This is a genomic window from Flavobacterium sp. 20NA77.7 (assembly GCF_031326205.1).
GTDB classification, from domain to species: Bacteria; Bacteroidota; Bacteroidia; order Flavobacteriales; family Flavobacteriaceae; genus Flavobacterium; species Flavobacterium nakdongensis.
Window position 1 is genome coordinate 1,845,491 of the sequence record NZ_CP133721.1, and the last position, 57,671, is coordinate 1,903,161.

General features: G+C 32.7%; 54 protein-coding genes, 1 pseudogene and 1 riboswitch (2 of these 56 running past the window's edge). Of the genes and pseudogenes, 14 read left to right on the top strand and 41 right to left on the bottom strand.

All coding sequences use genetic code 11. From position 1 onward, the window contains the following. Nucleotides 1-231: the 5' end (the start) of an adenylate kinase gene (locus RF683_RS08310; RefSeq protein ID WP_309531836.1), read on the bottom strand. The gene continues 342 nt to the left of window position 1, outside the view; the window shows 231 of its 573 coding nt (coding positions 1-231); it begins with the start codon at nucleotides 229-231; its stop codon lies off the left edge, out of view. A gap of 115 nt (nucleotides 232-346) precedes the next feature. On the opposite strand from RF683_RS08310, the gene RF683_RS08315 reads away from it, so the two are divergent. From RF683_RS08315 to RF683_RS08330, 4 genes are all read left to right on the top strand, one after another. Next, nucleotides 347-883, top strand: coding sequence for a hypothetical protein (locus tag RF683_RS08315; protein WP_309531837.1), 537 nt, complete (start codon nucleotides 347-349; stop codon nucleotides 881-883). A gap of 52 nt (nucleotides 884-935) precedes the next feature. Then, a complete protein-coding gene (locus RF683_RS08320; protein WP_309531838.1) occupies nucleotides 936-2,096 on the top strand; it encodes a 5-(carboxyamino)imidazole ribonucleotide synthase in 1,161 nt (386 codons plus the stop codon). 130 nt (nucleotides 2,097-2,226) lie between these two features. Then, on the top strand, nucleotides 2,227-2,709 hold the full coding sequence (gene purE, locus RF683_RS08325) for a 5-(carboxyamino)imidazole ribonucleotide mutase (RefSeq protein WP_309531839.1): 483 nt from the start codon (nucleotides 2,227-2,229) through the stop codon (nucleotides 2,707-2,709). Between the two features lie 107 nt (nucleotides 2,710-2,816). Beyond that, on the top strand, nucleotides 2,817-4,844 hold the full coding sequence (locus RF683_RS08330) for a M3 family metallopeptidase (protein ID WP_309531840.1): 2,028 nt from the start codon (nucleotides 2,817-2,819) through the stop codon (nucleotides 4,842-4,844). 119 nt (nucleotides 4,845-4,963) lie between these two features. Here RF683_RS08330 and RF683_RS08335 read toward each other — a convergent pair whose 3' ends face one another. From RF683_RS08335 to RF683_RS08350, 4 genes are read right to left on the bottom strand one after another with little or no spacing between them, the layout of a single operon-like run. Next, nucleotides 4,964-6,007: a phosphotransferase enzyme family protein gene (locus tag RF683_RS08335; protein WP_309531841.1), complete on the bottom strand. Its 1,044-nt coding sequence runs from the start codon at nucleotides 6,005-6,007 to the stop codon at nucleotides 4,964-4,966. Continuing rightward, nucleotides 5,998-6,921, bottom strand: a complete 924-nt coding sequence (locus RF683_RS08340; RefSeq protein ID WP_309531842.1) for a nucleotidyltransferase family protein — start codon at nucleotides 6,919-6,921, stop codon at nucleotides 5,998-6,000. Before RF683_RS08340 ends, RF683_RS08335 begins: the two co-directional genes overlap by 10 nt. Next, entirely contained in the window at nucleotides 6,908-8,305 is a 1,398-nt protein-coding gene (locus RF683_RS08345) for a Gfo/Idh/MocA family protein (RefSeq protein WP_309531843.1), read from the bottom strand. Before RF683_RS08345 ends, RF683_RS08340 begins: the two co-directional genes overlap by 14 nt. A gap of 45 nt (nucleotides 8,306-8,350) precedes the next feature. Then, nucleotides 8,351-8,923, bottom strand: coding sequence for a UbiA prenyltransferase family protein (locus tag RF683_RS08350; RefSeq protein ID WP_309531844.1), 573 nt, complete (start codon nucleotides 8,921-8,923; stop codon nucleotides 8,351-8,353). Between the two features lie 380 nt (nucleotides 8,924-9,303). Here RF683_RS08350 and gcvP point away from each other — a divergent pair, with 380 nt between their 5' ends. The 7 genes from gcvP (at nucleotide 9,304) to RF683_RS08385 (ending at nucleotide 16,943) form a co-directional block, all read left to right on the top strand. Then, a complete protein-coding gene (gcvP, locus tag RF683_RS08355; RefSeq protein WP_309531845.1) occupies nucleotides 9,304-12,147 on the top strand; it encodes an aminomethyl-transferring glycine dehydrogenase in 2,844 nt (947 codons plus the stop codon). Between the two features lie 142 nt (nucleotides 12,148-12,289). Beyond that, nucleotides 12,290-12,661, top strand: a complete 372-nt coding sequence (locus RF683_RS08360) for a group III truncated hemoglobin (RefSeq protein WP_309531846.1) — start codon at nucleotides 12,290-12,292, stop codon at nucleotides 12,659-12,661. Between the two features lie 134 nt (nucleotides 12,662-12,795). After that, nucleotides 12,796-13,854, top strand: a complete 1,059-nt coding sequence (locus RF683_RS08365) for a 3-oxoacyl-ACP synthase III family protein (protein ID WP_309531847.1) — start codon at nucleotides 12,796-12,798, stop codon at nucleotides 13,852-13,854. A 75-nt stretch (nucleotides 13,855-13,929) separates the two neighbouring features. Next, nucleotides 13,930-14,451, top strand: coding sequence for a class I SAM-dependent methyltransferase (locus RF683_RS08370; RefSeq protein ID WP_309531848.1), 522 nt, complete (start codon nucleotides 13,930-13,932; stop codon nucleotides 14,449-14,451). Between the two features lie 29 nt (nucleotides 14,452-14,480). Then, nucleotides 14,481-15,329 (top strand): glycosyltransferase family 2 protein, encoded by an 849-nt coding sequence (locus tag RF683_RS08375; RefSeq protein WP_309531849.1) that lies wholly within the window; start codon nucleotides 14,481-14,483, stop codon nucleotides 15,327-15,329. A gap of 100 nt (nucleotides 15,330-15,429) precedes the next feature. Next, on the top strand, nucleotides 15,430-16,176 hold the full coding sequence (locus tag RF683_RS08380; RefSeq protein WP_309531850.1) for an MlaE family ABC transporter permease: 747 nt from the start codon (nucleotides 15,430-15,432) through the stop codon (nucleotides 16,174-16,176). Further along, nucleotides 16,176-16,943, top strand: coding sequence for an ABC transporter ATP-binding protein (locus tag RF683_RS08385; RefSeq protein WP_309531851.1), 768 nt, complete (start codon nucleotides 16,176-16,178; stop codon nucleotides 16,941-16,943). The genes RF683_RS08380 and RF683_RS08385 overlap by 1 nt, the downstream gene beginning before the upstream one ends. A 2-nt stretch (nucleotides 16,944-16,945) precedes the next feature. On the opposite strand, the gene aroA is transcribed toward RF683_RS08385, so the two are convergent. The 14 genes from aroA to RF683_RS08455 form a co-directional block, all read right to left on the bottom strand. Then, a complete protein-coding gene (gene aroA, locus RF683_RS08390) occupies nucleotides 16,946-18,190 on the bottom strand; it encodes a 3-phosphoshikimate 1-carboxyvinyltransferase (protein ID WP_309531852.1) in 1,245 nt (414 codons plus the stop codon). Between the two features lie 18 nt (nucleotides 18,191-18,208). After that, nucleotides 18,209-18,535 (bottom strand): nucleotide pyrophosphohydrolase, encoded by a 327-nt coding sequence (locus RF683_RS08395; RefSeq protein WP_309531853.1) that lies wholly within the window; start codon nucleotides 18,533-18,535, stop codon nucleotides 18,209-18,211. 323 nt (nucleotides 18,536-18,858) lie between these two features. Continuing rightward, entirely contained in the window at nucleotides 18,859-20,862 is a 2,004-nt protein-coding gene (locus tag RF683_RS08400) for a DUF3857 domain-containing protein (protein WP_309531854.1), read from the bottom strand. Between the two features lie 44 nt (nucleotides 20,863-20,906). Beyond that, nucleotides 20,907-22,793, bottom strand: a complete 1,887-nt coding sequence (locus tag RF683_RS08405; protein WP_309531855.1) for a DUF3857 domain-containing protein — start codon at nucleotides 22,791-22,793, stop codon at nucleotides 20,907-20,909. Further along, a complete protein-coding gene (gene dtd, locus RF683_RS08410; RefSeq protein ID WP_309531856.1) occupies nucleotides 22,793-23,245 on the bottom strand; it encodes a D-aminoacyl-tRNA deacylase in 453 nt (150 codons plus the stop codon). The genes RF683_RS08405 and dtd overlap by 1 nt, the downstream gene beginning before the upstream one ends. A 38-nt stretch (nucleotides 23,246-23,283) precedes the next feature. Continuing rightward, nucleotides 23,284-24,264 (bottom strand): ribosome small subunit-dependent GTPase A, encoded by a 981-nt coding sequence (gene rsgA / locus RF683_RS08415; protein WP_309531857.1) that lies wholly within the window; start codon nucleotides 24,262-24,264, stop codon nucleotides 23,284-23,286. 105 nt (nucleotides 24,265-24,369) lie between these two features. Next, complete coding sequence (locus RF683_RS08420) at nucleotides 24,370-24,888, bottom strand: hypothetical protein (protein WP_309531858.1); 519 nt, start codon at nucleotides 24,886-24,888, stop codon at nucleotides 24,370-24,372. A 45-nt stretch (nucleotides 24,889-24,933) separates the two neighbouring features. Beyond that, nucleotides 24,934-26,004 (bottom strand): bifunctional 3-deoxy-7-phosphoheptulonate synthase/chorismate mutase type II, encoded by a 1,071-nt coding sequence (locus RF683_RS08425; RefSeq protein ID WP_309531859.1) that lies wholly within the window; start codon nucleotides 26,002-26,004, stop codon nucleotides 24,934-24,936. Nucleotides 26,005-26,082: 78 nt separating this feature from the next. After that, nucleotides 26,083-26,769 carry a GTP cyclohydrolase I FolE gene (gene folE / locus RF683_RS08430; RefSeq protein WP_309531860.1) on the bottom strand — a complete coding sequence of 229 codons (687 nt, stop codon included), beginning with the start codon at nucleotides 26,767-26,769 and terminating at the stop codon, nucleotides 26,083-26,085. Nucleotides 26,770-26,778: 9 nt separating this feature from the next. Continuing rightward, nucleotides 26,779-27,462, bottom strand: coding sequence for an SDR family NAD(P)-dependent oxidoreductase (locus tag RF683_RS08435; RefSeq protein ID WP_309531861.1), 684 nt, complete (start codon nucleotides 27,460-27,462; stop codon nucleotides 26,779-26,781). A gap of 13 nt (nucleotides 27,463-27,475) precedes the next feature. Continuing rightward, nucleotides 27,476-27,769 (bottom strand): TIGR03643 family protein, encoded by a 294-nt coding sequence (locus tag RF683_RS08440; RefSeq protein ID WP_309531862.1) that lies wholly within the window; start codon nucleotides 27,767-27,769, stop codon nucleotides 27,476-27,478. Next, nucleotides 27,747-27,896, bottom strand: a complete 150-nt coding sequence (locus RF683_RS08445; RefSeq protein WP_408733683.1) for a DUF2256 domain-containing protein — start codon at nucleotides 27,894-27,896, stop codon at nucleotides 27,747-27,749. The genes RF683_RS08440 and RF683_RS08445 overlap by 23 nt, the downstream gene beginning before the upstream one ends. Next, on the bottom strand, nucleotides 27,877-29,184 hold the full coding sequence (locus RF683_RS08450) for an ABC1 kinase family protein (protein WP_309531863.1): 1,308 nt from the start codon (nucleotides 29,182-29,184) through the stop codon (nucleotides 27,877-27,879). The genes RF683_RS08445 and RF683_RS08450 overlap by 20 nt, the downstream gene beginning before the upstream one ends. Before the next feature lie 6 nt (nucleotides 29,185-29,190). Continuing rightward, nucleotides 29,191-29,865: a TetR family transcriptional regulator C-terminal domain-containing protein gene (locus RF683_RS08455; protein WP_309531864.1), complete on the bottom strand. Its 675-nt coding sequence runs from the start codon at nucleotides 29,863-29,865 to the stop codon at nucleotides 29,191-29,193. 119 nt (nucleotides 29,866-29,984) lie between these two features. Here RF683_RS08455 and RF683_RS08460 point away from each other — a divergent pair. Continuing rightward, nucleotides 29,985-30,638, top strand: a pseudogene (locus RF683_RS08460) (ATP-binding cassette domain-containing protein); the annotation flags it as partial. Nucleotides 30,639-30,684: 46 nt separating this feature from the next. Here RF683_RS08460 and RF683_RS08465 read toward each other — a convergent pair. The 9 genes from RF683_RS08465 to RF683_RS08505 all read right to left on the bottom strand — a co-directional run bounded on the left by RF683_RS08465 (nucleotide 30,685) and on the right by RF683_RS08505 (nucleotide 41,448). Beyond that, the gene (locus RF683_RS08465; RefSeq protein ID WP_309531865.1) at nucleotides 30,685-31,419 is read right to left on the bottom strand and encodes a head GIN domain-containing protein; all 735 of its coding nucleotides are present in this window, start codon (nucleotides 31,417-31,419) and stop codon (nucleotides 30,685-30,687) included. Beyond that, nucleotides 31,416-32,513, bottom strand: coding sequence for an acyloxyacyl hydrolase (locus RF683_RS08470; protein ID WP_309531866.1), 1,098 nt, complete (start codon nucleotides 32,511-32,513; stop codon nucleotides 31,416-31,418). The genes RF683_RS08465 and RF683_RS08470 overlap by 4 nt, the downstream gene beginning before the upstream one ends. Nucleotides 32,514-32,570: 57 nt before the next feature. Further along, a complete protein-coding gene (gene metF / locus RF683_RS08475) occupies nucleotides 32,571-33,527 on the bottom strand; it encodes a methylenetetrahydrofolate reductase [NAD(P)H] (protein WP_309531867.1) in 957 nt (318 codons plus the stop codon). 80 nt (nucleotides 33,528-33,607) lie between these two features. Beyond that, a complete protein-coding gene (gene metH, locus RF683_RS08480; RefSeq protein WP_309531868.1) occupies nucleotides 33,608-36,316 on the bottom strand; it encodes a methionine synthase in 2,709 nt (902 codons plus the stop codon). 2 nt (nucleotides 36,317-36,318) lie between these two features. After that, complete coding sequence (locus tag RF683_RS08485) at nucleotides 36,319-36,672, bottom strand: four helix bundle protein (protein WP_309531869.1); 354 nt, start codon at nucleotides 36,670-36,672, stop codon at nucleotides 36,319-36,321. A gap of 82 nt (nucleotides 36,673-36,754) precedes the next feature. After that, on the bottom strand, nucleotides 36,755-37,732 hold the full coding sequence (locus tag RF683_RS08490; RefSeq protein ID WP_309531870.1) for a homocysteine S-methyltransferase family protein: 978 nt from the start codon (nucleotides 37,730-37,732) through the stop codon (nucleotides 36,755-36,757). A gap of 95 nt (nucleotides 37,733-37,827) precedes the next feature. Next, nucleotides 37,828-37,930: riboswitch (SAM riboswitch) on the bottom strand. Between the two features lie 79 nt (nucleotides 37,931-38,009). Continuing rightward, nucleotides 38,010-39,113, bottom strand: a complete 1,104-nt coding sequence (locus tag RF683_RS08495; RefSeq protein ID WP_309531871.1) for a homoserine dehydrogenase family protein — start codon at nucleotides 39,111-39,113, stop codon at nucleotides 38,010-38,012. Between the two features lie 4 nt (nucleotides 39,114-39,117). Beyond that, complete coding sequence (locus tag RF683_RS08500) at nucleotides 39,118-40,089, bottom strand: alpha/beta fold hydrolase (protein WP_309531872.1); 972 nt, start codon at nucleotides 40,087-40,089, stop codon at nucleotides 39,118-39,120. A gap of 66 nt (nucleotides 40,090-40,155) precedes the next feature. Further along, on the bottom strand, nucleotides 40,156-41,448 hold the full coding sequence (locus tag RF683_RS08505) for an O-acetylhomoserine aminocarboxypropyltransferase/cysteine synthase family protein (RefSeq protein ID WP_309531873.1): 1,293 nt from the start codon (nucleotides 41,446-41,448) through the stop codon (nucleotides 40,156-40,158). A gap of 544 nt (nucleotides 41,449-41,992) precedes the next feature. Here RF683_RS08505 and metK point away from each other — a divergent pair. Further along, nucleotides 41,993-43,264: a methionine adenosyltransferase gene (metK, locus tag RF683_RS08510; RefSeq protein ID WP_309531874.1), complete on the top strand. Its 1,272-nt coding sequence runs from the start codon at nucleotides 41,993-41,995 to the stop codon at nucleotides 43,262-43,264. A 60-nt stretch (nucleotides 43,265-43,324) separates the two neighbouring features. Here the strand turns inward: metK and accD are convergent, their stop codons facing one another. The 3 genes from accD to tamL all read right to left on the bottom strand — a co-directional run bounded on the left by accD (nucleotide 43,325) and on the right by tamL (nucleotide 47,920). Further along, on the bottom strand, nucleotides 43,325-44,179 hold the full coding sequence (accD, locus tag RF683_RS08515; protein WP_309531875.1) for an acetyl-CoA carboxylase, carboxyltransferase subunit beta: 855 nt from the start codon (nucleotides 44,177-44,179) through the stop codon (nucleotides 43,325-43,327). Nucleotides 44,180-44,251: 72 nt separating this feature from the next. After that, nucleotides 44,252-45,319, bottom strand: coding sequence for a class II fructose-bisphosphate aldolase (fbaA, locus tag RF683_RS08520; RefSeq protein WP_309531876.1), 1,068 nt, complete (start codon nucleotides 45,317-45,319; stop codon nucleotides 44,252-44,254). 42 nt (nucleotides 45,320-45,361) lie between these two features. Then, a complete protein-coding gene (gene tamL / locus RF683_RS08525; RefSeq protein ID WP_309531877.1) occupies nucleotides 45,362-47,920 on the bottom strand; it encodes a translocation and assembly module lipoprotein TamL in 2,559 nt (852 codons plus the stop codon). A gap of 33 nt (nucleotides 47,921-47,953) precedes the next feature. Here tamL and RF683_RS08530 point away from each other — a divergent pair, with 33 nt between their 5' ends. Beyond that, nucleotides 47,954-48,676, top strand: a complete 723-nt coding sequence (locus RF683_RS08530; protein ID WP_309531878.1) for a TrmH family RNA methyltransferase — start codon at nucleotides 47,954-47,956, stop codon at nucleotides 48,674-48,676. Here the strand turns inward: RF683_RS08530 and porT are convergent, their stop codons facing one another. The 10 genes from porT to RF683_RS08580 form a co-directional block, all read right to left on the bottom strand. After that, entirely contained in the window at nucleotides 48,677-49,375 is a 699-nt protein-coding gene (porT, locus tag RF683_RS08535; protein ID WP_309531879.1) for a type IX secretion/gliding motility protein PorT/SprT, read from the bottom strand. Between the two features lie 5 nt (nucleotides 49,376-49,380). Then, nucleotides 49,381-50,112: a bifunctional demethylmenaquinone methyltransferase/2-methoxy-6-polyprenyl-1,4-benzoquinol methylase UbiE gene (ubiE, locus tag RF683_RS08540; protein WP_309531880.1), complete on the bottom strand. Its 732-nt coding sequence runs from the start codon at nucleotides 50,110-50,112 to the stop codon at nucleotides 49,381-49,383. 155 nt (nucleotides 50,113-50,267) lie between these two features. Beyond that, nucleotides 50,268-50,753: a dihydrofolate reductase gene (locus tag RF683_RS08545; RefSeq protein WP_309531881.1), complete on the bottom strand. Its 486-nt coding sequence runs from the start codon at nucleotides 50,751-50,753 to the stop codon at nucleotides 50,268-50,270. 236 nt (nucleotides 50,754-50,989) lie between these two features. Next, the gene (locus RF683_RS08550) at nucleotides 50,990-51,820 is read right to left on the bottom strand and encodes a hypothetical protein (protein ID WP_309531882.1); all 831 of its coding nucleotides are present in this window, start codon (nucleotides 51,818-51,820) and stop codon (nucleotides 50,990-50,992) included. Nucleotides 51,821-51,883: 63 nt separating this feature from the next. After that, nucleotides 51,884-53,563, bottom strand: a complete 1,680-nt coding sequence (locus RF683_RS08555) for an AlwI family type II restriction endonuclease (RefSeq protein WP_309531883.1) — start codon at nucleotides 53,561-53,563, stop codon at nucleotides 51,884-51,886. A 6-nt stretch (nucleotides 53,564-53,569) separates the two neighbouring features. Further along, nucleotides 53,570-54,478, bottom strand: coding sequence for a DNA adenine methylase (locus RF683_RS08560; protein WP_309531884.1), 909 nt, complete (start codon nucleotides 54,476-54,478; stop codon nucleotides 53,570-53,572). Next, a complete protein-coding gene (locus RF683_RS08565) occupies nucleotides 54,475-54,786 on the bottom strand; it encodes a helix-turn-helix domain-containing protein (RefSeq protein ID WP_229325202.1) in 312 nt (103 codons plus the stop codon). The genes RF683_RS08560 and RF683_RS08565 overlap by 4 nt, the downstream gene beginning before the upstream one ends. A 190-nt stretch (nucleotides 54,787-54,976) precedes the next feature. Beyond that, nucleotides 54,977-55,801 (bottom strand): thymidylate synthase, encoded by an 825-nt coding sequence (locus RF683_RS08570; RefSeq protein ID WP_309531885.1) that lies wholly within the window; start codon nucleotides 55,799-55,801, stop codon nucleotides 54,977-54,979. 70 nt (nucleotides 55,802-55,871) lie between these two features. Then, nucleotides 55,872-57,125, bottom strand: a complete 1,254-nt coding sequence (locus RF683_RS08575; RefSeq protein WP_309531886.1) for a nucleoside permease — start codon at nucleotides 57,123-57,125, stop codon at nucleotides 55,872-55,874. 17 nt (nucleotides 57,126-57,142) lie between these two features. Beyond that, on the bottom strand, nucleotides 57,143-57,671 hold the 3' portion of the coding sequence (locus RF683_RS08580; protein ID WP_309531887.1) for a bifunctional nuclease family protein. Its footprint extends 113 nt past the window's final position; the window shows 529 of its 642 coding nt (coding positions 114-642); the start codon falls outside the window, past its right edge; the stop codon is at nucleotides 57,143-57,145.

Here is a 57,671-nt window from a genome sequence, read left to right on the forward strand (position 1 = left end):
TGGATTTTTATCTACTTCACTTTGCAACATTTGAATGGTTACCGTATCTGGAACTAGGTCACCTTTATCCATATAGGTTTTCGCTAATCTGCCTAAATCAGTGTCATTTTTTATGTTAAATCTAAAAATATCACCCGTTGACAAATGCACTAAATTATATTTGTCTTTCAAAAATTCGGCTTGTGTTCCTTTTCCGGCACCTGGTTTTCCAAATAATACGATATTAATCATTTCAGTAAGTTTATAGTTTGTTGTTTAGTATTAAAAATAAAAAGCAAATTTACAAAGTATTCAGAATTAAGAATGAAGAATTGTGTTTTTTTTGCAAAATAGATATATTTACAAAATGAATTCGATTTATTACAAACAGGTAGCCGAAAGTACCGCACATCGAAAGAGTAGAGAGAAGAATAAAAATTTTGCACTCAAAAATCCTGATTTTTTGTTTGTTTTAATTCAAATAGCATTTGACACAACAGATAAAAATCATCATAAAGCTTGTTGGATACTCGAATTAGTATTTGAAGAACAACTCTTACTTTTGGAACCGTATTTGGCACAATTCTGCACAAAATTAAGTAGTTATACTAATGAATCAGCCATTCGTTCAATAGCTAAAATATGTATGTTCTTGACAAAAAGTAAAACAATTCATTTATCAAATAAGCAAGAGAAACAAATAATAGAAACTTGTTTAGATTGGCTTATTAACGATGCAAAAGTAGCTCCTGCAGCATATGCCATGCGCGCTTTATTTATTTTGAGTAAAAAACATATTTGGGTACGCGATGCTTTACAAGAAGTATTAGCAAGAGATTTTAGTAAACATTCGCCTGGTTATCAATTTGCAGTTAAAGATATTTTAAAAAAATTAAATTCTTAAATTACCAAAATTAGTATCTTTGCAGGAACAACGACAACCATAACCACTCCAAATGAACTATTTTTCTTCCAATTTTAAATTAGGTATTCTAGGTGGAGGCCAATTAGGCAAAATGCTTTTGCATGACACTCGAAAATTTGATATTCAAACCTATGTTTTGGATCCAAGTGAAGAAGCACCTTGTAAAATTGCTTGCAACCAATTCTTTCAGGGAGATTTGATGGATTTTGAGACCGTATATAAATTCGGAAAAAAAGTAGATATTTTAACTTTCGAAATCGAATTGGTGAACCTAGACGCATTAACACAATTAGAAGAAGAAGGAGTACCGGTATATCCTTCGCCAAAAACCTTGAAATTGATTCAAAACAAAGGTATTCAAAAAGATTTTTACACCCAACACAATATTCCAACAGCACCGTACCAGCGATTTGAAAATCTTGAAAATCTAAAATCAGCAATCAACAGTCAGCAATCAACGCTTCAATTGCCTTTTGTTTGGAAGTGTACTGAATTTGGTTACGATGGTAATGGGGTCAAAGTAGTTCGAAAAGTAGCTGATTTAGACGAATTACCCAACGTAGAATGTATTGCCGAGGCAATGATCCCATTCAAAAACGAATTGGCCGTTATTGTATGTCGCAATCCTTCGGGCGAAATCAAAACCTATCCTGTGGTAGAAATGGAATTTCACCCCGAAGCCAATCAGGTAGAATATGTTATTTGTCCTGCGCGAATTGATGAGGAAGTAGCCCAAAAAGCCAGAGCCATTGCTTTGAATGTTTCCCAACAATTTCATCATGTGGGGTTATTAGCAGTGGAAATGTTTCAAACCGAAAATGACGAAATTCTAGTCAATGAGGTAGCGCCAAGACCACATAATTCAGGTCATTATTCTATTGAAGCAAGTTACACCTCACAATTTGAAAATCATTTGCGCGCGATTTTAGATTTACCTTTAGGCAATACTGATAGTAAAGTGGCCGGAATTATGGTCAATTTGGTAGGCGAAGAAAATTTTTCGGGCAATGTAATTTATAAAAATATTGAAAAAATACTAGACTGGGATGGTGTAACACCACACATCTACGGTAAAAAACAAACCCGCCCTTTTAGAAAAATGGGACACGTCACCATTGCAAACGAAGACGTAAACAAAGCAAGAAAAATAGCAGAGCAAGTAAAAAATACAATTAGAGTGATTAGCAAATAAAACAATGTATCAATTTGAAAATTTGAAAATGTATTTGCTTTTTTAATTTTTTTAAAATTTAAACAAAAAAACAACCAAAACCCTACTCACCCCTAGTAGGAATTCCCCCTTTGGGGGTTAGGGGGCTAATATGAAAGTAGCCATCATCATGGGAAGCATTTCGGATATGCCGGTAATGCAAGACGCCATAGACATTTTAAAAGAATTTGGAATCGAAACCGAAGTAGATATTGTTTCGGCACATAGAACTCCTGAAAAATTAGTGGATTTCAGTACAAAGGCACACGAAAGAGGGATTTCGGTTATTATTGCGGGTGCAGGTGGTGCGGCACATTTGCCTGGAATGGTGGCTTCTATGAGCCCACTTCCTGTAATTGGAGTCCCTGTAAAATCAAGTAATTCGATTGACGGTTGGGATTCGGTTTTATCAATTTTGCAAATGCCGGGCGGAGTTCCTGTAGCTACAGTAGCATTGAACGGAGCTAAAAACGCAGGAATCTTGGCAGCTCAAATCATCGGAAGTGCTGACAACACTGTTTTAAACCGAATAATTGCCTACAAACTAAGCCTAAAAGACGCCGTTATAAAAGCATCAGAAGGATTGAAAAAATAATAATAAAACCATTAAGGGATTAAGGTTCTTTAAGATTTTGATGTAGCAATCCTTCTTAATTTTTCTTAATCTCTTAATGGTTAAAAATAAAGAAACTAAATTGCACAATGAACATCTTAACCTCAACATACACTACCAAATACAATGCAGCGCCTTTCTCTCAAATTCAAATGAGCGATTACCAACCTGCTTTTGAAACCACTATTGCAGCAGCGCGCGCAGAAATTGATGCGATTACTCATAATCCAGCGAAGCCTACTTTTGAAAACACCATCGAAGCTTTGGATTTTTCAGGACAAACTTTAGATCGTTTATCCTCTATTTTCTTCAATTTGAATTCGGCAGAAACCTGTGACGAAATGCAGAAAATCGCACAAGAAGTTTCGCCTTTACTAACAGCGTTTAGCAATGATGTTTCGTTAAACGAAGCCTTATTTCTACGAGTGAAAGCAGTGTACGACCAAAGAAATGAATTGAGTTTATCTCCAGAACAAGCCACTTTATTGGATAAGAAATACAAAAGTTTTGCTCGCAATGGAGCACTACTTAGCGAAGATAAAAAATCACGCTTACGCGAAATCGATACTGAATTAGCCAAATTAAAACTGACTTTTGGTGAAAATGTATTGGCAGAAACCAATAACTACCAACTGCACATTACCAACGAAGCCGACTTAAAAGGATTGCCCGAAGGGGCTATTGAAATGGCTCGTTCTTTGGCCGAATCCAAAGAGAAAGAAGGTTGGATTTTTACCTTAGACTTTCCGAGTTACCTGCCTTTTGTAACCTATGCGGATAACCGCGAATTGCGAAAGGAAATTACCATTGCCGCAGGAAAAAAAGCCTTTCAAAACAACGAGTTCGACAACCAAGAAATTACGTTACAAATTGCTAAACTACGTTACGAACGCGCTAATTTATTAGGCTATGAAACCCACGCACACTTTGTTTTAGAAGAGCGCATGGCACAAAACCCTAATCAAGTAAAAACATTTTTAAATGATTTGTTAGCCAAAGCCAAACCGGCAGCCGAAAAAGAGTTTGCGCAATTAACGGCTTTCGCCAAAGAATTAGACGGCATTGACCAATTAGAAAAATGGGACGGACCCTATTATTCAGAAAAATTGAAACAAAAATTATTCAATTTAGATGACGAGCTTTTAAAACCGTATTTCAAATTAGAAAATGTATTGAATGGTGCCTTTACCATTGCAAATAAACTATTCGGATTAACATTCAAAGAAATCGACACTATTGACAAATACCACCCCGATGTACAGACTTTTGAAGTCATAGATGAGAAAAACGAATTAGTAGCGTTATTCTATGCCGATTTTTTTCCAAGAAAAGGCAAACGAAATGGAGCTTGGATGACCTCTTTTAAACCACAATACATTCAAAATGGCGTAAACGAAAGACCACATATTTCCAATGTGTGCAATTTTACACCGCCTACCCCAACTAAACCTTCACTCTTAACATTCAACGAAGTAACTACCTTGTTTCATGAATTTGGACACGGTTTGCACGGCATGTTGGCTAACACCAACTATCCAAGTTTATCGGGAACTTCGGTATATTGGGATTTTGTGGAATTGCCTTCGCAAATGATGGAAAACTGGTGTTACGAACCTGAGGCTTTGGCTTTATTTGCTAAACATTATAAAACAGGCGAAATCATTCCGCAAGAATATGTGGAAAAAATCAAAGAAAGTGCCAGTTTCTTAGAAGGAATGGCCACCTTACGCCAATTGAGTTTTGGATTATTAGACATGGCATTTCACAGCAATAATCCAACAGGAATTACAGATATCAAAGCGTTTGAAAAAACGGCTTTTGAAGGCACAAGTCTGTATCCTGATGTAGCCGAAAATTGCATGAGTGTTTCTTTCTCTCATATTTTTCAAGGAGGGTATTCTTCGGGATATTACAGTTACAAATGGGCTGAAGTTTTGGATGCCGATGCTTTTGCGTATTTCCAAGAAAAAGGCATTTTCAACACAGAAGTGGCTACAAAATTCAAAGAAAACATCCTCTCAAAAGGTGGAACTGAACACCCGATGACATTGTACAAACGTTTTAGAGGGCAAGAACCAAAACCAGAAGCCTTATTGAAACGAGCTGGGTTGATTTAAATCGTTTTTTTTTGCGTTAGGGATAGAGGCGGCATCCTTTTCATGGCGGACTGAAGTACTCGAAGTCCACTATGAAAAGATAAAGCCAAAAGCCCGACCCGAAGGGAAACGCCCAAAAGCTAGAGCTTTAAAATATGCTGCAATAAATGAATTTGATTTTTAGCTCGATTTAGATTTTGTTCTGGGTAATTGCAATGATAGTAAATATCACCATTCAAATAATCAGTCAAGAAACGTAACCCTTGAATATAAACGATTACCTGTGGCGCATAGGGTAAATTTTCCAATTCAATATCAGTTAAAAAAGAACGTGTTTCAGACAAAAAACCATCCGTTAAAGCGTAATAAATTTTAACATTGAATACCCCTTCTGGATTAGGATCATCTTCTAATTTTGTGTTAGTGTAAGAACGAATCATATCGCCGTAATCATATAAAATCGTACCAAACATCAAAGTATCCCAATCAATAATGGCTTTAGGCTGATGTGTCGTGACATCAAAAAGCACATTGCTAATTTTAGGATCGGCATGAATGAGTCGAACAGGCAATCTTTTTTCTTGTTGTAATTGTATCCATTTTTGGGGTAAATCTTTATGCTTGAGCATCCAATCTAACTCGGTTTTTGCTTTGATTAGTCGTTCTTTTGTAGCCAATTGAAAGGCTTGTTGAAAAGCTTCAATTCTACTTTTTGTGTCTAAAAAATTTGGTAAAACAGCTTGAATTTGGTTTAGTTCAATTCCATTTAAAAAGGTATAGAATTGACCAAAAAAAGAACCTACTTGGAATGCTTGATTTGAATTTTCCACAACATTAATAGTGTAACTATTTTCAATTTGTTCCAACATCCGCCAAGTGTCACCTTCAAAATTGAGTTCATTTCCACCTTCAGCGGTCTCGCACAATTCCAATACAGGATGTGGGTAATTCATTGATTTTAAACAACTACTTACTAATGAAATATTTGAATGAATTGCCTTGGGATTTTGAAAAATAGCGGTATTGATTTTTTGCAAAATATACTTTTTTCTCAGTGCGCCTAGGACTACCTCAACGCTATACGTCGAATTAATTAAACCATCTGCAACAGGAGAAATGACAGCCACTTCAGCCTGAGGTAAAAAATGACAAATGATATTATTTAGTGTTGGATTTATTGCCACAATTCGCTAGGATATAATTTATTAGTAATAGATTCTGAAATAAAATCAACTACTTGTTTTTTATCTTCGGGATAAGTGATTCCATACCATTTGTCTGAAGTTGAAAGCACTTTTACCTGAAGATTTTGGATATCAATTAAATTTTGTATTTCTGTTGGGATATAAATTTCTAAAATTGACGAAGGATTTGAGCTTAAAAAATGATGAAACGAATTTTCTAATGATTCGAAAATAGCAGGATGGAATCCCCAAAAATTCATTGAAACCAACGTATTAGAAGAAATTACTTGTCTACTTTCATTTTCTAAAAATACAATTTCGGCATCTTCTCGAAGTATTTTAGTTTTCTCTATTACCTTATGTAAATACCCAGCAGCATTCAATGAACAAATGCCTCTAGACACCGAACCATTTTCGCTCAAAGTAACTGCTATAGGATACGCAACCATGGCAAATTGATTGGGTTGAATTTGGTCGTCATCTATCCATTTTACCATTTCAACAAAAGCCTGTTTCCCATAATAATCATCGGCATTTAGTACGACAAAGGGTTCTTGAATACATGCTTTGGCACACAAAATAGCATGTGCGGTACCCCACGGTTTTTGTCTGTCTTGTAGCAACTTATAAAATTCCTTTGGAACAAACTTTTCAATAGTTTGAAGTACGAGATGAAGTTCAAACTTTCGTTGTGATGCAATTTTTTCTAATCTTGTAAGATACGAGACTGGTAAATGTGAATTAATCACAACGACAATTTTTGTAAATCCCGCTTCTAGCGCATCAAAAATAGAAAACTCCAAAATGGTTTCATCGTTGGCAGTGATCCCGTCAACTTGTTTCAAGCCTTGGTATCGGCTACCTAAGCCCCCTGCCATAATGAGTAGGGTTTTGGTCGAACTAAAATGCCCCATCAAATCCAAATACTGGTTTACGTGATTCCCATGCTCCTTTGGTAAAATCAGGTATATCGACTACTTGTCCATTTTTTTTGATTGATTTTTCGCTTAAAGGGGTAATGGAATACCAAGTAGCCAAATCATACACATCTAAAGGAAACTCTATATTACGTTTGATGCATTCAATAAACGTATTATCAACAAAGAAATCCATTCCACCATGTCCTGAGTTTTCAGCATCTTTTGAATAGCGCTGCCAAAGTGGATGGTCGTATTCTTGCAACCATTTTTCAGTGTTGTCCCAGCGATGAGAATGTTTCATCAATTTTTCAAAATAGATAAATCCTTGATTGTTTTCGCCCCAGCCAAAATCTTGCCAAATTCCATCTGTTCCTTGTACCCTAAATCCTAAATTATACGGGCGTTGCAAAGAAGTGTCATGTGTTAATAAGATGGTTTCCCCATTAGCACAATGAATTTGTGTAGTCACAATATCTCCTTGTCTGAATTTTACTTTAGCATTGGGATGGTCCTTTCCTCCTTTTGGATGTTCTTCAATATACTTTGTCAATCCTCTGGATTTTGAAGAAAAAGAAGACAAACGCAATAATCTATTCCCTCTATTGATATCAAACATAACGGCTACCGGACCCAATCCGTGAGTAGGATACAATTCTCCATTTCTATTTACATAATGATTGGTTCGCCATTTGGCCTCACTAAATCCTTTATCACCAAACTCTACTCCCGAATTATATGCCGTTTGACCATCGTTAAACAAAACACCTCTCAAATCATGTTCATAGCCGCCTTGCCCGTGAATTAACTCACCAAACATCCCTTTTCGTACCATATTTAAAACTGCCATTACATCACGTCGGTAACACACATTTTCTAACATCATGATAGGTACTTTAGTTGCTTCAAATGCTTTTACAAATTCCCAACAATCGTCAACTGACATAGCACCACACACTTCCATACCAACTATTTTCTTGGCATACATAGCTTCTACACCCTGAATTTTATGCCACTCCCAAGGTGAAGAGATAATAACCGCATCAATTGTTGGGTCTTTCAATAAATTTCTATAATCATAATCTCCGTTACCATATTCCTTTGCGGGTTGTTGTTTGTATTTTGCCATTAACTTTTGACCCATAGCCAGCATTCTTGGCTCTGGATCGGCAAAAGCAACTATCTCTACATCTGTTCTCTTTAACATTTCTTCTAAATGTGCTTGACCTCTATATCCAATCGCAATAAATCCTAGACGAACTTTTTTATCCGTATTAAAATTATCATTATAGGAAAAAAGAGAATTAGGCAAAATTAATGCGCCAAAACCAGCTACTGAGGTTGTCTTAAGAAAGTTTCTTCGAGTAAAATTAGGGTTCATAACTATTATTTTTTGCTAATTTAATAAAATAAAAAACACGAACAGCTAGAAATTTTTTTTAATCAATAAAAGCAACACACACCAAAAAATGGGGATACTTTCTACCCAAAATAGTGTATAATACCTTGACCTTTTTGTAGAGGTGAAAAAGATAATCAGTACAGTAATAAATGATATAAAAAGATTAACCGAGAAAAGCAGCCCGTTTTTTGCATTCATACTAAAATTAAATTCTAAAAAAATGAAGAGCAATATGGCTAAATACCCAAAAATCTTTGTTTTTTCAATACCAAACCGTTGAGGCAATGTTTGCATTTTCTTGTTATCAGAAGCACTATCTAAAATTTCGAATGGTACTAATAAGGCAAACAGTATTAAAACACGTTGTATAAAGAGTAACAAATCGAATCTATTGGCAATAAAAAAAGGTATCCCGAGTGTAACTAAACTAACTACAAAAGAAACTATAACTAATTTTAACCAGCCTATTTTTCTCAAATAAGGATAAGCCACTACAAGTATGCCTCCTACAAACAATCCTTTCTGTTCAGCATAGGTTAATTTAATGTAAAACAGCAAACATAAAAGTAATGCCAAAAATGTTATCCACAGTAACAATTTATATTTTTTTGTTTTATTGAAAACTGTGTAATATTTCAAAAAATTATAGCTGCAAATAGAACCGAAAAATACAACTAGGTAATAAAACGAAGAAATAGTAATTTGATAAGATAAACTGGTAATTTTTAACAAGCAAAAAATAGCCACAGCAACATGAATAGAAGCGTTTATATAGAAATTGATTATTTTTTTAAGTTTATTCATAGCACAAAAATATTGAATATGTTAATAACTACTTGTTTTGGTTTATAAATTCTTAAAAAATTAGAGGTTTTATAGCTTTTGTTTAAGAGATTAATAAGTACATTTGTTACCCAATTAAACACTAGAAATCTTTCTGATTTTAAACACAACTTTATAGCTATTTATATTTGACAATGAGAACAGATGCATTTGCTTTACGCCATTTAGGTCCTAGAGAAACAGACTTAAATCACATGTTAAACACAATTGGTGTAGCTTCATTAGACCAATTAATTTTTGAGACCATCCCCGCTGATATTCGTCTTAAAAAAGAATTAGAATTAGACACACCTATGACCGAGTTTGAGTATTTGTCTCACATTCAAGAATTAGGTAAAAAAAATAAAGTTTTCAAATCATATATCGGTTTAGGGTATCACCCTGCTGTTATTCCTGCCGTAATTCAAAGAAATATTTTTGAAAACCCAGGTTGGTACACCGCTTATACACCCTACCAAGCAGAAATCGCACAAGGTCGTTTGGAAGCTATTTTAAACTATCAAACTACCATTATAGAATTAACAGGAATGGAAATCGCTAATGCTTCATTGCTTGATGAAGGGACTGCAGCAGCCGAAGCAATGGCTTTGTTATTTGATGTGCGTTCTCGTGACCAAAAGAAAAACAACGTAGACAAATTCTACGTTTCAGAAGAAATATTACCTCAAACCTTATCGGTATTACAAACACGCGCTACTCCAAAAGGAATAGAATTAGTGGTTGGAAATCATGAAACATTTGATTTCTCCTCTGATTTCTTTGGAGCCATGTTGCAATATCCTGGGAAATATGGTCAAGTTAATGACTATGCTGGTTTTATTGCCAAAGCACATACTAACGAAATAAAAGTTGCTGTAGCAGCGGATCTTTTATCTTTAGCCAAATTAACTCCTCCGGGAGAAATGGGAGCTGATGTAGTGGTAGGAACTTCACAACGATTTGGGATTCCAATGGGTTATGGTGGCCCACACGCGGCTTATTTTGCAACCAAAGAAGAGCACAAACGATCAATGCCGGGAAGAATCATTGGTGTAACCATTGATGCCAATGGAAATAGAGCTTTACGAATGGCTTTGGGAACTCGTGAGCAACACATCAAACGTGAAAAAGCAACTTCAAACATCTGTACTGCTCAAGTTTTATTAGCGGTTATGGCTGGAATGTACGCTGTTTACCACGGACCAAAAGGATTAAAATACATTGCCAATAAAGTGCATGCTTCGGCAGTGACTTTGGCGGAAGCCTTAAATCAATTAGGTGTTTACCAAACCAATACCGCTTTCTTCGATACCCTTTTAGTAAAAGCGGATGCTTCGAAAGTAAAAGCCGTAGCAGAGAAAAACGAAGTAAACTTCTTTTATGTAGATGGCGAAACCATTTCAATTTCGTTGAATGAAACCACTTCATTAGCAGATTTAAACCAAATTGTATCCATTTTTGCGGAAGCATTAGGAAAGTCAAATGTAACAGTTAGCGAATTAGCTAATGAGTCAGCAATTCCTGCTGATTTGGTTAGAACTAGCTCTTTCTTGCAACACGAAGTATTTAACAACCATCATTCTGAAAGTCAGTTGATGCGTTATATCAAAAAATTAGAGCGCAAAGATTTGTCCTTGAACCATTCCATGATTTCTTTAGGTTCTTGTACGATGAAATTGAACGCTGCAGCCGAAATGTTGCCTTTGTCAATGGCTAATTGGAACAGCATTCACCCGTTTGCTCCTGTTGAACAAGCAGAAGGGTACCAAATCATGTTGAAAAAATTAGAGCAACAATTGAATGTAGTTACTGGGTTTGCTGGAACTACTTTGCAACCAAATTCGGGAGCACAAGGGGAATATGCTGGTTTAATGACCATCAGAGCTTATCATTTGTCAAGAGGAGACCACCACAGAAATGTGTGCTTAATTCCTTCTTCGGCACACGGAACCAATCCAGCATCGGCAGCGATGGCGGGAATGGAAATTATCGTAACCAAAACTACTCCAGAAGGAAATATTGATGTAGAAGATTTACGCACCAGAGCCATTGAGTACAAAGACCGTTTGTCTTGTTTAATGGTAACCTATCCTTCTACACATGGTGTTTTTGAAAGTTCGATTATCGAAATCACAAATCTAATTCACGAAAATGGTGGATTAGTCTATATGGATGGTGCCAATATGAATGCACAAGTAGGATTAACTAATCCTGCTACTATTGGCGCTGACGTTTGTCACTTGAACTTACACAAAACCTTCGCTATTCCTCATGGTGGTGGTGGCCCCGGTGTTGGTCCAATTTGTGTCAACGAAAAATTAGTGCCGTTTTTACCGACAAATCCAATTATTCCAACAGGTGGAAATCAAGCCATTTCAGCCATTTCAGCAGCACCTTACGGATCGGCTTTAGTGTGTTTAATTTCGTATGGCTACATTTCGATGTTAGGCTCCGAAGGATTGACCAATGCGACCAAGTATGCGATTTTGAACGCTAATTATATGAAAGCGCGTTTAGAAGACCACTACCCTGTATTGTATTCAGGTGAAATGGGAAGAGCGGCTCACGAAATGATTTTGGATTGTCGTGCATTTAAACAACAAGGAGTTGAAGTTACAGATATTGCCAAACGTTTAATGGATTATGGTTTCCACGCTCCAACGGTTTCCTTCCCAGTTGCAGGAACTTTGATGATTGAACCTACCGAATCGGAAGATGTAGCAGAATTAGACCGTTTTTGCGATGCGATGATTGCTATCAGAAAAGAAATTGCAGCTGTAACTGCTGACAATCACAATACGGTTTTACACAATGCTCCTCATACACAAGCGATGCTTACGGCTGATGTTTGGAACTTCCCATACACCAGAGAGCAAGCCGCTTTTCCATTGGAATACATTGCAGAAAATAAATTTTGGCCAAGTGTACGTCGTGTGGATGATGCTTACGGAGATCGAAATTTAGTTTGTTCTTGTGCGCCAATTGAAGCCTATATGTAAGCTTTAGTCTAAAGTTTCAGTTTTAAAAGTTTAAAAGTTCAAGGTTATATTTAATCTTGAACTTTTTTACAACTTGAAACTTGACTTGAGACTAAGTCGAACAGAGCGAAGCTAAACCTAAAACTCCAAATTTTTTTTCAAAATGAAAGATATAGAAACGCGAGAGGATATACTTTTAATCATGAGAAATTTTTATGATCGATTATTAAAAGATCAGTCCATCAATTTCTTTTTCACTCACGCTACAGAAGTAGAGCACCATTTAGAAAAACACTTTGAAATATTAGCTAATTTTTGGGAACAAGGTTTGTTTTTAAAAGGTGGATATAGCAATAATATGTTTCAAATTCATAAAAACATTCACGACAAACATCCTTTTGTACAAGAACATTATGAAATTTGGCTTGATTATTTTTACAGTTCAATAGATGAAAATTTTGAAGGTAAAAATGCCGACATGATGAAAACTATGGCACTAAACATGGCTACGGTAATGAAAATTAAATTCTCATAAAACGTAACATCAAATTTAATTTTTTATATTTAATAAGCCTTTTTTTACGATATCAATAATTATTAGCTTTAAATACCATTTTTTAGTAATTTCTAATCATAAATTAGTAATTTCGTTACTCAAAATTATCCATTATGAACATAAAAATAACTGGTTCGGGTTCTTATATTCCAACAAAAGTTGTAACTAATCTAGACTTTGCTAAGCATCATTTTTTAAATGAAGATGGCTCAGATTTTCCTTATCCAAATGATGTAGTAGCGGAAAAATTCTTAGAAATTACAGGCATTCAGGAAAGACGATATGTAACAGAAGACTTAACGACCTCTGACATTGCTACTTTTGCAGCAGAAAAAGCCATACAAGATGCTCAAATCGACCCCGAAACATTAGATTATATTATATTGGCACATAATTTTGGAAACGTAAAGCAGGGTGCTATTCAATCTGACATATTACCTAGCTTGGCATCACGCGTAAAACAAAATTTGAAAATAAAAAACCCAAGTTGCGTTGCTTATGATGTCCTTTTTGGTTGTCCTGGCTGGGTTGAAGGCGTTATTCAAGCGCAAGCATTTATTAAAGCCGGAATGGCTAAAAAATGTTTGGTCATTGGCGCCGAAACCTTATCTAGAGTCGTAGACATACACGATAGAGATTCTATGATTTATTCTGATGGTGCAGGTGCAACGATTATAGAAGCTACTGAAGAAACTGGGGGAATTTTATCACATGAAAGTGCTACCTATGCATATGACGAAGCGGATTACTTATTTTTTGGAAATTCTTACAACACAAGCCATGACCCAGATGTACGTTATATCAAAATGTTTGGAAGAAAAATTTATGAATTTGCATTAAGTAATGTTCCAAAAGCGATGGCATCATGTTTAGAAAAAAGTGGTATTTCAATTCATGATGTGAAAAAAGTTTTAATACATCAAGCGAATGAAAAAATGGATGAAGCTATTATTCAACGCTTTTTCAGACTTTACAAACAAACCCCTCCTGAAGGCGTAATGCCTATGAGTATTCATAAATTAGGTAATTCAAGTGTTGCCACTGTACCAACACTTTATGATTTATTGATAAAAGGTAAAATTGAAAATCAAGAACTTCAAAAAGGCGATGTGATTTTATTTGCTTCTGTGGGAGCTGGTATGAACATTAATGCTTTTGTATATCAAATGTAATTCTTTTGTTTCAGGTTTCAGGTTAAATTACTAATTTTACAAACTATTTTCAACTTGAAACCTGAAACAAAATTTATGTACGAAAAAACATATCCGAGTAAGCGCTTCAACATTACGTTAGATTTTCTTAAAAAACATATTTCTACTAATGAAACCATTTTTGATTTAGGTGTACCAAATCCTTTCTCTAAAATTATGGAAGCAAATGGCTATAAAGTAATTAATACCCAAGGAGAAGATTTAGATACAAATCACAGTGCCTTAGATCAAGAAGAATATTCGGTTTTTACAGCTTTTGAAATTTTTGAACATTTACTCAATCCTTTAACTGTATTACAACATGTTAAAGCAGATAAAATTCTAATTTCAATTCCCTTACGCTTATGGTTTTCTCCTGCATACCGAAGTAAAACAGATATGTGGGACAGACATTATCATGAATTTGAAGATTGGCAATTAGACTGGTTATTAGAAAAAGCGGGGTATACAATTGTAGATAAAGTAAAATTTACACATCCTGTAAAAAAAATAGGATTTAGGCCTTTTTTAAGATGGTTTACACCGAGATATTATTTGGTTTATGCTGAAAGAAAGTGAATAATAATTAGTGAATAGTAATTAGTCAAATGCGATACTACATAATCATACCAACTTACAACGAGGAAAAATTCATTTCATTAACACTTCAATCATTAGTTGAGCAAACTGTATTACCTTCAAAACTAATTGTAGTAAATGACAACTCTACAGATAAAACGGCTGAAATTGTTTCAGAATTTGCGTGTAACTATCCTTTTATCTCTTTAGTCAATAAAAAATCAGATGCTATCCATATGCCTGGGAGCAAAGTAATTCAAGCGTTTCAAGAAGGGGAAAAACACATTGATGAGGCTTACGATATTATCGTTAAAATTGATGCCGATCTAATTTTTTCTGCAAATTATTTTGAAACCATCATCAATCATTTCCAATCCGATGAGAAAATTGGAATGGTAGGTGGATTTTGTTATATTGAAAAAAATGGAGAATGGATACTAGAAAATCTTACTGACAAAGACCATATTAGAGGTGCTTTAAAAGCCTATCGAAAGGAAACATTCAAACAAATTGGCGGTCTCAAAGTACAAATGGGATGGGACACTGTTGACGAATTGTTATGTAAATTTTATAATTGGAAAGTAATTACAGATGAAAGTTTACATGTAAAACATCTTAAGCCTACTGGTGCAAGTTACACCAAAGCAGCTAGATACAAACAAGGAGAAGCTTTTTATACTTTGGGTTATGGTTTATTCATCACGGCTATAGCTTCTTTAAAATTAGCCATGAGAAAAGGAAAACCTCTATTATTTTTGGACTATCTCAAAGGCTTTTGGAAAGCTAAACGTGAAAATAAAAACATGTTGGTTACTACAGCGCAAGCAAAATTTGTTAGAAAATACCGTTGGAAAAAAATGAAAGAAAAACTGTTTTAATACAAATTTCATTACTATCTCTTCAAATCAACTAAATTTTCAATTTTCCAACTAATCAATTGCCATAATTATTTACTATTTTTGAACTTATTTTATACGTATGATGCTGATTAGATATTTATCGCAAATTGGACGTTATTTCATTATGCTAAAAGACCTGTTAAACAGACCTGTTAAATGGAGCGTGATGAAACAACTTATCTTAAAAGAAATTGACGACTTAATTATTGATTCTTTAGGTATTGTTTGCTTTATTTCATTCTTTGTAGGTGGCGTTGTAGCTATACAAACAGCCTTAAACTTAACTAATCCACTTATACCCAGATATTTGATTGGATTTGCTACCCGACAATCTGTAATTTTAGAATTTGCACCCACTTTTATTTCAATAATTATGGCGGGAAAAATGGGATCTTTTATCACGTCAAGTATCGGAACGATGCGAGTTACCGAGCAAATTGACGCATTAGAAGTAATGGGAGTGAATTCATTAAATTATTTAGTTTTTCCTAAAATGATTGCTTTATTATTGTATCCTTTTATAATTGGTATTGCCATGTTTTTAGGGGTTTATGGAGGATATTTAGCGGGAGTATATGGAGGGTTTTCGTCTTCCAGCGAATTTATCAATGGGCTTCAAGTCGAATTTATACCTTTTCACATTACTTATGCATTTATCAAAACCTTAGTTTTTGCCTTTATTTTAGCCACAATTCCTTCGTTTCATGGCTATTACATGAAAGGTGGCGCATTAGAAGTAGGTAAGGCAAGTACTGTTTCTTTTGTTTGGACTTCGGTTGTAATTATTTTAATGAATTATATTTTGACACAAATACTATTAAGCTAATGATTGAAGTAACTAACATAGAAAAAAGTTTTGGTGACCAAAAAGTATTAAAAGGCATTAGTACTAAATTTGAAGCGGGTAAAACTAGTTTAGTTATTGGTCAAAGTGGCTCGGGAAAAACCGTATTCATTAAATCCTTATTAGGCATTCATACAATAGACAATGGTTCTATTTCTTTTGATGGCAGAGTATATGGCAAAATGAATAAAGACGAAAAAAGAGATTTAAGAACAGAAATCGGGATGGTATTCCAAGGCAGTGCTCTTTTTGATAGTATGACTGTTGAAGAAAACATAGGATTTCCTTTGAAAATGTTTACAAACAATACTGCAAATGAAGTAAAAGAGCGAGTTAATTTTGTAATTAATAGGGTTAATTTAATTAATGCTAATCATAAAAAGCCTTCAGAAATTTCAGGAGGAATGCAAAAGCGCGTTGCTATTGCAAGGGCAATTGTGAATAACCCAAAATATTTATTTTGTGACGAACCTAATTCGGGATTAGACCCAAAAACAGCTACTGTCATAGACAATCTCATTCAAGAAATTACTGATGAATATAATATTACAACCGTAATTAACACACATGACATGAATTCTGTAATGGAAATAGGTGAAAAAATTGTGTTTTTAAAAAATGGTTTGTTGGAATGGGAAGGAAGTAATAAAGAAATTTTTAAAACAGACAATGAAGCCGTAACGGATTTTGTATATTCAAGCGAGCTGTTTAGGAGGGTACGAAAAATGTACTTAGACGATGATAAATAAATTTATAAAACACCGATTCCAAAACGCTTAACATCTTCCCAAAAACCAGGATACGATTTTGAAACTACATCTGCATTTTCAATCACAATAGGCACTTTTAAGGCTAAAGGAGCAAAAGATAGTGCCATTCTATGATCATTATAAGTAGAAATTACTACGTTTTCTTTTATCATTTGACTTTTGTTAATTCGAATTGAATCATCTGTACAACTAACAACAGCTCCTAATTTTGTAAGCTCTGTTTGTAATGCTAGTAATCGATCTGTTTCTTTTATTTTTAGCGTATGTAATCCACTCAGCTCACAGACTATTCCTAACCCAAAACAAGTAACTGCAATAGTTTGGGCAATATCGGGACAATTATTTAGTTCCAAGTTTAAAGTTGCAGGTTCCAAGTTCGCTACTTTATGTAAAGTTATTTTTTTATCATTAAAAATAGTTTCTACTCCAAAATTTTTATAGATTTCAACCAAAACACTATCGCCTTGCAAACTGTTTTTCTTAAAACTAGCTAGTGTTATTTGAGTTCCAATAGGTGCCAATGCTATGAAAGAATACCAATAAGATGCTGATGACCAATCAGACTCAACTGTTATTGGGTGATGGATAATTGGTAATTGGTGTTGGATAACTTTGATTGTATTGTTTTCAACTAAAGTCTTCACTCCTATTTCATTCAATAAAGCTAACGTCATTTTAATATAAGGCATCGATGTAATTTCTCCTTCTAATACTAATTCTAGACCATTCTCTAACTTTGGAGCAATTAAGAGTAATGCTGAAATATACTGACTACTAATATTAGCCGCTAAATTGACTTTTTGCTTCGTTAATTTCGTTCCTTTAATTCTGAGCGGTGGATATCCTTCTTTTTCTAAATAGCTAATTTCTGCGCCTAATTGTCTTAGTGCTTCAACTAAAATTTTAACAGGTCTTTCTTTCATTCTTGTAGAACCTGTCAAAACTACTTCGGTTCCTTCTTTTATAGCAAAAAAAGCTGTTAAAAAACGCATAGCGGTTCCCGCATGATGAACATCTACAAGCTGAGCGTTAAGAGTTGTAAGTTGGAAATTTTTCAATGCTTTTAACATCACTTGAGAATCGTCTGAATTAGAAGCATTTACAATCTTAATTTGAGGATACAATGCTTGCAACAACAACATTCTATTAGTTTCTGACTTAGAACCCGAAAGTTGGAGTTGAGTAGTTGGAATTGAGCCGTTAGGATTGGTTAAAAAAACGTTCATTTTAATACACTGAATTTATCATTTCAGTTTTTCATTGTTATGGTGGCGATCGTGGTCTCGTTTAGTTTTTACATCCATTTTTTTATCAAATGCAGCTTGTAAATCGACCCCGGTTTGATTAGCCAAACATAAAACTACAAAAACCACATCAGCCAATTCTTCTCCTAAATCTTTATTTTTATCGGATTCCTTTTCAGATTGTTCACCATATCTTCGAGCTATAATGCGCGCTACCTCACCTACTTCTTCGGTAAGTTGGGCCATATTGGTTAGTTCATTAAAATAACGAACACCATGGTCTTTTATCCAGTTATCAACTTCTAGTTGAGCGTTTTTTAGATTCATTTTATTTTTTATTTTTCTTTTGGTACAAATTAAATAGTGACATCATAATTCCAAAACTACTTGCCATAAGCAATGTTTTTTGTATAGTATAACTATTTAAAAAATAAATTAACGTTCCAAATATAATTGTGTGTACTAAAAATTTAGTTAGAAATTCTAACAGGGTATTTTTCATATATGTAAAATTTTATTTGTAAAAGGTCATATATGTTATCGCCTTTTTATTTATCTGTGTTTATCTCACAATTTTGTTGTTTTCATTCGTGTTCGATGATTTTCAATTGCTTGCGCAAAATTTTTGTTAATGGCGATTTCATAGTATTTTATTTTTTCTTTAAAATTATTTTTTCGTTCATCTTTAATTGTACTTGATTAAAGAATTCTTTTAACACATCATAATATTCATTAGATACTAAAGGAACATTTATTTTAAAATTACATACTATTTGAACATTTTCAACATTATCTGCAATTAAATACGAAAAAGATCCAAGATTATCAATCATTTGTAAGTTTAACTGAGTTGGTAAAGATTCTACCATATAACCTACAGGTAGAGTATAACTCATTGTATAAGAGTCATGAAACGGTGCTATAAAATCAACAGGATAATCTCTTGTCTCTAATTTAAATGGATTTTCTTCGAAACCAAAATGCATTAATGGTTTGAAATAAATTTTATCATTAATAATTTCAGAGGCGTTAGTATTAGTAAATTGATATTCTTTACTAATAGGTAAATGTGGATCTAATTTATTTGTAATCTTATAATCAGAAATTTCAAATCCTGGATTGTCTTTTTCATATTTATCTAAATAATTTTCATCAGAAACACTAGCATTTCTATCTCTAAAGACGAAAGCAGCTCTCTCAAAAAGTTGCTCTTTGATTGTGCCTGTAACATTCCCTTTTTCATCCAATGCTGCAAAGACCATTGTGCTCTCTTTTGCCGGCTTTTTTGGAGTTAAATCAATTTGAGAAGAAGTTCCATTTTCTCTAATTATTCTACCTATATAATTTAATGCTCTTGTTGGTAAAACATCAATTTTAGAGTTTTTATCTGTAGCGTCTAAAAGAATTACGTCATTATCTGTTTCAATTCCACAAACAACATAATTAAAAGCTGTTCTACTTGGGAATAAATTTATTGGTTTACTTCTAGTAGTTAATACAACGGGGTTAGCGTCAAATCCCGCTTTTCGAAGCATTGAAATTAAAATAAAATTCACTTCTGCCGTATTACCTGTCTTTTCTTTATAAGCTTTTGTTACCCCTTTATCAACAGTAATACTATTATATTCATTCCATTTTACATTGTTTTTTACAAACTCAAGAATTTTTTCAATTTTTTTGGGAGAATCAAGGCTTTTATCTGATAAAATTTGATTTAAATCAGTTTCAAAATAATTATCTTTTTCTAACTCTAAACCGAATTGCTCATTTTTATATATATTTTTTGTAACATCTTCCCATGATTCTGAAAAGAATTTAATTTCTGAATTTGGAAATTTAGTAGACGCTAACTCATATTCTATACATGACATATAATTATTAATATTATTTGTAAAAGGCTCTATCTTAAATGCAGGAACATTTGACACATACATTTTAGTAATATTATCGGTGTAGCCAACCGATGAAGATGTGTTTTGATACGAAATATTTGCCCCGCGTGCAGCTAATTCTTTGTCATATATATTTATAGTTCTACTTCTATCAGATTTTTCTACAGTAATATTAATCGCCCCTCTTGAAAAATAATTATACGTATAATATTCTGGTATATTTGTAATATATTCTGAATAATTCACAGGAATAGTGGATTGAAATTTCCAATCGTGTAAATTAGAATAATAAGGTGTTTTCACAATATATTTAAATTCTATTATAGAACCTTCTTTTACATTTGGCATTGATATTTTTTTAGTTTCCCAATATTTATTTACAACTTCCTTAAACTCATTTTCTGAATTTAATTTTGTTTTTTCAATTTTTCCATTCACAAGATTATATGTAAAAGCTTTTGAGAATTGAACAGACTCGTCATCATGTCCTCCGATGTAATAAGAAACCTCATTATTAGCCCATTCATATCCTTCTTTTTTATAAATTTTTATTTTTATTTCAACTTCTGTTATCAATATAAAATGAGAATTTTCTACAAACTCAAAATATGATTTTCCTTTTGTAAATAATATTGCAGCAACAGCAGAGGAATCAGTAGGGTGAACTTTTTCTTTCAATTCTTCTATTGTTACATTGCCTAATTCAAATTTTTGAGCTAATACAAAAATGGGAAATAACACTAATAAAATAAGTTTTTTCATAGATAGGTATTTATTAATTTATATTATGAGTATAAAAATTTATTCTAATTTATTTTTTCAATTAAAAGTTTAATATTATCGTTCTTAGAAATTGTTTCTCGGAATTTTCTATAATTTTCAAATTCTTCTTTAGGGTACTTACCATCAACAATTTTTAATATGCGTCTAAATAAGATTACATCTTGTCCTTTCTTTATTTCTAAACTATAGATTCCGTATTTTTCTTTTATTTCAATTTTTTCAGGAATTGTTTTAATTGTATATCCACTTGGAATTTTAATTGAAATTTCATCTATGTCTAAAAAACCATATTTAATTGAAAAGGAAAATTTTCTGTTTCTATATTTAGATAAATTTAATTCGCTTTTATTTAAAACATTTAACGGCAAAATAATATTATTATTTTCATAAGTGAAATAATTTGATGCTTTTAGTGTGATTTTTTCAGAAAAAGAAATGTTTGTTTTATCATTTATAAGTTTAATATCGGATACTAACAAATTATTTAAATGTCCATATCGTTCTTGGTAAGTTTCAATGATTTCTTTTTTATCTTCATTTTCAAAACCATTTAAATGGCTATATTGAATATTTTTTGAATCTATAGAAACCGTTCCTTGAATACTCTTGTCAGAATTTAGCGAAAAAATTGCTTTCGTGTATTGTGTGTTTTCGTCACATATATATTTAGTTGTTCTTACTATTTCTGCACCATCTGATTTTAAAATTAAAGCATTTCTATCTGATGTAAAAGACCCTAAGTAGCCAAAAGGATCGGTTTGGCTTGTACATTCTAAAAAAATCATTTGTCCCTCATAAGGCACAGAAAGTATCATGTGATTTCCTTGAAAACCAACAATATCCGGATTTATATCTTTCTTCTCTCCACCATATATCACTGTACAATAAGACTCAATACCAATACTTTTTAAAATAGCTCTAGTATAATTTGACAAAGCTTTACAATCTCCATATCCATATTTTTCAACAGCTTCTATGGGCATAGGTTTCCATCCACCCACACCCACTTGTACACTAACATATCTTGTATTATCTTGTACAAACTTGTATACTTTTTTTATTTTATCAATTTTTGAATCATTCGGAAGAATTAATGAGTTAATTTTATTTTTTGTTTGTTCCGAAACTGTGCTATTATCTTTTAAAAAATTTTCGTAAAAATCAATCCCGTAGGTTTTCCAACTTTGAAAGTTAAACGTATATCCTTCAACAGCGGCATTATTTTGCAAAAGTTTCACATAAGGTATTTCATCTGCATAATTTGCTAATTGTTCTTCTTTAAATGCTAATACATTTTTACATATATATTTTACATTGTTTGCGATTTCTTGCTTTTCTATAGGGAAAAAAGAAAAATTTATTTCAGAAAATTTAATTGCATTACTTGTTTCATTTTTTACGATAAATTCTGACAATAACACACTCTCATTAGAATTAGACAAAGGGTACCACGGTCTAAGAATAGCGCCATTTGAAGATTCTATCTCAGATTCATAATCAATAATGAAAGGATAATTCAAGGGAGTGTATTCTAAATACAAAACTCTATTATCAGAAAAAATAGAAACTCCATCAACTAAACTATGATCTTTAAATTCTGATTTTTTAATTTCTTTAATCACATTTCCAGACATTCCTACAACAGAAGCTTTGCAAGTTTTAATTTTATTAAATTTATCATAATGCTCAGAAAAATCATTGGACTTATACCCACTTTCATTTAAAAATAAAATTCTCTTTTTTGTTGTATAAATAACTTTATCACTAGCTTTAATTTCCATTTCAAAGGATTCGCGAAGTACAATTGAATTGGCATTTTCTTTGAGTTTTTCATCAAAATTTACGACCTGGTTTGATTGAGAACAAACAATATTTGTAAAAATTACAAATAGATAAAAATATTTTTTCATCATTCTTTATTTTTTGAATCTATAATAATAGTAACAGGTCCATCATTTACTAAAGCTACTTTCATATCAGCGCCAAATTGTCCAGTTTGAACTTTATGCCCCAATTCTTGTTCTAGTTTCAGAACAAATTGTTCGTATAAAGGAACTGAAACTTCTGGTTTTGATGCTTTTATATAAGATGGTCTATTCCCTTTTTTGGTTAATGCATGTAACGTAAATTGACTCACGGCTATAATATCTCCCAATATATCTTTAACAGAGAGGTTCATCACATTATTTGAATCAGAAAAAATTCTAAGATTAACTATTTTAGATGTTAGCCAATTGATATCTTCTATAGTATCTTTATCTTCAATACCAACAAGCACAACTAATCCTTGTTGAATTTGTGCCACAACTTGATTAGCTATTGTAACGGAAGCTTCCGTAACACGTTGAATTACTACTTTCATGAGTTAACCACAATTAGATAAATGAAACAACCTACAAATTAACTTTTTCTAGTTTCGTCACTTGCTTTTCTATCGGCATCATAGGTGTCTGCTCTATAATGCTCTTCATCTCCTTCCAGAATTTTTAGATAACTCTGATATCTCGACCAAGCTATTTCATCATTTTCAAGGGCTTTTTTTACCGCACAATTCGGTTCATCTTTATGCAAACAATTATTGAACTTACACTGTTCTTTTAGCTCAAAAAACTCTGGAAAATAATCCCCTACTTCTTGTGCTTCCATATCAACAATACCAAAGCCTCGTATTCCTGGTGTATCAATAATTTTGGCACCAAAATCTAAATCAAACATTTCAGCAAATGTAGTAGTATGCTGTCCTTGCGCATGCGAATCTGAAATTTCCTTTGTTTTTAAGTTTAATGCTGGATCTAATATATTTACTAATGTAGATTTTCCGACTCCTGAATGCCCAGAAAACATACATACTTTATCTTTCATCATTGCTTTTAACTCTTCTATTCCATGCTGTGCTTTTGCTGATACACGCAAGCAGGTATAGCCTATAGTAGAATAAATATAGTGTAAAAACAATTGTTCGTCTGCTACTTCATCAGTAAATGTATCTATTTTATTAAAAATTAAAACTGCTTCTATACCATACGCTTCTGCAGTAACTAAAAACCTGTCAATAAAACTAGTTGTAGTAACAGGATTATTGATGGTAATTATTAGAAATACCACATCAATATTAGAGGCAATAATATGCGTTTGTTTAGACAAATTAACTGACTTTCTTACGATATAGTTTTTTCTATCATGTATGGTATGTATTTGCCCTAACTTCTCATCTGTAGTGGTATCTAGATCAAAGTCTACAATATCTCCTACCGCTATTGGATTAGTGCTTTTTATTCCTTTTATCCGAAACTTTCCTTTAATGCGGCAAGCCACAAAATCATTCTGTTCCGTTTTAACGGTATACCAACTTCCAGTAGATTTATATACAATTCCTGTCATGAATAGTTAAAAAATTGAGGCATAATCAACAAATATACTATTTCTAGTGGAATAGAAATAAAAAAAGCTACTTAAAAGTAGCTTTAAATATAAGATAAAGGTTGATTAATATTTATAACCAACACCTTTTTTTATAACTTGTGAGCCTCCTAATTGATTAGAATTTGCTCCAACAGTTGCTTTGTCAGCAGTTAAAAGAATAAAGGGACAACCTAATTTTGCTGCCTCCATTTTTAACTTTTTCTCGGCTTTTTTATCACCTGTATTTCCTGTTTGAAAATTAATTAATCCCGTTTTACCTCTAACCTCTTCTCCTTTTTTCAATCCAGCTATGTAGGCTTTATCTTCTAATATTACTACTTTTTCCCAATCATCTTCTCCATTTATTGTAATTTTTTCTGTAACTTCTTCAGTTCTTCCACTTTTTCCATATACAATTTTTTCAATAGCATACTTACCTACTACATTTTCTGCATCTTCATTAAGATACTTGAACGTTATGGTATATTCATCTAATCGAACAACGGTGCCCTCTACAGTTTCTCCATTGTGCTTATAAATTTTGTCATTTTGTCCTGAAACAAAATTAATGACTAATAAAAAGATAAAAATTAGTTTTTTCATGCTTAATAATTTAAGAGTTAAGTCATGCAATATTACAAAACATATTTAATTTTTGAAAACTTTTTCTTGATGCACAATGCTTTCCTGATGAATAGCTTTGAACAACCGTAAGATAAATTCTTCACTTAACCCTTTACCTTCTCCTTCTGCTATCATTCTGCGAAGGACTTCATTCCATCTATTTGACTGTAGTACGGCTACATTCTTTTCTTTTTTCACTTGACCAATGGCATCTGCAATTTGCATCCTATTTGCTAAAATAGTAATTAATTTTGAATCTAATTCATCAATTTGTGTACGGAGATTCGTTAGCTGTGAATTAAAATCAGTTGTTTCATCAAAAACTTTTCTAACTTTTAAATCTACAAACAGCTGTTTTAATACCTCCGGAGTTATTTGTTGAGCCGCATCACTCCATGCGGCATCAGGATTACAATGTGTTTCAATCATTAACCCGTCATAATTTAAATCTAAGGCTTGTTGAGATACTTCTTGAATCATATTTCTTTTTCCAGTAATATGTGACGGATCACAAATCAATGGTAAATCTGGAAATTTGCTATGTAACTCAATAGGGATTTGCCATTCTGGGTTGTTTCTGTATTTTGTTTTTTCATACGTGGAAAACCCTCTGTGAATAACTCCTATTTTTTTGATTTCTGCCTTTTGTAATCGTTCAACGCCTCCTATCCATAAGGATAAATCAGGGTTTACAGGATTTTTTAATAGCACAATTTTGTCTGTATTTTGAAGCACCTCTGCAATCTCTTGAACGGCAAACGGATTTACTGTGGTTCTTGCACCAATCCAAAGCACATCAATATCATACTGCAAAGCCAATTTTACATGGTGGGCATTAGCTACCTCAACTGCCAGTAACAATCCTGTTTCTTCTTTCGCTTTTTGTAACCACTTTAGACCTATTTCACCTACCCCTTCAAATCCACCAGGGCGCGTTCGTGGTTTCCAAATACCTGCACGAAAAATAGATACGTCTGAATTTTTCAATGCATGTGCTATTGCAAGCACTTGCTCCTCGGTTTCCGCACTACAAGGTCCCGCGATAACAAGTGGATGTGATAATTGAAAATCATCTAACCAGTTTTTAGTTGCCATATCTCAAATAAAAAATCCCGAAAAGTCGGGATTAAACTTTTAAATATTTCTAAAATTTAATAACCAAAGATAAAAAAATTAATTTTTAATTAATTGCAACAACTCATTTACTTTATCTGACTTTTGAAAAACACCTCCAAAATAATTTGTTACTGTGGCAGAGGCATCGTCTTTTATTCCTCGTGATGATACACACAAATGTTTTGCATCAACAATAACAGCAATATCTTCGGTCTGAAGAATTTCTTGTAATTCCAATGCAATTTGCATGGTTAAACGTTCTTGAACTTGAGGTCTTTGGGCGAAATACTGTACAATTCTATTAATTTTAGACAATCCAATAACTTTTCCTTTAGAAACATAAGCAACATGTATTTTACCATATATTGGAACAAAATGATGTTCACAATTCGAATAAAAAGTTATGTTTTTCTCTACGAGCATTTGGTTATATTGGTATTTATTATCAAAAAGGGCCACTTTTGGTTTATTAGCAGGATTTAACCCGCAAAAAATTTCATCTACATACATTTTTGCCACACGTTGCGGCGTACCTTTAAGAGAGTCATCTGTTAAATCTAGCCCTAAAACTTCCATAATTTCAGTGAAATGAAAAGCAATTTTTTCTTTTTTCTCATGGTCTGTCATCTTAAACGCATCAGCCTTCATTGGAGTTTCAACAGTAGTAAACAAATGATTATCACCTATTTCATCGACTGAAAATGCAACTAATGTGGCTTTATCTATTTTTGGATTTTTTGTCATAGCTTTAAATTAATTACTGATAGAAATTAGTCCGTTATCTTGAATAAATATTTGACCTGTAATGCCGTTGGAATCTTCCCCTAATAAAAATACAGCTGTTTTGGCAACATCTATTGGCTGTAATATTCGTTTTAAAGGGTGTTTAGCAATCATATTTTCTTTAATAGAATCGCTTCTTAAAATTCCTGCAGCTAATGGCGTATCTGTTATTGAAGGAGCAATTGCATTTACTCTAATTTTTGGTGCAAATTCGGCTGCTAAACTTTTTACTAATCCGTCAACAGCTCCTTTCGCAGCTGCAATGCTTGCATGAAAAGGCATGCCTTGTTGAGCAGCAACAGAACTAAACAAAACAACACTTGCTTGATCTACATTCTTTAATTGAGCGACATAAGACTGAATTACTCTGACTGCTCCCATCACATTTACTTGCCAGTCATTTTCAAAATCTTTAGTACTTAATCTATTAAATGGTTTTAGATTAATTGTTCCTACACCATAAACTATTCCATCTAACGTTTCTAATGTTGGCAAGTCATCTGTCAAAACATTTAACGGAAAATGCGTTCCGTTATACTCAAAATCTGGTGCCGTTCTGGAAATAAGATAACAATAATGTCCTTTTTCTGTGAGCAATTTTACTATTTCTTTAGAAATACCTTTACTTCCTCCAATAATTAAATATTTTTTCATTTGTGCTAGTTTGTTATCTTTTTGAAATTTTATTGCCTGTTATTTGTCGTTGTAATGCACACTTAAATCGGGAAATTTCTGGATTACGTTTGTGCAAATGTTTTTGACTTACTCCTGAATTTACTCGTTTTCGCCATAAATTAAATGAAGAGCGTTTTAATACTTTTCGCATCAATTGAATGACTTCTTTTTCTGCCAAATCAAATTGGTATTCAATAGCTTCAAAAGGGGTTCTGTCTTCCCAAGCCATTTCTACAATTCTGTCAATTTGAATTAGACTTAATTTATTTATTTTTTCTGCAAGCATGACTACAATATTTTAGTTCGTCCCAATTTTTTTTCCATTTTTTTCGCCATGAAAACGGCTTTTCACACGTAATACAAATTTTGCTAGGCAAATACGATTTATTTCCTTTATGCGAGATATTTTTCAAAATCGTTAATCTTTATTTTGGCTTTGATATCAAACATTAAATTGTATAAACCAAAAAAGGTTCTATTAACATAAATAAAGTGTTTAGATCCTCTATTGCCATTCATTTTTCTTAATTGCTTATCATTAGCGAATTTTTCGCTCAATGAGGCTATTTTTCCAAAAAAAATCGGATCAGAAAAATCAAATTCTTTTTTATGAATAGGTTCGGTAAACACTGTCAATAATTCATGAAACATTTGAGTGAAAAATTCAGTTTCCTTTGTGGAATCTGTTGGTTTTAATATTTCTAATTCTACTAATTTTTCTTTGAAATACACATTATTTGTTAGTGATGCTGGTGTAGAAACTTCAAAATAAGGCGTATAAAAAGAATCGGGAATTTCTTTCATACAACCAAAATCAATCGCAATTAGATTAGCCTCTTTATCAACTAAAAAATTACCTGGATGTGGATCGGCATGAAATTTTTTTAATTTATGTATTTGAAACATGTAAAAATTCCAAAGTGTTTGACCTACTTTATCGCGTTTTTCTTGCGTTACTTCAGATTTACAAAATTCCGATAAATGAACGCCATTCATCCAATCCATTGTAATAATTTTATCTGATGAGTATTCTGGATAATACGTTGGAAATTTTAAATTTTCGATTACTGCACATGCTTTTCTTACACCTTCACTCTGTTGTAATTCTAATTTATAATCTGTTTCTTCCGTTAACTTATCTTCTACTTCTTGAAAATACTCATCGGAAGTGCCTTGTAAATTGAACATTCTAACAGCAATTGGCTTTACTAAAGCGATATCCGTACTGATACTTTCTCTAATTCCTGGATACTGAATTTTAACTGCAAGTTGTTTATCTTTAATTTTTGCTCTATGAACCTGACCAATACTTGCAGCATTGATTGAATCAACCGAAAATTCTTCAAATATTTCTTCAGGATATTTCTTAAAATAAGTTTTAAATGTTTTACGCACCAAAGGGGCGGATAATGGCGGAACAGAAAATTGTGACAAAGAAAATTTTTCTACATACGATTGAGGCAATAGATTTTTTTCCATGCTTAACATTTGCGCTACTTTTAACGCACTTCCTTTTAATTCTTTTAATCCATCATAAATATCCGAAGCATTGTTTTCATGGAGTTTATCCTTTGTTAAATTAGGATTAACTGCTTTTTCACCATAATATTTTAAATAATTCCCACCTACTTTTACTCCCGTTGTAACTAATTTAGCTACACGTCCCATTTTATTGGTTGGAATTGAATCTATTTTTTTCACGAGAAATTATTTATTTGAATTAAATGAGCCAAATTTTTCTTTCCATAGAAATTTTCCGAAATCTAAAATACTTTCAACAGGTACATTATAAACCACATCAAAACTAGCCTTAACAGATTTTTCTATAAACACATCTGTTTTTTCAAAATTAGGAGAAGAATCATCTATCCAATATTTTAAGATTGATAAAAACTGCAACCAAGCTCCTTCGTGCACTACTCGATTTTGAATGGTTGTAATTTTTTGATTTTCAATTTTATAAGGTGTATCAAGGACTGTTTTTATATAGTCTAGAAAATCTTTTCGCAGCTGTTTTAATTGTGTTAAATTTTTGAGCGGAAAAGTTTCTTGTGTCAATAAATGAGTTACAAAACTTCTGTTTGCTGTAGCTACTTCAAAAAAAGTAAAGTAAAAACAAGACAACTTTTGAGAAGCATTATAAACTGCATAATCGGGCGAATTAACTACTAGTTCTTTTGTATAGTGAAACATGTTAGAAAAAAAGTTTTCTTCCAATGCTTCAAATGAGGCAAAAAAAGTATAAAAGTCTGATTCTTCAAAACCATTATTTTTTGAAAATTCATAAACAGAATGTGGTTTCTTACCATTTGTAAGTACATAATCGGTATAAAAAGAAACTATTTTTTCTTGGTCAAGGGGTTGTATTTTATTCTTTGCCATCACAGTTATTTTTTTTGTTTAACAAATTTACAAAATATTTAAACAAAAAATCATTTTTTTACTTTTTTTATTCTATGGTGCTATAACTTTATTTTATTATTTTTGCTAAAAACTATTTAATGTCAATAGCAGTAAAAAATATCACAAAAACATATGGCAAACAAATTGCTTTGGATGCTATCTCTTTTTCTATAAAAAAAGGAGAAATTGTTGGTTTTTTAGGTCCAAATGGTGCGGGAAAATCTACTTTAATGAAAATATTGACTACTTATTTAACTGCAGATGAAGGTGAAGCTTCTGTAAATGGTTTTGACGTAGCTACACAAGCTATACAAGTACAGCAGTCTGTTGGTTATTTACCCGAACACAATCCGCTTTATCTTGATTTATATGTTAGAGAGTATTTAGCATTTAATGCTGATTTACATCATGTTTCAAAAAGTAAAATTGATGAAGTAATTCAGTTGACAGGTCTAAGTCCAGAATGTCATAAAAAAATAGGACAATTATCAAAAGGGTATCGTCAGCGTGTAGGACTAGCAACCGCCTTACTTCATAATCCAGATGTATTAATTTTAGATGAACCAACAACAGGTTTAGATCCAAATCAATTGGTTGAAATAAGAGAGTTAATCAAAAACATTGGGAAAGACAAAACGGTTTTTTTGTCCACACACATCATGCAAGAAGTAGAGGCAATTTGTGATAGAATTATTATAATTCATCACGGAAAAATTGTGGAAGATGCATCATTGAAAGTTTTAGGTAAAAACCTAGAAAAAATTTTCAGAGAAAAAACACAATAACAGAACTTGCGCATTAATTCAAAATCAAATATCCCGAAAAAAGTTGATTAATATCTATAACAGGTGGATTATTCTTTAATATAATATTTCCCGTACTATATATTGTTCCTCTAATACTTTCAATAGGTTTTACAATCATGTCATTTGAGCCTCTTTGAAATACTTTTATATGCTGCACTTCAAAATTTTCACCATAAAATCTTCCGTTTCCAAAATAAAAATTCAATAACATTTCATCTGAATGACCCGAAATATAAAAATTAGAAATGTGATTACTTTCTATGACCGTTTGTGAATTATGAATAGTAAAATAAAAATCACCCGTACCAGATTCTCCATTAGCATCAATAGAAAACAACCGCAAAGTCGGGAATGTTAATACTCCATCTGAACTAATATTTTGTTCCGTTTTACTATGAATTTCGACAATATTAGGTGCAGTTACATAGACTTTTGCAGCCTCATAATCTCTAGTCCAGTTACAACTTGACACATCTTTAAGTACTAAAAAATCATTTTCTTTTGACACCTCAATATTAGACATAATATTTTCACCCGATTCTACCTTTACTTCAAACAAATTTCCTTGCTTAACCACCAAAGCAATTCCTGAGTGAATTTTAATTTTATCAAACCCTTCTACTTCAATAATTTTAGTTTTGACGGCTCCTTTATTCTTAAAACAATCCTCTGAAATGCCACAACTACTAATTAATGACATGAAAAATAATACTACTAATTTTTTCATAATCTAGCCCCTACTGTAAATTCTATTGCTTCCGCTCTCCCACCATGAGTTTTTAAACCAAATCCAGTAAACAAACTCTTTGTTAAATAATATTTCATAGCTAATCTTTGGTAAACAGAAACTTCATATTTAAAAGGTTTATATATATAATATCCTAATTGTGTTTCTATAGAAAGTTTATTAATAAATAATTCATGTCCAACAAATAAACCCACTCGTTTATAATCTACATTCGGATCTATTGGTTCTTTATCTGGAAATGCAACGGCGGTATATTTAATATAATTTTTCAAATAGTTAGAAAAAAACACATCTGTTCCTAATTGTAAAGCACTTTTTCTCCCTATTCTTTTATCTACATATAATCCAACATGGAAAAATTCACGTTGTCCTAAACCTACCACGGGTCCTTCAGAAATTCCTGTTCTAAAAGCAATATTATACTTTATATGCTCTTTATAAAATTTGGTAGAATCAGGAACAGTGTCTATTTTTTTTATGTATTGTTTTTCAAAATTATAATTTAAACCTAACGTAAGCGCATAAGTATTTAAGCCGCTATTAGGCGCTTTAAATCTTCCATTAGAAAAATGGGTAAACAAAAAGCCAGCCTGAAATCCAACGGGTCCTAAAATATTTTGTTTTTGGTATTGCAATAAGAAATAATTATTATCTAAAATCTTCGTCCCAAATGCATTATTTTTATTATTTTTTTCCTTATTATAAGGATTTGTAGTCATTGCGATTCCTTGAGAAATACGAAATAAAAGTTGCCGCTTAAAAAAATAAAAATTGTAGTGTAACCCTATTGCAAAATTCTTACCTAAAATTGGATTTTTAAAATCAATGCTTTGTAAGGAAAGTCCATAATCAGGATAATTATATGCACGATGCCATTCTTTTGAACCATTTGTTTTTTTATTTACACTAAATAAAAACCCATCAGGATGACCAACAATTAAATGACTAATGTCTGAAGTATGTTTATAGATATTACCTCTAAAAAATTGAAAATCTAAGTAATAGCCTTCCCCTTTATTCTGAGAAAAAGCACAAAAAAAATGTACCGAGAATAGTAAAATATATTTTTTCATATCCAATAGTCACAAATATATAGATATTTAAGACAAATCTTACTATTCGTTTTAAAATTAAAATATTTCTTTAGCAATTGCTTTAATATTATCCGCTTTACCCATAGAATAATAATGTATTACCGGTATACCTGCCGCTACAAGTTCTTTACTTTGTTGGACGCACCACTCAATACCTATTTGTTTCACAGCTTCATTATCTTTAGCTTTTACAACTTCCATAATTAAGGCATCGGGTAATTCAATACTAAAACGGTGTGGAATTAAATTTAATTGTTTTTTTGTGGCTATTGGTTTCAATCCTGGTATAATAGGAACGGTGATCCCTGCAGCTCTACATTTTGTAACGAAATCAAAAAATTTTTGATTGTCAAAAAACATTTGCGTGATGATATAATCGGCTCCGTTTTTGATCTTTTGTTTTAAAAAATGAATATCACTATCTAAACTTGGTGCTTCAAGATGTTTTTCAGGGTAACCGGCTACTCCAATACAAAAATCAGTTTTAGAAGAATTTTGCAAGTCTGCATCTAAATAGATTCCGTTATTTAAATTATGTATTTGGGATACCAATTCAGATGCAAAAGCGTGACCTTCTTTTTCAGGTTTAAAATAAATTTCACTTTTTACAGCATCGCCTCTGAGCGCCACAACATTATCAATACCTAGAAAATCTAAATCGATCAACAAATTTTCCGTATCTTCTTTTGTAAATCCACCACATAATATATGCGGAATAGCATCTACATTGTATTTATTTTGAATTCCTGCACAAATCCCTACTGTACCAGGACGCTTTTTTACAATTTTCTTTTGTAATAATCCGTTCTCTAATTCCTTAAATTCATATTCCTCCCGGTGATACGTGACATCAATAAATGGAGGTTTAAATTCCATTAACGGATCAATACTATCAAAAATAGATTGGATATTTTGACCTTTTAAAGGAGGTAAAATTTCGAAGGAAAATAATGGCTTTCCATTAGCGTTTTGTATGTGTTCTGTTACTTTCATGTTTATGTTTTAAAGTCGAAAGTCGAAAGTCACAAGAAAATTATTTTAAGACTTTATGACATTTGACATTATGACTATTTTTAATCTGCACTATTTGGAGCCAACCATTTTTCGGCTTGTTCCAAACTAATATTTCTTCTTTTGGCGTAATCTTCAATTTGGTCTTTTTTAATTTTCCCCAAACCAAAATATTTACTTTCTGGATGAGCAAAATAATAGCCTGACACGGACGAAGCAGGCCACATGGCCATACTTTCAGTAAGCTTCACTCCTATTACGTTTTCTACATCTAATAAATGCCACAATGTGGCTTTTTCTAAATGGTCAGGACAGGCTGGATAACCCGGTGCTGGACGAATTCCTTTATATTTTTCAGCAATCAAATCTTGATTTGATAAATTTTCATCCGAAGCATAGCCCCAAATTTCTTTACGAACTTGTAAGTGCAAATATTCAGCAAAGGCTTCCGCCAAACGATCGCCTAGGGCTTTGACCAAAATCGAATTGTAATCGTCCAACTCTTTTTCAAATGCTTTGGCTTTTTCTTCTACTCCAAAACCGGTGGTAACACAAAAACACCCCATATAATCTTGTACTCCTGAATCTTTTGGCGCAATAAAATCAGCTAACGCAATATTAGGCGCTCCAGCTGTTTTTTGAGATTGTTGACGCAAGGTTAGAAACTTGGTTGTTGGTTGTTGGTTGTTGGTTGTTTGACTGATTTCTATATCATCGTCGTTGATGGTATTGGCAGGAAAAATTCCTAAAACACCTTTGGCAGTTAACCAATTTTCATTGATTAATTGTGTCAACATTTTTTGCGCATCGGCAAATAAAGACGTAGCTTGTTCTCCTACCACCTCATCGGTTAAAATAGCTGGATATTTTCCGTACAATTCCCAAGAATTGAAAAACGGTGTCCAATCAATATAATCGACTAAATCAGCAATGGCAACATCAACGGTTTTGGTTCCAATGAAATTAGGTTTTGTTGGTGTGTATTTGCTCCAATCTAATTGTAATTTATTGGCTCTTGCCTGTTCAATCGTTAAGAAATTTTTATCTCTACTACGATTCAAATACCCTTCACGGAGCGCGTCGTATTCGGTGCGAATGTCTTGAGTGTATTTTTCTTTAGTATCCGAATTCAATAAATTTCCGGCAACAGTAACCGCTCTAGAAGCATCATTTACGTGTACTACCGTCGCTTTGTATTGTGGTGCGATTTTCACGGCCGTATGCGCACGAGAAGTCGTTGCCCCGCCAATCATAATTGGAATTTGAACATTGATTTTATCTAATTCTTTAGCCAAATACACCATTTCGTCAAGCGAAGGCGTAATCAGCCCACTTAATCCGATAATATCTACATTATGCTCAATAGCTGCCGCAATAATTTTTTCTGGCGCTACCATCACGCCTAAATCGACTATTTCGTAATTGTTACAAGCCAAAACAACGGAAACAATATTTTTTCCAATATCGTGAACGTCTCCTTTTACAGTAGCCATCAAGATTTTACCCGCGCTTTGCGAAACACCATCTTTTTCAGCTTCAATAAAAGGCAATAAATACGCCACTGCTTTTTTCATTACACGTGCCGATTTTACTACCTGTGGCAAGAACATTTTTCCGCTTCCGAATAAATCTCCTACTACATTCATTCCTGCCATCAAATTAATTTCAATGACCTCAATAGGTTTTGAAGCTGCTTGTCTTGCTTCTTCTACATCTATTTCTATAAATTCGTCAATTCCTTTTACTAATGAATGCGTTAATCGTTCTTGTATTGTTCCAGAACGCCACTCAGCAATCGCTTTTTCATTGGCCTTGAAATCTCCTTTGAAACTTTCGGCTAAATCCAATAAACGTTCTGTAGCATCTTCTCTTCTGTTCAACAAAACGTCTTCTACGTGTTCTAACAAAACAGGATCAATTTCGTCGTAAATCTCTAACATTTCAGGATTTACGATACCCATTGTCATTCCGTTTTGAATCGCGTGGTATAAAAATGCGGAGTGCATTGCCTCACGCACTTTGTCATTTCCTCTAAACGAAAAAGAAACATTACTTACTCCTCCCGAAATATGGGCATATGGCAAGTTTTCTCTAATCCATTTGGTCGCACGGAAAAAGTCCAAAGCATTCAATTTATGCTCTTCCATTCCGGTTGCCACTGGAAAAATATTCGGGTCGAAAATAATGTCTTGAGCAGGAAAACCTACTTTATCAACTAATACATCGTAACTTCTTTTGCAAATTTCGATACGTCTCTCGTAGGTATCGGCTTGACCATTTTCGTCAAATGCCATTACGATTACAGCAGCTCCGTAACGCTTGATTTTTTTGGCGTATTCAATGAATTTTTCTTCTCCTTCTTTTAACGAAATAGAATTCACTACCCCTTTTCCTTGAATTACTTTCAATCCCGCTTCGATGATTTCCCATTTCGAGCTATCAATCATTACGGGAACACGAGAAATATCGGGTTCGGCAGCAATTAAGTTTAAGAATTTGGTCATGGCATAAGCCCCGTCCAACATTCCCTCATCCATATTGACATCGATGATTTGTGCACCACCTTCCACCTGATTTCTGGCAATATCTAAAGCTTCTTCGTATTTTTCTTCTTTAATTAATCGAAGGAATTTTCTGGAACCGGTTACATTCGTTCGTTCCCCCACATTCACAAAATTAGTTTCTGGGGTAATAATTAATGGCTCTAGACCGGACAACTTTAAATAGTTGTTGGTTGTTGGTTGTTGGTTGTTGGTAATATCAATACCCATAATTATATTTTTTTGTAATAATTGATAAATCCATTTAACAATTTCTTACTTGTTTGAATTTGATTTAGAATAATAGTAAAATTATTTTCATCAATATATTTTTGATCCAATGCTAAATAACATTGTGTTTCTAACTCATACAAAGAACCTCTTGAAATATGCAAAAAATTAATCGTGTCTTTCGCTGTTTGGCGGCCACAACCTTCTGCTATATTAGACGGAACTGAAACGGCACATCTTCTCATTTGATTCGCCAAACCAAAAATTTCTTCTTTAGGAAAAACTTTAGTAGCATCATAAATCAAATTAGCTAGTTTTCTAGTTTCAACCCAAACATCTAATTTTATATATTCCATCTTTTTTGTTTTTTGTTTTTGGTTGTTCGATTTCAATCTATCAACCAACAACCAACAACCAACAACTATCAACTATCAACCCTTACACTTTCCTCGGTTTAAACTCTCTCGCAACATTAGCAATTGCTTTGATGTGTTCTGGAGTAGTGCCGCAACAACCTCCAATAATATTGATTAAATTATCTTGCAAATACTCTCTAATTAAGGCTTGCATTTCTTCTGGCGTTTGGTCATACTGTCCAAAGGCGTTTGGCAAACCTGCATTAGGATGTGCCGAAATATTCAATTGGGTGTTCATAGACAACCGTTTCAAATACGGTTTCAATTGATCAGCTCCTAAAGCACAATTAAAACCAACGCTCAATAACGGAATGTGTGAAATCGAAATTAAGAAAGCCTCTACCGTTTGACCCGAAAGTGTTCTTCCTGAAGCATCGGTAATGGTACCCGAAACCATTATTGGCATGTCTATTTTGCGTTCTTCTTTTACTTCTTCAATCGCAAAAAGGGCTGCTTTGGCATTCAAGGTATCAAAAATAGTTTCTACTAATAACACATCGCAACCACCATCAATTAAGGCTTCTACTTGTTGCTTGTACGCCACGCTCAAATCGTCAAAAGTAACTGCACGATACCCTGGATCGTTTACATCTGGCGACATGGAAGCTGTTCTATTCGTTGGGCCAATCGAACCTGCTACAAATCGAGGACGGTCTGTAAATTCGTCAGCCACTTCACGCGCAATTTTAGCCGATTGGTAATTCAACTCGTAGACTAAATCTTCCAAATGATAATCGGCCATACCGATAGTCGTTCCAGAAAATGTATTGGTTTCTACAATATCAGCTCCCGCTTGAAAATACAAACGATGTACTTGTTTTACCGCTTCGGGTTGAGTGATAGAAAGTAAATCGTTGTTTCCTTTTAATGGATGTGGAAAATCTTTGAAGCGTTCGCCACGAAAATCTTCTTCAGAGAAATTGTTGCGTTGCAACATGGTTCCCATAGCCCCGTCTAGGACTAAGATTCTTTCTTTTATGGCTTGTTGAATTTTTGACATATCTTTTTATTACACAGAGTTACGCTACATTTTCACAGCGTTTCACAAAGTTTATATTATTAATATGTTATCAAGAAATTGGAAAGAATTTCCTCGGGTTATCTTTTTCGCAAATGCGAATAGAATGTAGCACCTTTCCAAGTATGGAGGTTGCTAAGCTTTCATTGGGTCTATTCCCTCCAGCTTTCGTGATAACTATCATTATGTTTATGAACGGTGCAAATGTAAATAGAATTTTTATAAAATGAAATTTTATCTACATTTTAAATTTATTTTATTAATTACTAGATATTTTTTCTGCAATTTTTATTTTTTCTGCAATTTTTAAAACATCCGCAAGTACGCCTCTAGCTGTAACCTCTCTTCCTGCTCCTGCTCCTTGTATGACTATTGGAATTTCTTGGTACGATTTTGTATAAATTTCAACTAAATTATCTGCCCCTTTTAATTGCCCCAATGGCGTATTCTTTAGCTCAGAAACCAACTTAACTTGACCTTTTTTTCTTTGAACATCTAATTCTCCAACATAACGCAATACATGATTTCTAGATTGGGTTATTTTTGCTATTCGAAAAGGTTCGTCAAAAAATGACTTATTTATTGCATATTCTGCTATAGAATTTCTCTGATTTAAATGAGGTAATAATAATGACTCAACGGTTATATCTTCTAATTCCATTTTTATTTCTAATTCTCGAGCCAAAACTAATAGTTTTCTCGCCACATCGTTTCCAGATAAATCTTCACGAGAATCTGGCTCTGTCAATCCTGATTTTTCTGCTGCAATTAATAATTTGGAAAAAGGTATATCTTCATTTGAAAATCTATTAAAAATATAACTTAATGAACCTGAAAAAACCCCTTTTATTTTAGTAATTTGCTCCCCTGCATAATGTAACTCGTTTATAGTTTGAATAACTGGCAAACCGGCTCCCACATTTGTTTCGTAATTAAAATATTTTCCGTAATTTACTAACGATTCTCGCAAAGATTTATAATATTGATTGGATTGCGTATTTGCCTTTTTATTAGCTGAAACAATATTAAATCCATTTTGAACTAATAAAAAATAATCCTTTGTGATTTCAATACTCGCAGTTGCATCAACTGCAATTAAATTTTCAAGCTGATTTTGCTTAACATATCCTAAAATATCTTCTAACTTATAGGGAACTCCTATGCTACTAAAATCAGACTCCCACTGATTTTTAACACCTTCTTTTTCAAAAAAAGCTATTGTAGAATTTGTAATAATAGGAAATCTCAAATCAATATTCCTTTTTTCTAAAAAAAATTTTTGACTGGCTATCACTTGATTTAACAAGGCGCTACCAACATTACCTATTCCAAAAAGAATGACATTTACTTTTATTATTGACATGTTTTTATTTATTAAAAATTGGGTTTAAAAATTTTTCTAATTGTTTATATTCTATTAGGAAAGCATCATGCCCATGAATAGAATTGATGGTATTTAGTGTTATTCTGTTTGAATAATTCTTCAACCTTTCATGTGTTTTATAATTTTCATCTGGTATAAAAAAATAATCTGAACGAATGGCGATTTGATGAATTTTAAGAAAAGATTTTTCGACTAACGCTAGTAAATCGTTTTCTTCAGTATATTGTCCTATAGTTTTTAATAAATGATTCATAAGCTTATAAGCGGGCAATTGAAACCTTTCTGTTAATTTTTTTCCATGATATTCTAACCATGATTCTATCTCATATATCCCCTTATTATCTCGTTTTTTTCCTTGAAATTTTTGCACTAATGACTGTGGTGTTCTGTAAAACAACATAGCATGTACTCTTGCATTAAATATGGGATTAGTTGAATTATTTAAAATAATATCTTGTGCTAAAACATGACCTATCACCCAATCATTTGCTTTCCAATTTGCCGCAATAGGTATGATATGCTGAATTTGTCTAGGTTTTATAAATGCCATTTCCCAAGCCAACGCACCACCTAAACTTCCGCCTATTACTGCATACAACTGACTTACTTTTAAATATTCTAATGCTTTCCAAAAAAGCATTGCCATATCTTTTGTAGAAAAAATTTTATAGTTTTCAATTAAATTTTCTATCTTTTCATCATACCCATTTCCCGGGATATTAAAAGCTAGTACAGTATATTTTTTTAAATCAATAACTTTATTTTCTCCTATTAAATTATTCCACCAACCGTTACTTCCCGAAACATTTGAATTTCCCGTTAAAGCATGATTTACTACTACTATAGGAGCCATGCCTATAGTGGGGCCAAATACTTGAAACGAAACGTCAATATTTACAAACTGCCCATTTTGTAATAAAAAATTTGAAATTTTTATATATTGTAATACACTCATGGTTTTTTAAAAAAACTGTCCTCAATTAAATTTAATTAACCAAAGACAGCTAAAAACAAATTAAACTTAATTTAAAACCTCTACGGATAATTTTTTGAACACTCCTTGTAAATCGGCCTTTAAATCCTCTATGTTTTCTATACCTACAGACAATCGTATTAAGTCTTTTGTAACGCCCGTGGCTAATTGTTCCTCATCCGTCAACTGCTGATGTGTTGTACTTGCTGGATGAATAATCAATGATTTTGTATCACCAATGTTTGCTAATAATGAAAATAATTGCGTTTCATTAGCCACATGTTTTGCTGCTTCAAAACCTCCTTTTAGGCCAAAAGTTACAATACCACTTTGTCCTTTTGGTAAATAAAAATCAGCTAATATTTTATAGCTAGACGATTGTAAACCAGGATAATTTACCCAAGAAACCTCTTCTTGTTCTTCTAACCATTTTGCTATAGCTAAAGCATTTTCACTATGTTTTTGTATACGTACTTCTAAAGTTTCTAAACCTTGTATAATTTGAAAAGCATTAAAAGGGCTCAACGCTGCCCCAAAATCGCGTAATCCCTCAATACGGACTTTTGCAATAAAAGAAGCGGCACCTAAAACTTCATAATATTTTAATCCGTGATACCCTGCAGAAGGTTCTGTAAATTCGGGAAATTTGCCATTGTCCCATTCAAAATTTCCTGCATCAATAATCACTCCTCCTAGAGAAGTTCCATTACCACCGATATATTTGGTTAAAGAATGAATAACAATATTTGCACCATATTCAATTGGATTTAACAAATAAGGTGTTGCCACTGTATTATCTACAATAAAAGGAACTTTATATTCTTTAGCTCGTGCTGAAATAGCTTTTAAATCTAAAACATCTAATTTTGGATTACCTAAACTTTCTGCAAAAAAAACTCTGGTATTTTCTCGAGAAGCTTCAATAAAATTATCAGGATTTGATGGGTCTACAAATGTTGTAGTAATCCCTAATCTTGGTAACGTAACATTCAATAAATTATATGTTCCACCATATAAACTATTAGAGGCCACTATATGGTCTCCGGCTTTTAATAAAACTAAAAGTGCTGTTGCAATTGCCGATGTTCCAGAAGCAGTTACTACGGCACCTATTCCTCCTTCTAATGCTGCCAAACGCTGTTCCAAAACATCGTTAGTCGGGTTATTTAATCGTGTATAAATAAATCCACTTTCTGACAAACTAAATAAATTAGCTGCATGATCAGAATTTTTAAACACATATGATGTAGTTTGATAGATAGGAACAGCTCTTGTACCAGCGTTTTTTGTAACATCATGTCCTGCGTGCAACGCTTTAGTTGCAAATTTTTGTGTGCTCATTTTTGAAAAATTTAAAGGTTAAAATAGATTTGAAAACAAAAAACCCCTTTCGGTTGGTTTACCAAAAGGGGCTTAGAGTTAATTTTATAACTGTATTAAGTCACTATCATTTGGTAATAGACATGAAAAAACCACATGCAGATTGCATTACAAAGCATCATCATATGTTTATGTGTATTTTTCATTTCTATTACTTGCTTATTTATGTTGCAAATTTAGAATTATATTCTTTATATAAAAAATAAATAGTTTATTTTTCTAATTTATATTATTTTTTAACACATTTATAGATTTTTTATCTAAATTAAATTTATTTCACAAATAAATATTTCTTAATATTCCGAGAATTATATTATTTATAAAATTAACACAAATAATAATTTGGAATTCAAATAGATTTCATACCTTTGCGACGAATTAAGAGGAAAAATTTGACTGATTGCAACCTCTATAAAAAATGCTAAAGCAGAGACTCTTCTTTAGCATTTTCCTGCAATTTATTTTTCTTCTGATAACTTAGTAATTAATAATAAATTAAATAATTATGGCTTATTTATTTACGTCAGAATCAGTAAGTGAAGGACACCCAGACAAAGTAGCTGATCAAATTAGTGATGCATTAATTGACAATTTTTTGGCTTTTGACCCGTCTTCAAAAGTAGCTTGTGAAACGCTAGTAACAACTGGACAGGTAATTTTAGCAGGAGAAGTAAAATCTAATACCTATTTAGACGTTCAAACTATTGCTCGTGATGTAATTAGAAAAATTGGATACACAAAAAGTGAATACATGTTTGAAGCAAATTCTTGTGGTGTTTTATCTGCTATTCATGACCAATCCGATGACATTAATAGAGGTGTTGACAGAGTTGCCGCTACTGATTTTGAATCAAAAGCGAACGCACAAGGAGCTGGAGATCAAGGAATCATGTTTGGTTATGCAACTAACGAAACTGAAGATTTAATGCCTTTAGCTTTAGATTTAGCTCATAAATTATTACAAGAATTAGCAGCATTAAGAAGAGAGAATTCGGAGATTACTTATCTACGACCAGATGCAAAATCTCAAGTAACATTAGAATACAATGACGATAATCAACCTGTTAGAATTGATTCTATTGTAGTTTCTACACAACATGACGATTTTGACGAAGAAACGGCAATGTTAGCAAAAATTAAAAAAGATATTATTGAAATTTTAATACCAAGAATTTTAGCTAAATATCCTCAATATGCTCATTTATTTAATGATAAAATTGAATACCACATTAACCCAACAGGAAAATTCGTAATTGGAGGACCGCATGGTGATACTGGACTAACGGGTAGAAAAATTATCGTGGATACTTACGGAGGAAAAGGTGCTCACGGTGGCGGTGCTTTCTCAGGTAAAGACCCAAGTAAAGTAGATAGAAGTGCCGCTTATGCTGCACGTCATATTGCCAAAAACTTAGTCGCTGCTGGTGTGGCAAACGAAGTATTAGTTCAAGTTTCTTATGCTATTGGTGTGGCTAAGCCATGTAACATTTATGTAAATACATATGGAACTGCTAAAAATGGTTTAGTAGATTCTCAAATTTCTGATAAAGTAGCTCAATTATTTGATTTAAGACCTTATGCTATTGAGCAAAACTTAAAATTAAGAACACCTATTTACAGTGAAACTGCTGCATACGGACATATGGGACGTAAAAATGAAGTAGTAACTAAAACGTTTAAATCTCCAGACGGAACAACAAAAACAGTAGAAGTTGAATTGTTTACTTGGGAAAAATTAGACAAAGTAGCAGAAATAAAAACTGCTTTTGGAATATAATATTTTAAAATGTAAGTGATAAAAAATCCCGTTTCAATGACTTGGAACGGGATTTTTATTTTATCTAATTTCTTGATTCAAAATTAAATCAATATACAGATTAATTTTGTTTTTCAACTCTTTTCGATGTGCAATAAAATCTAAGAAACCGTGCTCTAATACAAATTCTGCCGTTTGAAATCCTTCTGGAAGATCTTTACCCGTAGTGTCTCTAACCACACGAGGACCAGCAAAACCAATTAACGCTCCAGGTTCAGAAATATTAATATCTCCTAACATGGCATAAGATGCGGTTGTTCCTCCGGTAGTTGGATCAGTACATAACGAAATGTAAGGGATTTTAGCTTCCGCTAATTGTGCTAATTTTGCAGATGTTTTGGCTAATTGCATCAACGAATAAGCAGCTTCCATCATACGTGCACCTCCAGATTTTGAAATCATAACGAATGGAATGTTATTTTTTATAGAATGATTAATTCCTCTTGCAATTTTTTCACCTACAACAGAACCCATTGAACCTCCGATGAAAGCAAAATCCATACAACAAACCACTAAATCTTTGCCTTTTGATTTTCCTACCGCTGTTCTAACAGCATCCTTCAACTTTGTTTTCTCTGTAACATCTTTTAGACGATCACTGTATTTTTTTGTATCCACAAATTTTAACGTGTCTACTGAAGTCAAATTAGCGTCTAACTCTGTGAACTCATTATCGTCAAACAAAATTTGGAAATATTCTTTACTTCCTATTCTTACATGATAATCATCTTCTGGGCTTACCCATAAATTTCGTTCTAATTCATCAGAGTCGATAATCTTTCCTGTAGGAGATTTGTACCAAAGTCCTTTTGGAACATCTTTTTTATCCTCTGTTAATGTTTGAATTCCTTTTTCTTTTCTTTTAAACCAAGCCATAGTTTTAATGGATAATGGACAATTGAAAATTGACAATCAAATAATTATCAATTTTCAATTATCAATTGTTAATTATAAAGTATTTATGTTATTTAAATCTGCAAAAGCTTTTTCTAACCTTGCAATAAATGTCATTTCTCCTTCTCTAATCCATTTTCTAGGATCATAATATTTTTTATTTGGGCTTTCGGCTCCCTCTGGACTTCCAATTTGCGTTCTTAAATAATCAATTTTAGAAGTCATATAATCTCTAATACCTTCTGTGAAAGCAAATTGTAAATCTGTATCAATATTCATTTTGATCACACCGTAAGAAATTGCCTCTCTAATTTCTTCTAGCGTGGAACCCGATCCACCATGGAAGACAAAATCAACCGGATTTGCTGCTGTATTAAATTTATTTTGAACGTATTCTTGAGAATTTTTCAAAATTACAGGCGTCAATTTCACATTTCCTGGTTTATAAACCCCGTGAACATTACCAAATGCTGCCGCAATAGTAAATCTTGGGCTAATTTTCATCAATTCTTCATAAGCATAGGCCACTTCTTCTGGTTGGGTATATAGTTTTGAACTATCTACATCTGAATTATCTACACCATCTTCTTCTCCACCAGTAATACCTAATTCTATTTCTAGCGTCATGTCCATTTTACTCATGCGCGCTAAATATGTTTTACATAATTCAATATTTTCTTCAAGAGGTTCTTCAGACAAATCAATCATATGTGAACTAAACAATGATTTTCCCGTTTCGGCAAAATGTTTTTCAGAAGCATCTAATAAACCATCAATCCATGGCAATAAATTTTTAGCGCAATGGTCTGTATGAAGAATTACAGTTGCTCCATAAGCTTCTGCTAATGTGTGTATATGTTTTGCCCCTGCAATTGCTCCTAAGATAGCTGATTTTTGATTCTCATTAGAAAGTGCTTTCCCAGCATTAAATTGTGCACCTCCATTTGAAAACTGAATGATAACCGGCGCGTTTAATTTAGCTGCTGTTTCTAACACACCATTTATAGTGCTTGAACCGGTTACATTAACCGCAGGTAAAGCAAAACCTTTCTCTTTGGCATAGTTAAAAATCTCTTGAACTTGACTTCCAGTAGCTACCCCTGGTTTAATTGTGTGACTCATAATTTTATTATTTGATTTACAAAAATACTAATTTTATTAAACTTAGAAAGGATAATTGATTCCAATATTAAAAACCCCTTCATTTATACTCATTCCTTTGAACCATCTTTGCGCATATTCTTTAGCAGGATTATATGTTTTAAAACCAAAATCTGTTCTAATTACAAAGAAACCTAAATCATAGCGAAAGCCAAATCCCGAACCTAAAGCCACATCTTTTAATGATTTAATTCCATTAAAAGTAAAGTTTTCATCTTCAACATTATCATAAACATTCCAAATATTACCCGCATCTGTAAATAAAGCCCCATTTAATTTTCCAAAAATCGTGAAACGATATTCTAAATTCATAGCTAATTTTAAATTGGCTTCATTAAAATCATTTACACTTTTACTTGAGCCAGGGCCTAATCGATAGGCTAACCATCCTCTGTTATCGTTACTTCCTCCAGCAAAATAACTTCGGGTAAACGGAATAGAATTTGAATTTCCATAAGGAACTGCAATACCTCCAAACGCTCTAAATGCTAATGAACTTTTCTTTCTAATATGTAAATGTTTTATATATTCTATTTCGCCTTTTATATATTGTGAATATTGAATACCAAATAATGTTTGATTGCCATTTATATCTTTGGAATTCCCTAAAGATTTTCCTAATAATGACAATAAATTTCCTGCACTTTCTATTTTTGTTCGAATTGTATAAAATTCAATATCATTAAAGTCCGTTTTTGAATTTATACTATAACTAAATGATGAAGAAACTATCAAATTATTCTCTGTTAAACGATATTTTCGTTCTCCTATACTTCTAATTGTTTGATAATCCTCATCAATTGGAGTTAAAGATGAATTCCCACCATTGGTGATATATGACACAAAATTATCTGCACCTGCGAAAGTTAAATTTCCGCTGCTATCATAAAAATCTTGAGTAGGCGCATACGTGGGTGCCAAACTATTTAAAACATTATAAGAATATGAATATACATTATAATAATTAGCAACATTTAAATTTCTGATAAATTGAAGATTAAATAAATCTAATCGATATTTTCTTTCTTTTCTTTTTGTTGATATCCAATCATAGAAAAAATTACTTGTATAAGATTCTTTATCTAGACCAATATTTGTTTGTTTGGATAAACCAAACGAAAGCGTGGTGGTAGGAAACATTTCCTTCTTAATAATTTTTTTAGTATTAAAAGGCGAAAAAAATCTTGGAATAGTCAATTTTACATCAGCACCATACTCTCTAACATTAAAGAATAAATTATCTGGATTTGATAGCTTGCTAGACGAACCTAAGCTACCACGCATTGAAAAATCTAAAATTTCGGCACCTTTAAAAATATTTCTAAATGTAATTCCCATAAAACCAGAAATTCCAAAATCTTGAATATTTGATGTAGTAAAATCGGCCTTTATATTAAATTGTCTTCTCTTTAAAGGGGAAAGCACAATATTAGCTGTCAACGTATTTTTGTCTTTTCCATCTTCAATAAACTGAATTTGTGGAAAAGCAAACATTTTCAAATTAGACAATGACTTGCCAGTCAAAACTTTAGCATCATCACTAAATATTTTTCCTTGCTCAATAAAAATAGCATCGGTTAATGCCTTAGGTCTGTATCTCAATTTTCCCGAGCTATAAATGTGAACATTTTTATATGTTGTACTGTCAATGGCTGCATTTTTTTCATTAAATTGTTTGTCTGTAAAAATATTCACTCGGCCTATTCTATATATTTTAAATGGCTGAGCTACTAAAGTATCTCCTTGTTTAACCGTTCTATCTTTAATAACAACATTCAAACTGATGCGCTGTGATTTTGTTTTACCAATAGTATCTGCATCAAACTTTACATTGTTTTCTTGAAAATGATACAACCCTTTATTTCTAAACTCTTTTGATATTCTTTTTACCTCATTATATACATTGTTACTTGTATAAGGTTTGCCAATTTCCAAATACGAATCTCCAGCCAAGGCTTGATAAATAGAATCTACAACCGGCGACTCTATTGATTTAGTTATACTATCAATTAAAAATGGATTTCCAGTAGTGATAGAATAAGAAACTCGAGCTTTCCTATTTTTAAGTGTGTCTGTTTTTGCTGAAATTTTAGCATCAAAATAACCTCTATTCAAATAATAAGCAAACAATCTTTTAGTTGATTTTTGGGTTTTTACAGAATCTAATACAACTGGAGCCTCGCCTACTCGCTTTAAGAAATCATTATAACCCGAAACAAAGAAAGATTTTCCTATACGATCTACCTGCTTAGCAGAAAACAAATGAGTCATTTTTTCTTTTCTTTTTGGTTTTCTATCTAACCATACTTGATAAGTTGAATCAGGATTTTTGCGTATTAGATTATACAATTGTACTCTCGGTTTAAATCCTACTAACTTACTATTAGGCTTTTGATACAACTGTAATTCTAATTCTTCCAATTTGGACACTTTACCATTCACCACAATTTTATTATCGTGAAGAAGGTATTCATTCTTTTTTAATTTTCGTACTTCAGAACAAGAGTAAAAAAATAACCCTAAAAGAAAAAATAATACTATTTTTGATGTGAGAAATTTCAAAGGCATAAAATTTATTCAAAAATACAATTTTTTATGGTTAGCAAAAACCAAATTAAGTTAATAACTAGCTTACAACAAAAAAAATACAGAAAAATACACCAACTTTTCATTGCTGAAGGTAAAAAAGTGATTTTAGAATTGCTTGAGGCAGGATTTAAATTAGAATTTCTTTTTGTTACGGAGGAAAATATATTTCCTAAAACATATCATCCTGAACTCATTTCAGAACAGGAATTAAAAAAAATAACTGCCTTAACTACGCCAAACAATTGTTTGGCTGTTTTTAAAACACAAATCAATCAAAACCATACTGAATCTGAACTCATTTTAGCTTTAGATACGATTAGAGATCCTGGAAACATGGGAACCATTATTCGTTTATGTGATTGGTTTGGCATTACAACACTTGTTTGTTCAGAAGAAACCGTAGACAGCTACAATCCAAAAGTGGTGCAAGCTACAATGGGTTCATTAGCAAGAGTCAACCTTATTTATACAAATCTTCATGCCTATCTATCAGAAACAAACCTACCTATATATGGTACTTTTATGGATGGCAAGTCTATTTATGAAACTCAACTTCCGCAAAAAGGAATTATTGTTATGGGAAATGAAGCCAATGGTATATCCAAAGAAGTAGAAGATATAATTACTGAACGGATTGCTATTCCTCGATTTGGCAACTTACAACTCACCGAAAGTTTAAATGTAGCTACTGCTACCGCAATAATATTGTCTGAATTTAAACGTCGCTAATTAATGAAAAGTGAAACACACAAATACCGCGCGTGTTTTCATAGACTGTATGTTTCCTGTCCAAGGGCTGTTAGGGTTAGCATCCCTAATGAGTTCATCATTCGTACTAAATACTCCTCTAATAGAAGGTGAAAATTTAAAATATTCTAAATATAAATCTATCCCAAAACCAAGTTCGTAATAATTGGTCCAAGATTTCATTTTAAATCTTCCACTATAATTATCATCTGGTGCTTTTGCATTACTTCCCATATTCAAAGAAGTTGAAATCCCTGTTAATAAATAGGGTTTAATATTTCCTGTGCGCTTAGCCGACATTTTTAACAATAAAGGAAAATGTAAATATGCCGATTTTACCTCACGTAATTTATCTACATTATCGGTAATATTAGGGTAAATTAAATTGCGTTGTGTAGCAAAAAAACCAGGCTCAAAACGCACATCAAAATAGTCATTCAATCGTAAATTTCCCACTAATCCTACACTAAACCCTGTAGTAGTATTAACAACTATATCTTTGCCAACCGTTAAATAATCAAACTTAAAATCGTAACTGTTAAACCCTAAAAAGTAACCCCAATGCACACGTTGTTTATCAAAATTTTCTTGATGTATTATTGGATCTTTACTAAAAAATCCTCCTTGAGTAAATCCCAAAAACGAACTTAAAAGTAAAAAAGACATATAAAACTTGCGCATAATTATTATTGTTTTGATGCTGTATAAATAGTTGCCACACCCATCGTTTGAGGCAAATGTACTACTTCTATAAACCCAATTTTTCGTAAAATATTGTTCAACACTTCGCCAAATGGAAAATTTTGTGCCGAAGTAGATAAATAGGCATAGGCTTTTTTATCTTTTGAAAATAATTTGCCAATAGCAGGCATGATAAAATTGGTATACACATAATACCCTTGTTTAAACGGAAATTTTGTAGGTACCGAAGTTTCTAAAATAATGAATTGACCTCCGGGTTTTAACGTACGTAAGATTTCCGACAAGCCTTTTTCTAGATGTTCAAAATTACGAACGCCATAAGCCACCGTAATCACATCAAAATAATTATCGGCATACGGAATGTTTTCGCCATCACCTAAAACCATTTGAATTTTAGTGCCTAATTTTTGGGCTTCAATTTTCTTTTTCCCAATATCTAACATGCCCTGCGAAATATCTAAACCAATAATTTCTGATGCCGAAGTTTTGGCAAATAAAATAGCTAAATCGCCCGTGCCTGTAGCAATGTCTAAAATAGTCGTGGGCTTTTTAGCTGCAACCATTTTCAATATTTTTTGCTTCCACTTAGCATCCGTGCCAAAAGAGATGATTTTATTTAAACCATCGTAATTTTCAGAAATAGTGTCAAACATTTGAGCCACTTGCTCTTTTTTACCTTTTTCGGAATCTTGATACGGTTTTATGGTTTCAGACATTGTTTTGATTTTGAAGTGCAAAAGTACGGATAAATTTTCAATGTGTCAATGAGACAATTAGTTGATGTGCCAATTTGAAAATTTGAAAATTCAACTTGAAACTAAATATTGAAAGAATTGAAATTTTTGACTTTCGACTTTTTACTTTCGACTTTTTAACTTCTAACATACGTTAAAAAAGTAAAATCAAACGCATGTTTCTCGTCTTTTGGGTGGAATTCTTCAAAAACCAATTTCCATTTAGTGGTGTCGATTTCTGGAAAAAAAGTATCGGCGTCGATAATAGTATGCACGCGCGTGACATCTATTTTATCGACTACGTCAAGTGCTTGTTGGTAAATTTCGCCACCGCCAATCACAAAAGCTTCTTCGTATGCAGGACATAATTCCATCGCTTTTTCTAAACTAGGCACTACTATACAGCCTTCAGGGGCTTGATAATCGTGTTGTCTGGTAATGATAATATGTGTGCGATTAGGCAATGGTTTTGGAAAACTCTCAAAGGTTTTGCGCCCCATAATGATGTAATGACCTGAAGTTAACGTTTTAAAACGCTTAAAGTCTTCGGGTAAATGCCACAGGAGTTGGTTGTCTTTTCCTAAAGCATTGTTCTCTGATGCAGCTGCGATTATGGTGAGCATAGTTGTAATATTTGAAGTGCTAAGGTAGTGATTTTGAAAGATAATTTAAAGTATAAATATTGGAGTAGTTATAAATGGCTATTTAACGTTTTTCAGCTATACGCAGGCAGGGATTTTAACCACTGAACTTCCTACGAAGAACTGAACTTTAATTTTATTACTTTCCTGTCCTACGAAGCACGAAACCCCTGCTTGCGTATAGGTGACGTTATGCCTTCGCCCTTCTTTCTTGGTTATCATATTGCCTTATTATTAAATTCTTTCTCGTATTTATTTTCTGATTTTTTTTTGAAAAACAAGGTGTCGAAAATAGAGTGATTGATTAAACGCATAACAACTAAAGGAATTAAAAACAAAACTATACCAATAGCATTTGAGAGCCAAATTGGTAATGTCTGGTATTGCTTATTTACAAACCATAATAAAGTTATAAATGATACTAAAATCAAGTAAAGTAATATGCTTTTGTAGTCTCTTCTGATTTTACTTTTCACATAAATTTTCTTTTCTTTTGCTAATTCTTCTATTACTTCATTTACCATTTTAATTGCACTATCACGAGAGCAAGAAGATTGAATTTGAAATTTACCTTCACTTATGTAATTACTTGTTTTTATAGGAAGTTCGTCAACGTAACCTTCAATTTTTTTGTTTTTCACGTCTTCGGTTAATAAAGCCTTTTGAACTTCCAAAAGATTTATATCAGTATTATTTGTTAGTTGACTTTTGATTTGCTTTTTGATTTGTGGTGTTGTGAAGTCTTTTTTTACAACCCATTGAACATATTTGAAATTTGGATTAATAAAAATTACTGGTTCTTCAATGTTATTTTCTATGCTATACTTGTAAATGGAATTAGAGTCAATTAAATTTCCGTTAGGCATTTTAATTTTAAAAATCCCTTTGTTAAATTTTTCCTGTACTTTATTTTCTCCTAATTTTTCTAATTCAGACTTGGGAATTTCTTGTAATTCCATTTCCTTTTTAACTGTTTCAAAATCAAATTCAAAAGAAAAATTAGTTATCGAATTAATTATTTTCTGTACAATTTGCTCGTAATCTATCATAAATTATCATAGCTGTTAAATGTTTTTTTAGTTAATTGCCCATTATTTTTATGCCTACCCCCCTCATTCTGTCAGCCAATTTAGTGCCTCTTGTGTTATTCCGTTATACCAATCTTTTTCATTGTCTGTTGAATTTGCCAGTTCGTTTGAACGTTCAAAAAATCGTTGAACGTGTCTTGGTTCTGGAACATAACTTGCTTTGTGCGAATCCTCAACCATTTTTAAAAATACTGTTAACGGCAAAGGAACGATTGTAGAAGTTCCACCATAGTAACTGATGTTCATTTTGTGTAAGGCGTAAAAATGAGCAACACAAGCCTCGTTTATGTTTGGTGCTATGAACAAACAATAAGCTGGTTTATTTGTTTCCCGTTTCACTTTTGCAAGATGTCTTGTAACAGGTTCGCCTTCTGTTTCATATTGTCGTTGTCCTCCTTGCATTGTAACTTCTACGGTTAAGCCAAAATCTTCATAATCGCAAACAATATCTGCCATATTTCCTTGTGCTGTTGACATTGGATTTCCGAAGTCGTCAAATTTCAGATTTGCTTTTATGTTTCCTCCGTCAAGCATTGTCATTGCTCGCCAAGTATTCCATTCCAACATTAAAGGATTGTCGTATAGTGAATTGGCAAGTATTTGGTCAAATGTCGAATTGATGTCATCAAACAAGCGATAATCTTTGATTGCTGTAACTTGTTCGGTAATAATTTGCTCTTTTCGTTTCTCTAATTCGTCAGCAAAAATGTCTTTAAGCTGTTGTAAAGTTGCTGTTTTTTCAATTTTGATTTTCGGAAATTCTGTCTTTATTTTTTGTTCAAGCAATTCTCTGTTGTCGGTTAGAAGTGCTGGTGTTTCGGCACTACCAAGATAAGCAACGTATTGTTTTTCGTTGTCAATAAATTGTGGTTCTCTGTTTGTATGTTCCAAGAAATAATCTACTTCCTGAATTTTTTCAGGAACAATTGAAATAGATTTTCCAATGTGTGAAATGTTTACCAAGCCTGTTGCTCTCAAATAACGAACGCAAGCATCTGCATAATCTCGCATATTACTTGCTTTAGTTTTTAAAAATTTTGAAATTGAATCGTCATTTGTTTGTCTTGTTTTGGTTTTTCCAGAAGCAATATCGGCACTATAAATTTGTTGTAGTTCAGCATCTAAATATTCAGCACGAAATTTTTTGTAATTTCCTTCGTTTTGTGCTTTTGCTATTCTGAATTGATTGATTTTTTCAACAATTGTTTCAAATTCTCGGTAGTCAACTAATTGTAATCCAAAAATCATTACTTCGTCAAACTTCAAAGAACCGAAATGACGAACTAATCTAAAAAGTTCAAGATAAGGTCTTACCCAAAAATCAGCAGAATTAGCAGAAGACTTGTGAAAGGGTGACGGCACTTGAAACTTTAGCAGTTGTCGTAAAAATATTTCATCTTTTCGTCTTGAATTTACTAATTCTAAACCAGCTGGTGTTAAACTGATAACTGGCGAAAGCACAACGAAACCGAGTGATTTCGGTGCTCGGTTTATTCTATCTCTTGCACTAAATGCAGGGTCGTTTGCACCTTCGCCATTAAAGAAGTTTTCTTCTTTCAATAGCTCCATAAATGCAAGTTGCGTTTCTGTATTCCATTTTTGTCCTGCAAAATGAGTATTCAATAACTCAATTTCAGGAATCATTTTAGCAGGTGTTCGTGGTGATGTTGTAACGAAAATTACTTTACTATCTATTCTTGCCATAATTTATTATAGTGCTAATTCTTTTTCAAATTCTAGTTGTGGGAAATGTTTTTTAGCAACGTTACCGTAATTTGAAATCAAAATATGGCTTGCTTCTGATTTAAATCTATTTCTAATATTCACTGCATAAGATTTTCCATATTCGTCAATAATCATTTCACCATATAACTTTTCTGTTAATGGTGTTCTTCCAATAACCATAAGTGCCTTACATTTAAGTTGCTTATACTGATTGGCTAACTCAATGTGATTTCTTTCATTAAATCCGTCTTTGTGTTCAATATTACCATAATCTGAAAAAACACAATCATACGGTGGGTCTAAAAACATAAAATCATCTTTATCTGCCATTCTAAATATTTCTGAATAATCAAGATTGTAAATTTCTGTTTTATTAAGTAGGTTGTTATGCGCTTTAGTAACCAAAGAAGTGTTTAAGTTAGCATATCTTCCATATGGCACATTAAATTCTCCTTTTGAGTTATAGCGAATCATTCCCGAATACGCTGTTTTGTTGATGAAGAAATATAGCAAAGCTTCTGAATACCTTTTTTCTGTCAAATCGTTGAACATATCTCTGATTTGGTAATAAAGAGGTTCGTTTTCGTCATCTACACGTTCATTTGGTGTTTTGCTTTTCAACTCTTCAAACTTTTTGCGATTTATCGCATAAACTTTTTCGATTTCTGATAATTCAGTTTTGAGAAGTTCAAAATTGTCTTTTACTCCTAAATAAAATGAAATTAGTTTTGAGTTAATATCGTTAATGATTGCTTTCTTGGGTTCTAAATGAAAGAATAACGCACCTCCTCCAAAAAATGGCTCAATATATTTCCCGCTAAACTGCGGAATATGTTTAATCAAATGGGGAATTTCTTTAGATTTTCCTCCTCTGTATTTTACGAGTGGTTTCATATTTTCGCAGTTTTTCGTTTATATTCAACAATGCTTTCTGCAACTACATTTAAAATTTGCGTTGCTTCTTCTTCTTCGGCAATAATGTCATAAACTTTGTCTGCCGACCATAAACGAATTAACTCTTTTGAGTCAACTTCAAGCAATTCTGAAAGAATAGTTACTTGTTCTCTCTTTGCCCGTCTGTCGCCTTTTTCAATCTTACAGTATGTTGCCGTGTCTATTTCTAAAGCAGCAGCCAACTGTCGTTGAGGGATTTGTTTCTCCTCTCGAAGTGTCTTTATTCTATTCCCAAAGATTGTTGACATAATTTAGTCTTGACATTATTTGGCAAATATAATTATTTTTTCTTTCTGTCATCATTTTATTTTTTGCACGGTCGTTTTTTAGGGTGAGGCATAACTTGTTTATATGCTCAATTTTTTAATATTTAGTGAGCATAGCCACACGTTTTAGTATGCCTTTGCTCAACAATTTATGTTATTTACTGTATAATTCTTACACCGCCACTGCCCCTTTAATATGCGGGTGTGGGTCATAGCCTTCTAACGTAAAATCGTCAAAGGTGAAATCAAAAATATTGGTTATGGCTGGGTTTAATTTCATTGTTGGTAACGGTCTGCATTCGCGGGATAATTGTAAATTAACTTGCTCAATATGGTTGTTGTAAATGTGCGCATCACCAAACGTATGAATGAAATCTCCAACCTGTAAATTACACACTTGGGCAATCATCATCGTAAACAAAGCATAAGAGGCAATGTTAAACGGCACGCCTAAGAAAATATCGGCACTGCGTTGGTACAATTGGCAACTCAATTTTCCATCGGCTACATAAAACTGAAAAAACGCATGACACGGTGGTAAAGCGGCTTTTCCATTCGCTACATTTTCGGCAAAAGAAACGGATGTATCAGGCAATACACTTGGATTCCATGCAGAAACTAGCATTCTTCTGCTGTTTGGATTGGTTTTTAACGTTTCGATTAATTCGGTAATTTGGTCAATTTCTTCGCTGTTCCAGTTGCGCCATTGGTGGCCATAAACTGGCCCCAAATCGCCATTTTCATCGGCCCATTCGTCCCAAATTTTCACGCCATTTTCTTGTAAATATTGAATATTGGTATCGCCTTTTAAAAACCAAAGTAATTCATAAATAATGGATTTTAAATGCAATTTTTTGGTCGTTACCATAGGAAAGCCTTCGCTCAAATCGAAACGCATTTGGTAACCAAAAACACTCAATGTTCCGGTGCCTGTTCGGTCGCCTTTTTGATTGCCGTTTTCTAAAACGTGTTTTACTAAGTCGTGGTATTGTTGCATGTTTAAGTCAGAAGTTAGAAGTTAGAATTCAGAAATATTTGAACCCTCAACTACTTATTTAATACTAAAATTAATGTGAAATATTGGATACGTCTTTTGGATCATGTTTGTGTTTAAAGAAAATTGCAAAAGCAAAAGTTATAATTAACGCATAAATCGCAAAAGTTAGCCAAATGTTATGCCAATCTTTTCCTTCAGCTGTGGTAAAATATTTTTCAATAATATAACCGCTAGTAATGCTTCCAAAAATAGCTCCAAATCCGTTTGTCATCATCATGAACAAGCCTTGTGCTGAAGAACGAATTTTAGAATCGGTTGAGGTTTCTACGAAAAGCGAACCTGAAATATTGAAGAAGTCAAACGCCATTCCATAGACGATGCACGATACAATAATCATCCATAAACCATCGCCAGGATTTCCATAAGCAAATAAGCCAAAACGCAACACCCATGCCACCATACTAAATAACATTACTTGTTTGATTCCGAATCGTTTTAAGAAAAACGGAATAGCTAAAATGAATAAGGTTTCCGAAATTTGAGAAATGGACATGATTAGCGTCGAATATTTGACCACTAAAGAATCGGCATATTCTGGAAGTCGTTTAAAATCATCTAAATATACATCGCCATAAGCATTGGTCAACTGTAACGCTGCTCCTAAAAACATACTAAACAAGAAGAACAAAGCTAATTTATAATTGGCAAACAATTTAAAAGAACTTAAGCCCATTAAGTCAATAAACGATTTGCTTTCTGCTGTTTTCCCTTCCGGTGTACATTTAGGTAAGGTAAAAGAATAAATTCCTAATGCAATTGCGGCAATGGCTGCAATATAAAATTGGTTTTCACTGGCTTTGTTGCCCGTTAAGTTGGTAATCCACATGGCAGCAATAAAACCAACTGTTCCCCATACACGTATGGGTGGAAAATCTTTTACAACATCTAAACCTCCTTTTTTCAAAGCATTGTATGCTACAGAGTTGGAAAGTGCAATTGTAGGCATATAAAAAATCATCGCAACTAAAATCACCCAGAAAAAATCAGCAGGATTTGCTATCTGAGGCACATAAAACAGAGTTAAACCGCCTAAAATATGTAAAATTCCATATAATTTTTCTGCATTCACCCATCGGTCAGCAATAATGCCACATAAAGTAGGCATGAAAACCGAAGCTATCCCCATAGTAGAGAAAATAGCTCCAAATTGTGCGCCATCCCAATGTTTTGTGCCAAACCAATAATTGGCTACCGTAATTAACCAAGCTCCCCAAACAAAAAATTGGAAAAAGCTCATTAAGGTTAGTCTAAATTTTATACTCATTTTTATAATTGTTTTAATTAGTTGGTCAATTTATCGTTTCGTTCTCTTTTATCAATTTCGTCTCTAATTTTTGCAGCTTTTTCATAATCTTCATTTTGAACTGCTTCTTCTAATAAATTATACAATTCATTGGTGGAATAATTTGCATAGACATCGCTTGGTTTTTCATTAGGAATTCCGAAAGTTTCCGGAGTAGAAAGTACATCATCATTATCTACGTCCTCAAGATTATTTTCCGTCGGATTCATATTTAAATATATTCCTGCTTTATCCAATATATTTTTGTAGGTAAAAATAGGTGCATTAAAACGCAAAGCTAATGCAATAGCATCTGAAGTGCGCGCATCAATAATTTCTTCAATTTTATCGCGTTCGCAAATGATGCTTGAAAAAAACACCCCATCAACTAGTTTATGAATAATAACTTGTTTGATGACAATATCAAATCTATCCGCAAAACTTTTAAATAAATCATGGGTTAAAGGGCGTGGTGGCTTGATCTCTTTTTCTAGAGCAATAGCAATGGATTGTGCTTCAAAAGCTCCA

What these genes read in the sequence shown, in the direction of transcription:
- RF683_RS08365 (WP_309531847.1), top strand. Translation starts at nt 12,796, where the DNA reads ATGAACATAAAAATAACTGGTTCGGGTTCTTATATTCCAACAAAAGTT.
- accD (WP_309531875.1), bottom strand. Translation starts at nt 44,179, where the DNA reads ATGGCTTGGTTTAAAAGAAAAGAAAAAGGAATTCAAACATTAACAGAG.
- aroA (WP_309531852.1), bottom strand. Translation starts at nt 18,190, where the DNA reads ATGAACGTTTTTTTAACCAATCCTAACGGCTCAATTCCAACTACTCAA.
- RF683_RS08545 (WP_309531881.1), bottom strand. Translation starts at nt 50,753, where the DNA reads ATGCTCACCATAATCGCAGCTGCATCAGAGAACAATGCTTTAGGAAAA.
- RF683_RS08320 (WP_309531838.1), top strand. Translation starts at nt 936, where the DNA reads ATGAACTATTTTTCTTCCAATTTTAAATTAGGTATTCTAGGTGGAGGC.
- folE (WP_309531860.1), bottom strand. Translation starts at nt 26,769, where the DNA reads ATGACAAAAAATCCAAAAATAGATAAAGCCACATTAGTTGCATTTTCA.
- RF683_RS08315 (WP_309531837.1), top strand. Translation starts at nt 347, where the DNA reads ATGAATTCGATTTATTACAAACAGGTAGCCGAAAGTACCGCACATCGA.
- RF683_RS08440 (WP_309531862.1), bottom strand. Translation starts at nt 27,769, where the DNA reads ATGCTTGCAGAAAAAATAAATAAATTAAGTCTAATTCAAATTGACAGA.
- RF683_RS08490 (WP_309531870.1), bottom strand. Translation starts at nt 37,732, where the DNA reads ATGTCAAAAATTCAACAAGCCATAAAAGAAAGAATCTTAGTCCTAGAC.
- RF683_RS08570 (WP_309531885.1), bottom strand. Translation starts at nt 55,801, where the DNA reads ATGCAACAATACCACGACTTAGTAAAACACGTTTTAGAAAACGGCAAT.
- RF683_RS08380 (WP_309531850.1), top strand. Translation starts at nt 15,430, where the DNA reads ATGATGCTGATTAGATATTTATCGCAAATTGGACGTTATTTCATTATG.
- RF683_RS08370 (WP_309531848.1), top strand. Translation starts at nt 13,930, where the DNA reads ATGTACGAAAAAACATATCCGAGTAAGCGCTTCAACATTACGTTAGAT.
- rsgA (WP_309531857.1), bottom strand. Translation starts at nt 24,264, where the DNA reads ATGACAGGAATTGTATATAAATCTACTGGAAGTTGGTATACCGTTAAA.
- RF683_RS08435 (WP_309531861.1), bottom strand. Translation starts at nt 27,462, where the DNA reads ATGAAAAAATATTTAATTATTGGAGGAAGTAAAGGTATTTCTAAAGAA.
- RF683_RS08495 (WP_309531871.1), bottom strand. Translation starts at nt 39,113, where the DNA reads ATGTCAATAATAAAAGTAAATGTCATTCTTTTTGGAATAGGTAATGTT.
- RF683_RS08470 (WP_309531866.1), bottom strand. Translation starts at nt 32,513, where the DNA reads ATGAAAAAATATATTTTACTATTCTCGGTACATTTTTTTTGTGCTTTT.
- fbaA (WP_309531876.1), bottom strand. Translation starts at nt 45,319, where the DNA reads ATGAGTCACACAATTAAACCAGGGGTAGCTACTGGAAGTCAAGTTCAA.
- RF683_RS08500 (WP_309531872.1), bottom strand. Translation starts at nt 40,089, where the DNA reads ATGAGTGTATTACAATATATAAAAATTTCAAATTTTTTATTACAAAAT.
- RF683_RS08465 (WP_309531865.1), bottom strand. Translation starts at nt 31,419, where the DNA reads ATGAAAAAATTAGTAGTATTATTTTTCATGTCATTAATTAGTAGTTGT.
- RF683_RS08405 (WP_309531855.1), bottom strand. Translation starts at nt 22,793, where the DNA reads ATGAAAAAATATTTTTATCTATTTGTAATTTTTACAAATATTGTTTGT.
- dtd (WP_309531856.1), bottom strand. Translation starts at nt 23,245, where the DNA reads ATGAAAGTAGTAATTCAACGTGTTACGGAAGCTTCCGTTACAATAGCT.
- RF683_RS08375 (WP_309531849.1), top strand. Translation starts at nt 14,481, where the DNA reads ATGCGATACTACATAATCATACCAACTTACAACGAGGAAAAATTCATT.
- metK (WP_309531874.1), top strand. Translation starts at nt 41,993, where the DNA reads ATGGCTTATTTATTTACGTCAGAATCAGTAAGTGAAGGACACCCAGAC.
- RF683_RS08345 (WP_309531843.1), bottom strand. Translation starts at nt 8,305, where the DNA reads ATGAACCCTAATTTTACTCGAAGAAACTTTCTTAAGACAACCTCAGTA.
- RF683_RS08550 (WP_309531882.1), bottom strand. Translation starts at nt 51,820, where the DNA reads ATGATAGATTACGAGCAAATTGTACAGAAAATAATTAATTCGATAACT.
- RF683_RS08385 (WP_309531851.1), top strand. Translation starts at nt 16,176, where the DNA reads ATGATTGAAGTAACTAACATAGAAAAAAGTTTTGGTGACCAAAAAGTA.
- metF (WP_309531867.1), bottom strand. Translation starts at nt 33,527, where the DNA reads ATGAAAGTAACAGAACACATACAAAACGCTAATGGAAAGCCATTATTT.
- RF683_RS08455 (WP_309531864.1), bottom strand. Translation starts at nt 29,865, where the DNA reads ATGGCAAAGAATAAAATACAACCCCTTGACCAAGAAAAAATAGTTTCT.
- RF683_RS08575 (WP_309531886.1), bottom strand. Translation starts at nt 57,125, where the DNA reads ATGAGTATAAAATTTAGACTAACCTTAATGAGCTTTTTCCAATTTTTT.
- RF683_RS08555 (WP_309531883.1), bottom strand. Translation starts at nt 53,563, where the DNA reads ATGGCAAGAATAGATAGTAAAGTAATTTTCGTTACAACATCACCACGA.
- RF683_RS08425 (WP_309531859.1), bottom strand. Translation starts at nt 26,004, where the DNA reads ATGGCAACTAAAAACTGGTTAGATGATTTTCAATTATCACATCCACTT.
- RF683_RS08560 (WP_309531884.1), bottom strand. Translation starts at nt 54,478, where the DNA reads ATGAAACCACTCGTAAAATACAGAGGAGGAAAATCTAAAGAAATTCCC.
- RF683_RS08340 (WP_309531842.1), bottom strand. Translation starts at nt 6,921, where the DNA reads ATGGGGCATTTTAGTTCGACCAAAACCCTACTCATTATGGCAGGGGGC.
- RF683_RS08400 (WP_309531854.1), bottom strand. Translation starts at nt 20,862, where the DNA reads ATGAAAAAACTTATTTTATTAGTGTTATTTCCCATTTTTGTATTAGCT.
- RF683_RS08330 (WP_309531840.1), top strand. Translation starts at nt 2,817, where the DNA reads ATGAACATCTTAACCTCAACATACACTACCAAATACAATGCAGCGCCT.
- RF683_RS08565 (WP_229325202.1), bottom strand. Translation starts at nt 54,786, where the DNA reads ATGTCAACAATCTTTGGGAATAGAATAAAGACACTTCGAGAGGAGAAA.
- RF683_RS08530 (WP_309531878.1), top strand. Translation starts at nt 47,954, where the DNA reads ATGGTTAGCAAAAACCAAATTAAGTTAATAACTAGCTTACAACAAAAA.
- purE (WP_309531839.1), top strand. Translation starts at nt 2,227, where the DNA reads ATGAAAGTAGCCATCATCATGGGAAGCATTTCGGATATGCCGGTAATG.
- ubiE (WP_309531880.1), bottom strand. Translation starts at nt 50,112, where the DNA reads ATGTCTGAAACCATAAAACCGTATCAAGATTCCGAAAAAGGTAAAAAA.
- metH (WP_309531868.1), bottom strand. Translation starts at nt 36,316, where the DNA reads ATGGGTATTGATATTACCAACAACCAACAACCAACAACCAACAACTAT.
- porT (WP_309531879.1), bottom strand. Translation starts at nt 49,375, where the DNA reads ATGCGCAAGTTTTATATGTCTTTTTTACTTTTAAGTTCGTTTTTGGGA.
- RF683_RS08360 (WP_309531846.1), top strand. Translation starts at nt 12,290, where the DNA reads ATGAAAGATATAGAAACGCGAGAGGATATACTTTTAATCATGAGAAAT.
- RF683_RS08420 (WP_309531858.1), bottom strand. Translation starts at nt 24,888, where the DNA reads ATGAAAAAACTAATTTTTATCTTTTTATTAGTCATTAATTTTGTTTCA.
- RF683_RS08505 (WP_309531873.1), bottom strand. Translation starts at nt 41,448, where the DNA reads ATGAGCACACAAAAATTTGCAACTAAAGCGTTGCACGCAGGACATGAT.
- gcvP (WP_309531845.1), top strand. Translation starts at nt 9,304, where the DNA reads ATGAGAACAGATGCATTTGCTTTACGCCATTTAGGTCCTAGAGAAACA.
- RF683_RS08395 (WP_309531853.1), bottom strand. Translation starts at nt 18,535, where the DNA reads ATGAATCTAAAAAACGCTCAACTAGAAGTTGATAACTGGATAAAAGAC.
- RF683_RS08485 (WP_309531869.1), bottom strand. Translation starts at nt 36,672, where the DNA reads ATGGAATATATAAAATTAGATGTTTGGGTTGAAACTAGAAAACTAGCT.